The sequence below is a fragment of the Peribacillus glennii genome (assembly GCF_003429105.1).
Lineage (GTDB): Bacteria > Bacillota > Bacilli > Bacillales > DSM-1321 > Peribacillus > Peribacillus glennii.
Genome location: NZ_QVTD01000001.1, coordinates 1 through 57,671 on the forward strand (window position 1 = coordinate 1; position 57,671 = coordinate 57,671).

General features: G+C 41.6%; 51 protein-coding genes, 4 pseudogenes and 2 riboswitches (1 of these 57 running past the window's edge). Of the genes and pseudogenes, 19 read left to right on the plus strand and 36 right to left on the minus strand.

What is annotated here, in order from left to right:
- The 7 genes and pseudogenes from D0466_RS22460 to D0466_RS00040 all read right to left on the minus strand — a co-directional run.
- A pseudogene (locus D0466_RS22460) lies at positions 1-305 on the minus strand (hypothetical protein); the annotation flags it as partial.
- 151 nt (positions 306-456) lie between these two features.
- Positions 457-774: a DUF3243 domain-containing protein gene (locus D0466_RS00010; protein WP_117320511.1), complete on the minus strand. Its 318-nt coding sequence runs from the start codon at positions 772-774 to the stop codon at positions 457-459.
- 115 nt (positions 775-889) lie between these two features.
- Positions 890-2,380, minus strand: a complete 1,491-nt coding sequence (locus tag D0466_RS00015) for a UDP-N-acetylmuramoyl-L-alanyl-D-glutamate--2,6-diaminopimelate ligase (protein ID WP_117320512.1) — start codon at positions 2,378-2,380, stop codon at positions 890-892.
- A gap of 264 nt (positions 2,381-2,644) precedes the next feature.
- Positions 2,645-3,883: pseudogene (locus D0466_RS00020) on the minus strand (S8 family peptidase).
- A gap of 375 nt (positions 3,884-4,258) precedes the next feature.
- Positions 4,259-6,874 (minus strand): cyanophycin synthetase, encoded by a 2,616-nt coding sequence (gene cphA, locus D0466_RS00025; RefSeq protein WP_117320513.1) that lies wholly within the window; start codon positions 6,872-6,874, stop codon positions 4,259-4,261.
- Positions 6,871-7,683: a cyanophycinase gene (locus tag D0466_RS00030; protein WP_117320514.1), complete on the minus strand. Its 813-nt coding sequence runs from the start codon at positions 7,681-7,683 to the stop codon at positions 6,871-6,873. The genes cphA and D0466_RS00030 overlap by 4 nt, the downstream gene beginning before the upstream one ends.
- Before the next feature lie 331 nt (positions 7,684-8,014).
- Positions 8,015-8,314 carry a DUF3817 domain-containing protein gene (locus D0466_RS00040; RefSeq protein ID WP_117320516.1) on the minus strand — a complete coding sequence of 100 codons (300 nt, stop codon included), beginning with the start codon at positions 8,312-8,314 and terminating at the stop codon, positions 8,015-8,017.
- Between the two features lie 158 nt (positions 8,315-8,472).
- Between D0466_RS00040 and D0466_RS00045 the strand changes: the two genes are divergently transcribed.
- Positions 8,473-8,592, plus strand: a complete 120-nt coding sequence (locus D0466_RS00045; RefSeq protein WP_117320517.1) for a 3-methyladenine DNA glycosylase — start codon at positions 8,473-8,475, stop codon at positions 8,590-8,592.
- A 47-nt stretch (positions 8,593-8,639) separates the two neighbouring features.
- On the opposite strand, the gene D0466_RS00050 is transcribed toward D0466_RS00045, so the two are convergent.
- Positions 8,640-9,662 carry a M42 family metallopeptidase gene (locus D0466_RS00050; RefSeq protein WP_117320722.1) on the minus strand — a complete coding sequence of 341 codons (1,023 nt, stop codon included), beginning with the start codon at positions 9,660-9,662 and terminating at the stop codon, positions 8,640-8,642.
- A gap of 182 nt (positions 9,663-9,844) precedes the next feature.
- Positions 9,845-9,997, minus strand: a complete 153-nt coding sequence (locus D0466_RS21975; RefSeq protein WP_158555758.1) for a hypothetical protein — start codon at positions 9,995-9,997, stop codon at positions 9,845-9,847.
- A gap of 325 nt (positions 9,998-10,322) precedes the next feature.
- On the opposite strand from D0466_RS21975, the gene D0466_RS00060 reads away from it, so the two are divergent.
- On the plus strand, positions 10,323-10,958 hold the full coding sequence (locus D0466_RS00060; protein ID WP_117320519.1) for a Bax inhibitor-1/YccA family protein: 636 nt from the start codon (positions 10,323-10,325) through the stop codon (positions 10,956-10,958).
- Between the two features lie 70 nt (positions 10,959-11,028).
- Here the strand turns inward: D0466_RS00060 and D0466_RS00065 are convergent, their stop codons facing one another.
- The 4 genes from D0466_RS00065 to D0466_RS00080 form a co-directional block, all read right to left on the minus strand.
- Positions 11,029-11,541 (minus strand): acyl-CoA thioesterase, encoded by a 513-nt coding sequence (locus D0466_RS00065; RefSeq protein WP_117320520.1) that lies wholly within the window; start codon positions 11,539-11,541, stop codon positions 11,029-11,031.
- Between the two features lie 79 nt (positions 11,542-11,620).
- Positions 11,621-12,169 (minus strand): M15 family metallopeptidase, encoded by a 549-nt coding sequence (locus tag D0466_RS00070; RefSeq protein ID WP_407675589.1) that lies wholly within the window; start codon positions 12,167-12,169, stop codon positions 11,621-11,623.
- 254 nt (positions 12,170-12,423) lie between these two features.
- On the minus strand, positions 12,424-13,128 hold the full coding sequence (locus D0466_RS00075) for a DUF459 domain-containing protein (protein ID WP_158555759.1): 705 nt from the start codon (positions 13,126-13,128) through the stop codon (positions 12,424-12,426).
- A 196-nt stretch (positions 13,129-13,324) separates the two neighbouring features.
- A complete protein-coding gene (locus D0466_RS00080) occupies positions 13,325-13,492 on the minus strand; it encodes an aspartyl-phosphate phosphatase Spo0E family protein (protein ID WP_233522473.1) in 168 nt (55 codons plus the stop codon).
- Between the two features lie 256 nt (positions 13,493-13,748).
- Positions 13,749-13,853: riboswitch (TPP riboswitch) on the plus strand.
- Positions 13,854-13,923: 70 nt separating this feature from the next.
- Positions 13,924-14,022: riboswitch (TPP riboswitch) on the plus strand.
- A gap of 93 nt (positions 14,023-14,115) precedes the next feature.
- Between D0466_RS00080 and tenA the strand changes: the two genes are divergently transcribed.
- The gene (gene tenA, locus D0466_RS00085) at positions 14,116-14,805 is read left to right on the plus strand and encodes a thiaminase II (RefSeq protein WP_117320524.1); all 690 of its coding nucleotides are present in this window, start codon (positions 14,116-14,118) and stop codon (positions 14,803-14,805) included.
- A 13-nt stretch (positions 14,806-14,818) separates the two neighbouring features.
- Positions 14,819-15,340, plus strand: coding sequence for an energy coupling factor transporter S component ThiW (thiW, locus tag D0466_RS00090; protein ID WP_117320525.1), 522 nt, complete (start codon positions 14,819-14,821; stop codon positions 15,338-15,340).
- Positions 15,341-15,484: 144 nt separating this feature from the next.
- Here thiW and D0466_RS00095 read toward each other — a convergent pair whose 3' ends face one another.
- Positions 15,485-16,696 (minus strand): MFS transporter, encoded by a 1,212-nt coding sequence (locus D0466_RS00095; protein WP_117320526.1) that lies wholly within the window; start codon positions 16,694-16,696, stop codon positions 15,485-15,487.
- 360 nt (positions 16,697-17,056) lie between these two features.
- Between D0466_RS00095 and D0466_RS00100 the strand changes: the two genes are divergently transcribed.
- Positions 17,057-19,297, plus strand: a complete 2,241-nt coding sequence (locus D0466_RS00100; protein ID WP_117320527.1) for a putative bifunctional diguanylate cyclase/phosphodiesterase — start codon at positions 17,057-17,059, stop codon at positions 19,295-19,297.
- A gap of 253 nt (positions 19,298-19,550) precedes the next feature.
- Here the strand turns inward: D0466_RS00100 and helD are convergent, their stop codons facing one another.
- A complete protein-coding gene (helD, locus tag D0466_RS00105; RefSeq protein ID WP_117320528.1) occupies positions 19,551-21,905 on the minus strand; it encodes an RNA polymerase recycling motor HelD in 2,355 nt (784 codons plus the stop codon).
- Between the two features lie 385 nt (positions 21,906-22,290).
- Here helD and D0466_RS00110 point away from each other — a divergent pair, with 385 nt between their 5' ends.
- The 4 genes from D0466_RS00110 (at position 22,291) to D0466_RS21980 (ending at position 26,273) form a co-directional block, all read left to right on the plus strand.
- Positions 22,291-23,778 (plus strand): aldehyde dehydrogenase family protein, encoded by a 1,488-nt coding sequence (locus D0466_RS00110; RefSeq protein ID WP_117320529.1) that lies wholly within the window; start codon positions 22,291-22,293, stop codon positions 23,776-23,778.
- Positions 23,779-23,923: 145 nt separating this feature from the next.
- Complete coding sequence (locus D0466_RS00115; protein WP_117320530.1) at positions 23,924-24,487, plus strand: FAD-dependent oxidoreductase; 564 nt, start codon at positions 23,924-23,926, stop codon at positions 24,485-24,487.
- Positions 24,488-24,666: 179 nt separating this feature from the next.
- Positions 24,667-25,899, plus strand: a complete 1,233-nt coding sequence (locus tag D0466_RS00120; RefSeq protein ID WP_117320531.1) for an aminopeptidase — start codon at positions 24,667-24,669, stop codon at positions 25,897-25,899.
- A 209-nt stretch (positions 25,900-26,108) separates the two neighbouring features.
- On the plus strand, positions 26,109-26,273 hold the full coding sequence (locus tag D0466_RS21980; RefSeq protein ID WP_158555760.1) for a hypothetical protein: 165 nt from the start codon (positions 26,109-26,111) through the stop codon (positions 26,271-26,273).
- A gap of 253 nt (positions 26,274-26,526) precedes the next feature.
- Here the strand turns inward: D0466_RS21980 and D0466_RS00125 are convergent, their stop codons facing one another.
- The 3 genes from D0466_RS00125 to D0466_RS00135 all read right to left on the minus strand — a co-directional run bounded on the left by D0466_RS00125 (position 26,527) and on the right by D0466_RS00135 (position 28,806).
- Positions 26,527-27,273 (minus strand): amino acid ABC transporter ATP-binding protein, encoded by a 747-nt coding sequence (locus D0466_RS00125; protein ID WP_117320532.1) that lies wholly within the window; start codon positions 27,271-27,273, stop codon positions 26,527-26,529.
- Positions 27,274-27,288: 15 nt separating this feature from the next.
- Positions 27,289-27,948, minus strand: coding sequence for an amino acid ABC transporter permease (locus D0466_RS00130; protein WP_117320533.1), 660 nt, complete (start codon positions 27,946-27,948; stop codon positions 27,289-27,291).
- A 75-nt stretch (positions 27,949-28,023) separates the two neighbouring features.
- Positions 28,024-28,806: an amino acid ABC transporter substrate-binding protein gene (locus D0466_RS00135; RefSeq protein ID WP_117320534.1), complete on the minus strand. Its 783-nt coding sequence runs from the start codon at positions 28,804-28,806 to the stop codon at positions 28,024-28,026.
- Between the two features lie 423 nt (positions 28,807-29,229).
- Between D0466_RS00135 and D0466_RS00140 the strand changes: the two genes are divergently transcribed.
- The gene (locus D0466_RS00140) at positions 29,230-30,222 is read left to right on the plus strand and encodes an LLM class flavin-dependent oxidoreductase (protein WP_117320535.1); all 993 of its coding nucleotides are present in this window, start codon (positions 29,230-29,232) and stop codon (positions 30,220-30,222) included.
- Between the two features lie 291 nt (positions 30,223-30,513).
- Here D0466_RS00140 and D0466_RS00145 read toward each other — a convergent pair whose 3' ends face one another.
- The 9 genes from D0466_RS00145 to D0466_RS00180 all read right to left on the minus strand — a co-directional run bounded on the left by D0466_RS00145 (position 30,514) and on the right by D0466_RS00180 (position 38,570).
- Positions 30,514-30,807 (minus strand): YxcD family protein, encoded by a 294-nt coding sequence (locus tag D0466_RS00145; protein ID WP_117320536.1) that lies wholly within the window; start codon positions 30,805-30,807, stop codon positions 30,514-30,516.
- Positions 30,795-31,226: a hypothetical protein gene (locus D0466_RS00150; protein WP_117320537.1), complete on the minus strand. Its 432-nt coding sequence runs from the start codon at positions 31,224-31,226 to the stop codon at positions 30,795-30,797. Before D0466_RS00150 ends, D0466_RS00145 begins: the two co-directional genes overlap by 13 nt.
- Before the next feature lie 254 nt (positions 31,227-31,480).
- Positions 31,481-32,749: a coiled-coil domain-containing protein gene (locus D0466_RS00155; RefSeq protein ID WP_325048655.1), complete on the minus strand. Its 1,269-nt coding sequence runs from the start codon at positions 32,747-32,749 to the stop codon at positions 31,481-31,483.
- Positions 32,750-33,229: 480 nt separating this feature from the next.
- A complete protein-coding gene (locus tag D0466_RS00160) occupies positions 33,230-34,006 on the minus strand; it encodes a CPBP family intramembrane glutamic endopeptidase (RefSeq protein ID WP_117320538.1) in 777 nt (258 codons plus the stop codon).
- Positions 34,007-34,537: 531 nt separating this feature from the next.
- Entirely contained in the window at positions 34,538-36,244 is a 1,707-nt protein-coding gene (locus tag D0466_RS00165) for a methyl-accepting chemotaxis protein (RefSeq protein WP_233522474.1), read from the minus strand.
- A 39-nt stretch (positions 36,245-36,283) separates the two neighbouring features.
- Positions 36,284-36,850, minus strand: coding sequence for a helix-turn-helix domain-containing protein (locus D0466_RS00170; protein ID WP_117320540.1), 567 nt, complete (start codon positions 36,848-36,850; stop codon positions 36,284-36,286).
- Between the two features lie 64 nt (positions 36,851-36,914).
- Entirely contained in the window at positions 36,915-37,217 is a 303-nt protein-coding gene (locus D0466_RS00175) for an EAL domain-containing protein (protein WP_117320541.1), read from the minus strand.
- Positions 37,218-37,374: 157 nt separating this feature from the next.
- Positions 37,375-37,596, minus strand: a complete 222-nt coding sequence (locus D0466_RS22665; protein ID WP_233522475.1) for a hypothetical protein — start codon at positions 37,594-37,596, stop codon at positions 37,375-37,377.
- A gap of 263 nt (positions 37,597-37,859) precedes the next feature.
- Positions 37,860-38,570, minus strand: a complete 711-nt coding sequence (locus D0466_RS00180; RefSeq protein ID WP_117320542.1) for a LytR/AlgR family response regulator transcription factor — start codon at positions 38,568-38,570, stop codon at positions 37,860-37,862.
- 258 nt (positions 38,571-38,828) lie between these two features.
- On the opposite strand from D0466_RS00180, the gene D0466_RS00185 reads away from it, so the two are divergent.
- The gene (locus D0466_RS00185; protein ID WP_117320724.1) at positions 38,829-39,347 is read left to right on the plus strand and encodes a DUF2179 domain-containing protein; all 519 of its coding nucleotides are present in this window, start codon (positions 38,829-38,831) and stop codon (positions 39,345-39,347) included.
- 77 nt (positions 39,348-39,424) lie between these two features.
- On the opposite strand, the gene D0466_RS23420 is transcribed toward D0466_RS00185, so the two are convergent.
- Together D0466_RS23420 and D0466_RS00195 are read right to left on the minus strand one after the other, a co-directional pair.
- Positions 39,425-40,981 carry a glycine betaine ABC transporter substrate-binding protein gene (locus tag D0466_RS23420; protein WP_117320543.1) on the minus strand — a complete coding sequence of 519 codons (1,557 nt, stop codon included), beginning with the start codon at positions 40,979-40,981 and terminating at the stop codon, positions 39,425-39,427.
- A complete protein-coding gene (locus D0466_RS00195; RefSeq protein WP_117320544.1) occupies positions 40,974-42,128 on the minus strand; it encodes an ABC transporter ATP-binding protein in 1,155 nt (384 codons plus the stop codon). The genes D0466_RS23420 and D0466_RS00195 overlap by 8 nt, the downstream gene beginning before the upstream one ends.
- A 710-nt stretch (positions 42,129-42,838) precedes the next feature.
- On the opposite strand from D0466_RS00195, the gene D0466_RS00200 reads away from it, so the two are divergent.
- The 6 genes and pseudogenes from D0466_RS00200 (at position 42,839) to D0466_RS00225 (ending at position 45,538) form a co-directional block, all read left to right on the plus strand.
- On the plus strand, positions 42,839-43,291 hold the full coding sequence (locus tag D0466_RS00200; RefSeq protein WP_117320545.1) for a MarR family winged helix-turn-helix transcriptional regulator: 453 nt from the start codon (positions 42,839-42,841) through the stop codon (positions 43,289-43,291).
- A gap of 25 nt (positions 43,292-43,316) precedes the next feature.
- Positions 43,317-43,835 (plus strand): GNAT family N-acetyltransferase, encoded by a 519-nt coding sequence (locus D0466_RS00205; protein WP_117320546.1) that lies wholly within the window; start codon positions 43,317-43,319, stop codon positions 43,833-43,835.
- A gap of 23 nt (positions 43,836-43,858) precedes the next feature.
- Positions 43,859-43,933, plus strand: a pseudogene (locus D0466_RS23515) (FMN-binding negative transcriptional regulator); the annotation flags it as partial.
- Positions 43,932-44,081, plus strand: a pseudogene (locus D0466_RS22680) (FMN-binding negative transcriptional regulator); the annotation flags it as partial. The pseudogenes D0466_RS23515 and D0466_RS22680, both read left to right, overlap by 2 nt.
- 379 nt (positions 44,082-44,460) lie before the next feature.
- Positions 44,461-44,652: a hypothetical protein gene (locus tag D0466_RS00215; RefSeq protein ID WP_117320547.1), complete on the plus strand. Its 192-nt coding sequence runs from the start codon at positions 44,461-44,463 to the stop codon at positions 44,650-44,652.
- A 625-nt stretch (positions 44,653-45,277) separates the two neighbouring features.
- Positions 45,278-45,538, plus strand: a complete 261-nt coding sequence (locus D0466_RS00225; protein ID WP_117320548.1) for a hypothetical protein — start codon at positions 45,278-45,280, stop codon at positions 45,536-45,538.
- A 300-nt stretch (positions 45,539-45,838) separates the two neighbouring features.
- Here the strand turns inward: D0466_RS00225 and D0466_RS00230 are convergent, their stop codons facing one another.
- Complete coding sequence (locus D0466_RS00230; protein WP_117320549.1) at positions 45,839-46,240, minus strand: phosphate-starvation-inducible protein PsiE; 402 nt, start codon at positions 46,238-46,240, stop codon at positions 45,839-45,841.
- A gap of 710 nt (positions 46,241-46,950) precedes the next feature.
- On the opposite strand from D0466_RS00230, the gene D0466_RS00235 reads away from it, so the two are divergent.
- On the plus strand, positions 46,951-48,390 hold the full coding sequence (locus tag D0466_RS00235; protein ID WP_117320550.1) for a purine-cytosine permease family protein: 1,440 nt from the start codon (positions 46,951-46,953) through the stop codon (positions 48,388-48,390).
- A 281-nt stretch (positions 48,391-48,671) separates the two neighbouring features.
- A complete protein-coding gene (locus D0466_RS00245) occupies positions 48,672-49,415 on the plus strand; it encodes a FadR/GntR family transcriptional regulator (protein WP_117320552.1) in 744 nt (247 codons plus the stop codon).
- A 42-nt stretch (positions 49,416-49,457) separates the two neighbouring features.
- Here D0466_RS00245 and D0466_RS00250 read toward each other — a convergent pair whose 3' ends face one another.
- From D0466_RS00250 to D0466_RS00275, 6 genes are all read right to left on the minus strand, one after another.
- Positions 49,458-51,242: a nitrilase-related carbon-nitrogen hydrolase gene (locus D0466_RS00250; protein WP_117320553.1), complete on the minus strand. Its 1,785-nt coding sequence runs from the start codon at positions 51,240-51,242 to the stop codon at positions 49,458-49,460.
- Between the two features lie 74 nt (positions 51,243-51,316).
- Positions 51,317-52,771: a CoA-acylating methylmalonate-semialdehyde dehydrogenase gene (locus D0466_RS00255; protein WP_117320725.1), complete on the minus strand. Its 1,455-nt coding sequence runs from the start codon at positions 52,769-52,771 to the stop codon at positions 51,317-51,319.
- A 95-nt stretch (positions 52,772-52,866) separates the two neighbouring features.
- Positions 52,867-54,060 (minus strand): iron-containing alcohol dehydrogenase, encoded by a 1,194-nt coding sequence (locus D0466_RS00260; RefSeq protein ID WP_117320554.1) that lies wholly within the window; start codon positions 54,058-54,060, stop codon positions 52,867-52,869.
- Positions 54,061-54,212: 152 nt separating this feature from the next.
- Positions 54,213-56,039: a sigma-54-dependent Fis family transcriptional regulator gene (locus D0466_RS00265; protein WP_117320555.1), complete on the minus strand. Its 1,827-nt coding sequence runs from the start codon at positions 56,037-56,039 to the stop codon at positions 54,213-54,215.
- A 157-nt stretch (positions 56,040-56,196) separates the two neighbouring features.
- On the minus strand, positions 56,197-57,129 hold the full coding sequence (locus D0466_RS00270) for an acetamidase/formamidase family protein (RefSeq protein WP_117320557.1): 933 nt from the start codon (positions 57,127-57,129) through the stop codon (positions 56,197-56,199).
- Positions 57,130-57,165: 36 nt separating this feature from the next.
- Positions 57,166-57,671, minus strand: the 3' portion of a protein-coding gene (locus D0466_RS00275; protein ID WP_199484473.1) for an ABC transporter ATP-binding protein. 202 nt of this gene lie beyond the right edge of the window; only the last 506 of its 708 coding nucleotides appear in the window; its start codon lies off the right edge, out of view; the stop codon is at positions 57,166-57,168.

Below are 57,671 nucleotides of genomic sequence, written 5' to 3' on the forward strand. Positions count from 1 at the left end.
CCTCCAGCTTGCATGCCTCCATATTGGGGACCTCCGTATTGCGGGCCTCCAGCTTGCATACCTCCATATTGGGGACCTCCGTATTGTGGGCCTCCAGCTTGCATGCCTCCATATTGGGGACCTCCGTATTGCGGGCCTCCAGCTTGCATGCCTCCATATTGGGGACCTCCGTATTGCGGACCTCCAGATTGGCTTCCGTACCCACCAAAAGCATCATCTTCGTCCACCTGACGACGGTTTTCAAACTGTTCTTCATCTGCTACATTGATATGAAATTGCGGGTACATTGGTCCGTATCCGTACATATGCATTCACCTCGAGTAATAAATTCCTATTATACATATGTAGACGAAACCCATGTGTGCCTGCCACAAACCGGGGTCAATAACAGAAAAGGATAAACGCTCATTTTCTGAAACAAATGAAAAAAGCCTGCCATCCGGCAAGCTCCGTTCCTTATTGCACCATTCTGACAAGCATATGGGCCAGCTTATGCTGCTCCTCTTCATTGCCGACTTTCCATAGTTCCTGCAACAACTTTTCTTCGCGATTTCGTGGTTCTTCATGAGCGGCAAGATAATCCGCTACCTTTTGGGCGGTTTTTGCAAGCTGTTCTTCGCCCATTCCCAACTTTTCGCCTTTTGCCACTTTGTCACCTAAATAACTCTTAAACGTTTCAAAGCTTGAAAGAATCTCATCCTTTTTGCCTTCTCCCATTGATTGCAATTGTTCTTCAACTTTTCCTTGATTTGCTGCATTGTTGTTTGTTTCCATCACATTTTCTCTCCTTTCGGTGGTATGTGTATTCAATCCCCGATATTAAATAAATTCAAACATTAACAGCAGCAAATTTACTGAATTTACCCCAAATTAATTGTTCACCCTTCCATCAATAGAGCTCTGTCCCTGCATCATGTAATGAATAGATATTATCCTGAAGAAGTGTTTCTATCATTTCCCGGTCTGAATGGGCTGGAAACGAAAACATCTCTTTATATAATTCAGGCCCTTTTCCGGTAATGAATACCCAATCTCCTGCTTGTGCGTTTTCCCAGGCTTCTGAAATGGCAACAGTCCTGTCCGAGACTACTTTTCCTTTTCCATTGCCATACTGAATGGCTAGCTGTTCCAGTTCGGTGGCCATTGAATCTCCATTAACGCCATTCAAGTCATCAAAAGTCAGGATAAAGCTATCACTCATGCCTGCGGATGCTTCTACGATATGCTTCCTTTTTGAAGGATCACGTCCGCCGCGAAAACCGTAAATATGGGAAATATGCTTTGCACCAAAATGTCTAGCCGTATTCAGGCAATATTCAACTGCATCCTGAGTGTGGGCGTAGTCGATGACAAATGTGGCTCCCGCCGGATGGGCGTACATTTCAAATCGTCCCGGTACCCCATCAAAGCGTTCTAGCGCTCTAATGATTTTTTCTTCCGGAATGCCAATAAGCTTTGCGGCCGCAAAAGCGAGTGCTGCATTATAACCGTTATGCAAGCCAGGAAAGGAAAGATGTACGATATGTTTTTTACCATCTTCATTCAGCGTGATTATGCTTTTTTCTGACGTATTCATTCGGCCGATCCGCATGTTGTTATGGCTGGATTTTCCGACAGTGAATATTTTCTTTTGTTCCATATGTAAAAGATTGGTGAGCCTAACCCCCCATTCATCAAGCTGATTGATTACCGCCCGTCCATCCCTTTTTAAGTGTTTCAGAAACAAGCTTGCCTTTATTTGAAAATAGTTTTCCATTGTATGATGGTAATCCAGGTGGTCATGGCATAAATTAGTGAAGATTCCCAGGTCGAATTCGATTCCCTCCACCCTGGATTGGTCCAGGGAATGTGAGGACACTTCCATGATGATATATTCATCCTCACTTTCTGCCAGTAGTTTTTGTAACTGTATGGCATCTGGAGTTGTATGGGAGGACTTTTTATTTTCGCCGTTTATGATGTAGGCCACTGTTCCAAGCAAGGAACATGACAGACCTGCTTCAGCAAGAATATGTCTTAACATATAAGAAATCGTTGTTTTACCGTTTGTTCCAGTTATGCCTATCAGCTTATGCTTTTTGGCCGGATTTTCGTAAAAGGCACCTGCTAGCTTGGCAGCCGCTGCCCTGCTGTCGGTTACCCTGATATAGGGGACAGATAGGTTTTCATTTTTTTCGCCCACGATAGCTGCGGCTCCTCTTTGGATGGCATGTCCGATAAAGTCGTGCCCATCATGGACAAAGCCCGGAATGGCTACAAAAATATATCCCTCTTGCATTTTTTGGGAATTCGTTTCAATCCCGGTTGCATGTATTTCAGGAATAGAGGGAATCTGCACAGCAATTTCCTTAATAGCAGCTATAAGCTGTGATAATTTCATCAACAACACCCTTTGGTAATATTCGACTTTTGTTATCTTTCGTTTTCCCAAAAATGCCGATTATCATTAAGGAATTCATATGTTTTCCTTTACCCTTTTTTGAAACCGAAAAATAACCGCCGGCTCACCTTCAACAGGGAGCCGGCTGCCTATACATATTGCAAATTTTTTTTTGTTTCGAAGCATGGTGAATGTTGCGGATTTAGTTGCGAAATAATAAATTTGGTTGCGAATTTCGAATTTTTAATTGAGATTCCACACGGATTATTTGACGCGCGGGAAGCCATAGCCTGAAGCGTAATCATCACCTGTTGATGCCCCATGGCCGCCATTTATATCATAGGCTTTCGCTTTGGCTTGAAGTTGTGCCCTGAGACCGGTATGTGTAAGGGATGGATTTGCGGCCCAGAGTTTCGCGGCCAGGCCCGAGATATGCGGTGTGGCCATAGATGTCCCGCTTATCGTGTTATAGCCATTGTTCAGCCATGTAGATTCAATATTCGCTCCGGGAGCAGATACTTCGATATCCTTTTCGCCTATCACATAGTCGCCGTCAGTTTCAGGATTGCCGCGAGAGGAAAAATCAGCAACCCTATAAGTACCGTTTTCCTGTATATTTTCTAATGCGGCAACAGCAACTGCATTTCTCAAGGCTCCCGGGTATCCGATTGTATTCGCCTCGTATCCTCAATTTCCCGCTGCTGCGACGACTAGTACGCCCTTGCTATAAGCATAGTCCACTGCACCCGCAATGAGCGAATCTTTGGATGAAGATCCTAAAGACATGGATATGATTACACGCGAACCGGTACTGGCAGCTTGATCGGCAGCATGCCGGATAGCGGCGGCGATATCATCTGAATACCCAGTACCTGAATCGCCCAGTACCTTGTAAGCCCATAATTTCGCTTCCGGGGCTACTCCGAAAATACCGGAGCCGTCTGAGCCGCCATTTGCCAGGATGGTACCCGAAACATGGGTGCCATGCCCATTTCTGTCTGTACACGAATTATTGACAATAGTAGAAAATACGGAGGTAAAATTTTTGCATTGCTCGATTTTGGAGGCTAAATCTTTATGGGTTTTGGATGTACCCGTATCAAGAACGGCAACTTTAATTCCTTTTCCGCCCGTCGTTTGTGCGATGGCTGGTTCGCTATAAATCGCTCTGATTCCCCAAGGGGTGCGTGAGGAAGGAACCGCAGCCGGAAAAACAATGTCTAATATATTAGTTTGGGCGATTTTTACGATTGAGACTTTTTGAACTTTCAACTTCCTGTTCTTCTTTATCGCTTTTAATTCCTCTGGATTCACGATTGCCGTAAAACCTTCATCGCCAAAATCCCTTTTCGTTTTGAATTGTTTCCTGACCTTGGTGATTTCGTTTTTGGTTCCTTCAATGTAAACACGTAAATCTTCCTTGCTATCCCCTGTAGAGTCACCAGAATAGGCATTTGCAGCACCAGTGAACGATGAAAAAATGATGCCAAGACAGATTAGCATTGCGCCAAGCTTTTTCCTTCACATTTTTCCGCTCCTCTCCATTTTTCAATCTGTTTTAATATTAATCTTGTTGTAGGTTTATTTTATTTATAATTTTCAAAAAAATTTTCGATAAGTCTAGCTCACCATTTTTCTCCGTTTAAAACCACCCTCACTTGCACATAAAAAAGGGATTTTGTTCCCAGTTTGGTTATAAAGGGATATGAAATACCGAAAAGAATCGGGCCCCTTCTACCCGGATAAAGCAAAAACAGAAAATTTTGTAACAAAACGAATCGAACATTCTTCCTACAACGCAAAAAAAAACTGCCGTTTTGGCAATTTTCGTTAAAATAACACAGGCCGTCCGACATAGGTGTCGAACGGCCCGAAGTCTTATTGATGTTGGTGTTTACTTACCAGTTGAAAAAAACTGGTTACATAATCAAAATCTGTATAGAAGAAGAGCAGAAGATCTCCTGGTTTTGAAAGCTCCCATGCTTTTTTAAAGGCCTCTAGTTCGTTGAGGACGATAAGGGTTTGTTCTTTTTTTAATCTCCTTTCAATTGCGGCCCTTTGGATAAGATTTGCCAGTTCATATTGCCGTCTGTCCCGCAAATCGTCATCCTCTTTGATCACCAATAGATCCGTATGCTCAGCGGCAATGTAAGCCATTTTAGTGATGTCCTCATTTTTCCTGTCTCCCGGACCGGCCAATACGGTGATGACCCGCTTGTTTCCGAAGCCGCTGACGGTGTCATAAATGGCTTCCATTCCTGATGCATTGTGGGCGTAGTCTACAATTATCGTCCGCCCTTTCATATCCCTTTTGTTGAATCTGCCTTTAGAAAGGGCAACATCCGGTATAAAAGCAAGGGCTTTCGTTGTTAATTCGTGTAATGGCACTCCTTGTGTGTGGGCAGCAGCCATGGCTTGGAGCAGATTGGAAATATTGTGTTTTGCCGCTCCTCCTATTGTAATGGGAAAGTTATTGCACGGATGGACGGACTCTAAAATCCCGTTTGAAGCGTAAACAATCCAGCCAGAATGGTCGACATACCAGGCTTTCTTCTTTTCAAAAATGGCCTTCTGGATATAAGGGTTATTCTGATGAAGCGACGTAAAAATGACCTCGCCCTTTGTATAATCTGCCATTTTTGCCACATGTTCATCATCCGCATTCAGGACGCAATACCCATTTTCAATCACAACCTCCGGAATCAAGCGTTTCAACTTGACCAACTGTTCAAACGTTTCGATCCCATCAAGGCCCAAATGGTCTTCGGCTACATTCGTTACGATTCCAACATCACAATGCCGGAAAGCAAGCCCTTCCCGGACGATGCCGCCCCTGGCCGTTTCCAATACAGCAAAATCGACTGTCGGGTTGTGCAAGATTTTCCTTGCGCTGATCGGTCCGCTGCAGTCTCCTTGATCTATGGCAACATTGTCCACGAATACACCGTCAGAGTTCGTCATTCCTACCGTTACGCCTTCTTTTGCAAGGAAATAATTCACCAGGCGGGTTGTTGTCGTTTTACCGTTTGTCCCGGTCACGGATATGATTGGAATGGAGGCTTCTTCACGTGTTTTAAAAAGGTAGTCCAGAATCGCCTTGCCTACATCCCGGCTTTTCCCTTCACTTGGGTAATGGTGCATTCGGATTCCTGGTGCTGCATTGATTTCGATAATCGCCATTTCATGTTTATCAAAAGGCTTAGAAATATCTTTACAGATAAAATCAATCCCGGCGATATCCAAACCGATCGCTTTTGCCGCCGTCACGGCTATTTTTCTTATCGTTGGATGTACCTGGTCTGTTACGTCAATCGCCTTGCCGCCTGTAGATAGATTGGCATTTCCAACGACCTGGATGATTTTTCCCTTGTCAGGAATGGAATCGAGGGTTAAATCCAGTTTTTCCAAATAGCAGGAGACGGTATGGTTGAGCGGGATTTTAGACATTGCTTTTTCATGTCCATCCCCTCGAAGAGGATTTTTATTTTCCTCATTAATTAAATCGCGGATGGTATCCACTCCATTACCAATCACAAAGGGAGGTACACGGAGGCTTGCGGCAATAAGCCTGCCATCAACCACAAGTATCCGGTAATCATTCCCTTCATAATGCCTCTCTAAAATATACTTGTCCACATGCTGGTCCAGGCAGCTCACTACATTAAAGAGTTGCTCTTTATTTTTGATATTTGTGATGACTCCCTGCCCCTGCCTTCCATTCAAAGGCTTGATCACTAGCGGGAAGCCCATGATTTCCGACTGTGCAAAGATTTCTTCCATCGTCGAAACCACTTCCCCATCAGGAACAGGCAGGCTGCATGATTTTAATATTTCTTTTGTCAGTTGTTTATCACAGGAATTTTCGACAGCGAGGCTAGATGTCTGGCTGCTGATGGTAGCCTGAACGAATTTTTGCCGTGATCCTGTGCCCAGGCGGAGAAGGCTGTCTTCGCCGATTCTTTCCACCGGGATATTCGAAAGGATTGCTGCTTCATATATTGCCTCGGTACTCGGCCCGAGCTTGTTTTTATAATAAAGTTCAGCCACTTTATTGACGTATGGACGGGAATCGAGATGTTTTTCCCCTTTTAACAGAAGCCCGGCTATTTCCATTGCGGCTTCAAAGGAATAGAGCCCGGATTGTTGCTCCTTATATGCGTATGTCACATAATAGATTCCAGGCTTTTTGGCCGTAATTGTCTTGCCGCGCCTTACGTCAATTCCGGCAGCGAGCTGGAGCTCAATTGCCATATGTTCCAGGATATGGCCCATCCAAGTCCCTCGTTTCAGGCGTTCAATAAATCCGCCTTCGTATCCTAGGGAGCATGTATGCTTTTTAAGACCCGGCAACGTTTCTATAAGGGCTTCAGTAAAACCAGGTATTGTATCTGATGGCCGAAGCTCAAGATCCTCAATATCTACTTCAATAAACATCATCGGTTTATAGGCGAAGTAGTTAGGTCCTTTCAAATACCTTACACGGTTGATTTTCATTCTGTTTTCCCCTTTTTGAGAATTAAGATTCGACGGGATAGATCAAAACTGTAGCCCCGGGTAAGCGCATGCAGCTTAAATCCTGAAATAGTGAGCTCTTCGCTCCCATTTTCTCCAATCTTGATATCGACAAATTCGCTGCTTTTACCATCGATAACGAGAACCTGGTGTTCCCCATAAACTTCAAACTTGTTATCATGCACTAAAATGGCTGTATTCTCATCAATACCGATGCCGATAATTTCCCTGTTTTCCGCTATCGCGCTCAATAACCGGTCAAACCTGGCCCGTTGTGAAAAATGCTGGTCAATCAAGATATGGTCCAAAAAGCCGAATCCGGTTCCTAATTCAACATTGAGTTTATCATCATTTAGCTTGGTGTCTGCAGCCACTATCATTGACTTGGCCATGATTGATGCCCCGGCACTTGTCCCTGCGAGGACCATGCCATTTTTCCATTTATCAGTCAGCTTTTCGTGCAATCTTGTACCGCCGATTAATTTTGAGAGCCTGCTTTGGTCACCGCCTGTAATAAACACAGCGGAAAGCGACTCTACAAGCTCTAGGATTTCCGGATTTTCCGCCCGTTCCCTTGAATCTACATCAATCACTTCCACACGCCCAACACCCAGCTGTTTAAAGGTTTGTATGTAGTCAGAACTTACTTCGTCAGGAATTTCCGAGGCAGTCGGCAGGATTCCAATGCCACTGTTTTGCCGGCCGGCGAGGTCGACGAACTTTTGTAAAACCTCTCCGCCATGAAATTTCTCTTCCGCTCCGCCTATAATCAATAATTCACCAGGTTTCATGAATTTCTCACCTTTGCTTAAGAGATTGAGGATGACCAATCAGGGGCCCTGAACCCAGAAGTCTTCAATTACATCATAAATTAAGCTTCAGAACTGGAGTTGGAGTCTTGGGTTTGACCCCTTTGCTTCCTGATTCAGCCTCATTTAAAAATACATACTTTGTATTATGTATTAATGGTATGTTAAACATTCATATTTTCGACTTTCATTACGCCGGAATACCTTTATTTGGATGGTTGTTTATTAATTTTATGAGGAATGATCCGGAAGAAGACGTTCAGAAGAAAATATGGTTACAAGAAAAGGACCCGCGATTCTCCGCAGGCCGCTCCTACTTCTTATTAAGCTTTCGCTGAAGTTTCGAATCCAGTACGAAGTTTCCAAAAGGAATGAACGCAACGGCCACCGCCCCGAAAACCCACTTCCAAAACCAGCGTACCCTAAAGGCAGTATACCCTATGGCCAGGATGTACATGATGAAGAAGAATCCATGGAGCGAGCCTACAATCCTGACTGCCATCGGCATATCCATCATATATTTCAGAGGCATGGCGACAGCGAGTAATACAAGGAGCGAACCGCCTTCAATGACACCCATAATACGAAACAGCTTGATTGGTGATTGCAGCATAGTAACCCCCCACTTTTTTTAGCGATATACCATCATTATAACCATTAGCAAAGGAAAAAAGTTACTATATTTAGATTTCCTAGTAAAATGATACTGGATGTTTTTTTGCCGGAAGGAACGGGAATGGAATAGTATACGCATTAAAGGAGGAATCTAACATGTCAGAAAAAAAGAAACGCATTGAAAACAATTCTGTGGAACAAAATGAGAAAAAGGAACGGAAACAAGACATTAGCCCTCAACGCGACCCTGACAAAAATGATCCTCCGAAAAAATAGAAATGGTGAAAAGCCTGCTGTCCGGTGGACAGCAGGCTTTCATTGTTTTAAACAAGCTCTGACTGAAGATAATGGACGAGCAGATTTGCGGTATGGCGCAACGAAGAAATATGCGTCCGTTCAAAGGCATGCGATGCATCGATGCCGGGACCGACCAGACCATGGACCACATCATGTCCGGCACGGATCGCGGCAGATGCATCAGAACCGTAGTAAGGATAGATGTCGACACGGTAATCGACTCTGTTTTCCTTGGCAAGGTTCACCAGATGTTGCCGTAATTTATAGTTGTAAGGGCCTGAAGAATCCTTGGCACAAATAGAAACACTGTATTCATCAGTCGCTTGCCCCTCACCGATGGCTCCCATATCGACCGCTAGATATTCAACCGTTTGATCCGGAATATTGGAATTTCCCCCATATCCGATCTCTTCATTATTCGAGATAAGGAAATGGGTTGTATAACGCAAAGCAATGCTCCCTTTTTGAATCAAATCCACTAAATGAAGCAAAATGCCCACGCTCGCTTTATCATCCAGGTGCCTAGATTTCAAGAATCCGCTTTCTGTTTGTTCTATCCGGGGTTCAAATGAGACAAAATCGCCGACTGATATACCGAGAGCGCCCGTCTCTTCTTTTGATTTTACCGGCTCGTCTATCCTTACTTCTATCGTTGTCTCATCGCGTTTTGCTTCCCCGGCGTTTTTGTACACATGGACCGATGTCTGGTTAATCAAAATGGTCCCCGTATATTCCTTGCCTGTTGCCGTATGGATCTTACAATATTCCCCCTCGACCGAATTCCATTTAAAACCGCCAATCATCGTCAAGCGGAGACGGCCATTGCTTTTAATTTCTTTTACCATCGCCCCAAGGGTATCGACATGGGCCGTCAGCAGCCTGTGCTTGCTTTCGTCCTGCCCTTTTATGGAAGCGAGCAATGCGCCTTTGTTCGTAATCTGATAAGAAACCCCTTTGTCTTCCATAAAGCCGGCAACATATGAAATCGCGGCCTCCGTATAACCGGATGGGCTTGGTATGGAGACCAAATCAGTTATGTATGAAACCATTTCTTTTTCATTAACTATTGACAATATCATTTCCCTCCTTATTCCCTTACAATTATAAACCTTCACTGGCTTGTTTGTTAGGTAAAGGTATAATCATCATTACAGGTTTTAGTTCCTCCTGCATATTTTACCCATAAAAAAAGCCGTTCATTGGTAAACGGCTTTTTTCATCCATATATTTTTCACCTTAAGGTTGAAGCAATAGGGGCTATGGCCATTACCAAAGCAGGCACTGCATACAAGAGGGCATTTTCCATGTTCACTTTGCTTTTCCAGCGGTTTCTCCACTCTTTATAACGGGGTTCCCTTTTGGCATACCAATCTGCAAAATTCATGGCATTTCCTCCTTTTGTTTGAATAGATTACACGTTCTATTTACCCTTTTTTTAACAATGTAAGCCAGCTGCCCATAAACAAGAGTAACGAAAAATGCCCATAGCTGAATACCGTGTATTCCTAATACAAGATTATTACCTGATGAAGGTGATTTCCTGCCTGATACTGGGATTCCTTCATAGCCCCAAAGAAGGCATATTACGTGCCTGATTCCCAATCCTCATCTCCTAAATCTTGATAATCAAAGAAGGGGAAAAAAAATCATGAAACTTACTGCCCGTTCGTACGTATAACTTGTGTATAGACTTATTATGAGGTGATTTTATGTACTCTCAAGCGGCACAAAATTATATGCCGTCGGTTTTAAGGACGTTTGCCCTTTCACTGGCAGTGTCGGTGCTTGGCATGGCTGTGGGGATGTACGTCCCGCCTGCGTTGTTCCTGCCTCTGGCTATTCTCGAGCTGATTATGTTAATCGGGGCATTCATGCTGCGAAGAAGAAAAGCGATCGGTTATACATTTCTTTACACCTTTACATTTATCTCGGGCGTTACCACCTATCCGATCGTTTCCCATTATGCAGCAGCTGCCGGCACGGAAATCGTGCTGCTTGCGGGGGTGACAACTACCGCGGTTTTCGGGGGATTGGCTCTTTATGCAGGGACAACGAAGAGGGATTTTTCCTTTCTTGGCGGCATGCTGATGGCTGCGCTATTAGCATTAATCGTAATCGGGGTTTTCAATATCTTTGTACCGCTAAGCTCTACAGCGATGCTGGCATATTCATTCATAGGGATCCTCGTTTTTAGCGGGTATGTCTTGTATGACATCAATCGGATGAAGCGTTACGGAGTGAGTGCAGAAGAAGTGCCGCTTATGGCCCTTAGCCTGTATCTTGATTTCATTAACTTGTTTGTGAACATTCTGCGGTTTTTTGGCATATTATCAAGCCGTGATTAAATGCTGGAAGGTGTCCTTTTTCAGGACACCTTCCAGCATTTTTCGCCAAGGCGCGTTTGCATTCTGCTCTTCACCAAGGTAAATCCGCGCCAAAAGTCTTTGCAAGCTGTTCGGTATCTTTCCGCCTCTTTTTTCGGATTTCCGCTCTTAGTTTCCCTGTTTCAAAGAGGTTCTTTTCCGTCTCTGTTTGAGGTACAAGCCTTGGAACCGGTGTTGGTTTTCCCTCTTTATCAATAGCGACAAAGGTTAAGAAAGATATCGCACAGACATTTCGCTCCCCAGTAAGCAAATCCTCCGCGATTACCTTGACCATAACCTCCATGGAAGTGCGCCCGGTATAGGTTACGAATGCCTCAAGGCAAACAGAATTTCCTTCATATATGGGATGCATAAAATCCACTGAATCCGTTGACGCCGTTACGCAATTTGTTCTTGAATGGCGCATTGCCGAAATCGCTGCCACGTCATCAATATACGCCATTAATTTGCCCCCGAACATCGTGCCAAGATTATTCGTATCGGGAGGGAGGACGATGCTTGTTTTAATGACTAGTGAGTCTCTGTTGTGTTTCGTTTCTTCCATAGTTGTTTCTGGCTCCTTCGACTGAATATTCTTCACTTCTACACTTTATTACAAACAATTTGGCAAGGCAACATTCCTGCTATTCGATTCCGGGCGGTTTCTTGCCCCTCTGCAGCTCCCTTAAGGTGAGGCCGAAATCCATTTGCAAATGAGGATAATCTTTGAACTCGCCTTCCCAGTCTGCCCCTGATTCAAATCCGATTTCCTTTGCAATTTCCACGACCTCGTCCCAATCTTTCCTCCCATTCCTGTTTCCATCGTATTCCATATCCCAAATGGCTTCTCCGTTTTTGTCCAGCAAAGCAAAGTCGATTGCCAGCCCAAAATTGTGGAAGGACTCCCCGCCCTTTGCATTCGTCACGACTTTTCCAGGAGTGGTTCTTCCCTGGTTATACAACTGGTTCTGTTCATCAATCGATCTGAATCCCGCCGTAATCAGAATTGGGATTCCTGCTCTCGCAGCTCTGCCCGTCAGCTCATCCCTTTTTTCTGCCACGATCGGATGCAGGCCATCGGGAACTTCCAATTCATCTAGATCCGGTGGCAACACATAATATTTAAACAGCCATGCAGCAAGCAATATGGCTGTGAAAAGCAGCAACAGGATCCTAGCATACTTTGCGGCCACTATTTTCCCCTTCCAAAAAACCCTTATCGTTTTTTATACTAATATTTGTAGATTATACCTGTCCATGCCAACCCTATACAATAAATAAAACTCTGTGGTATCCTACTCGCTGATCGGGGACCTTTTGTAAAGGCGAAGACTAAGGCCAGCAGTACGTATACAGACAAGAAAGTTCTATACTTTCTTACCTCCCCCAAAAAAAGCCCGTACCTTATAACAGGTCCAGGCAACATTCTATTTTTCTTTATAAAACCTTATCTTACAAATTGGTATCGTTCCACTATTCGTTCCGTTATTAATTGATATCCTTTTTCGTTTGGATGGAGGGTGTCACTAAAATAGATTTTCTTGTTTTTGTTTTTGAAAAGATCATTGGTTGGAATGAATGTGGCCTGCTGCTCACTTTTAACGATATCCTTAATCTCCCGATCCCACTCATCTATATGTTTTTCGAGTTGTCCATTGTCCGGGACAGGGTTGTAAAGCCCCAGCACCAATATTGGAGCCCTCTTGTTTTCTCTACCAAGTTTATCCAAAATGGTTTTCACGTTTTTTAGATATCCAGCCTTTTCGGCATTTATTTGTTCATCATTCACATTTTTTACATTGCCGCCGTTGCTGTTGATCAAATCGTTTGTGCCGATAAACAAGATAAAATAATCGGCCTTATCCAGCTTGCTTTCGATACGGGCATCCCCCAGTTGTTTTAAAACACCCTCTGTTTCCTGCCCGGTGATTCCATAGTTCCAGATTCTGAATTTGTCTATGCTTCCTGGTTCGTTCAGCGCTCTCTCCAAGCCATCGACATATCCTTCCCCTTTTTTATCTCCGTATCCGTACGTCAGTGAATCGCCGAATGCCATGATAACCGGGTCATCGTTTCTGGCTTTTGACTGAAAAGAAAACCAAGTGACCGATGCTATTATAAAAACAATCAATACAATCGATAATTTCTTCATGATAAACTCCTTCATAATTATTCAGATATAATAAAGTCTACTTCCTTTTACCCAATTATGGCGAAAACTAACATATCGGTTCATTAACAGCGAAAAACGGGGCTACACATTTGCTAAAGAAAGAAAAAGGCGCCCTGCATCAAACAGGACAGCCCTTTTGGTATGAAGTATAAAAATTATGATCTAGCCGCATAAATCAGCAAATGCTGGAATAAGTTCGTTTTTCCAATAAAAATGTGTTCATTAATTTATCCAATTCCTGGCTTGCCTTTACAGTATCCGGGTTTGAATAGCCAAAAGCATGGGCCAGGTTGATCATTTCTTCTCGTTTTTGTTCTATTTCAATTCCCTTTGGCTCATCCACAATCATTCTCCCAATCCCTTTCTATCCTTCTATATATTTACAATGATTTTAATAGGATAACGCCGGATTAACAAGTCTTATTACCTATATAATTTTGAACTTTTTTTGACAATCTGGAATATAGCATATAAAAAGACTCGTTTTTTTATATACGTATAAGAACCTTGGATCCCAATATAAAGGGTTTTTGTACCAAAATGTGAAATAAGGTTGATTTTTCATCGCTTCATGTTATGATGTCAATAATTACATATTTTTTTAACACTGGGGGAGCCTTCAATGGGCTGAGATTGAACTTTGTTCTAAACCCTTTGTACCTGAACCGGGTCATGCCGGCGGAGGAAAGTGGCTTATCGATTGGATCATTTTATTCATCGCACCCCGCTTCCCTTCTTAGGGAGCGGGGTTTTATTTTTTTGCCAATTTCATAATTTCACTGCTGGGGGAGCCATTTGGCTGAGAAATCGATGGTTAAACCCTTTGTACCTGATCTGGATCATTCCAGCGGAGGGAAGCAGGCTCGAAGAGGATGATACAAAATTGTGTATTGTCAGGGGCCGCTTCCTGTCACGGGGAGTGGCGTTTTCTTTTGCCTGCCACTATCATTTTTTAGGAGGTTTCATATGGAACTGTCAAAAACAAAAAGCTTTTCAGAAAGACTATTTCAATCCGCAAAGCCCATTTGGGAGAAAAACCATCTGCACCCCTTTGTCCAGGGCATCGGAGACGGCACCCTGCCCGAAAATATTTTTGCTTTCTATATGAAGCAGGATTATGTGTACCTGATCGAATATGCCAAGCTTTTCGCTTTGGGGGCGGCAAAGGCCCCTACCTTGGAAACGATGGAAAGATTCGCCCATATTCTGCATGAAACACTTCATTTTGAAATGGAACTGCACCGCACGTACGCAGCCGAATTCGGAATATCAAGAAGGGAATTGGAGCTGACTGAGCCAACGCCCGTCAATCTCGCATATTCAGGATATATGCTAAATGCGGCCTATGGGGGCACTCTCGCAGAACTCGTTGCCTGCCTCCTGCCCTGTGCCTGGGATTACCGTGAAATCGGCCTGCTTCTAAACGCACAAAATGGAGAAAATCTTTCTTTAAACCGTTACAACAGGTGGATTCAGACTTATGCTTCCGATGAATTTATTTCTATGTCAGAGTGGCTCATTGGGCTTATGGATGAGCTTACGGATGGGATGCCAGAAGCAAGTCTTGCTAAACTCGAAAAACACTTTTTGACCACTTCACGTTTTGAATTTTTGTTCTGGGAATCCGTCTGGCGCCAGGATAGCTGGCCTGTTTAGGAGGGGATGGCAAATGGATAGCATACGTAAAATTTCTATGACAGCCATGATTACTGCCCTTACAGCAATTACCAGTTCCTTTGTATTTATCCCGGCCGGAGCCGCGAAAATTTTCCCGATTCAGCATTTAGCCAATGTACTGACGGCTGTTATGCTGGGCCCTGCTTATGCCGTTGCCCAGGCCTTTACTGTATCGGTGTTAAGGAACATGGCGGGGACAGGTTCAATATTTGCATTTCCCGGAAGCATGATTGGTGCTTTGTGTGCAGCCTGGTTTTTTAAGAAGACGAAAAAGATTACACTTGCCTGCCTGGGTGAAGTTATTGGCACCGGGATCATCGGGGCACTCGCTTGTTATCCGATCGCGCTTTTGTTCCTGGGAAAAAAGGTTGCCCTCTTTGGCTTCCTCCCTGCTTTCGTGCTAAGTTCCTTCACGGGTGCTGCCATTGCCTACATATTATTAAAAATCTTTTTAAAAAACACTTATTTGGAGGGGAAAATCCATGGAAACGGCAATGACAATCGTTCGCTCTGATTCCGGTCGGGTGCCGGATCCAGGAGGCCCTGAAATGGGGTGTTTTCCACTACGTATGGCCATTTATTTTCAAATGCCATTAATATATTGTATAACTTTAAGCTAAAAAAACGGCAGCCCCTCGCAGGGACTGCCGTTCTTCTTTCATCCAGCAAGCTCGGTATTTTTTGTTTCTTTCCCAAATAATCCGACAACAAGCGCCCCGATCAGTACGGAAATCGTAAAAATGGTAAAAATGGTTGTCATTGAATACTTTTGCGCAACCATGTAACCGACCAGCAACGGTCCAAGTATCCCGCCAATCCGCCCGATGGCGGCGGCCATTCCCGCGCCTGTCCCTCGTATTGAAGTCGGATACTGCTCCGGTGTATACGCATATAACGCGCCCCACGCACCAAGATTGAAAAATGATAGAAAGATGCCGGAAGTCATCAAGAAAGGCAACTCCTCTGCCGTACCGAAAAAATAGGCGCTCACGGCGGTACCTGTCAAATAAGTGACCAGCACGAATTTCCTGCCAATCTTTTCAATAAACCAGGCAGCGGTGAAATATCCCGGAAGCTGCGCAAGTGTCATGATCAACACATATTGAAAGCTTTTGATCATGCTGAAACCCTTTAATGTCATCACACTTGGAAGCCACAAAAACATTCCATAATAAGAAAAAACAACACAAAACCATAGTACCCACAGTGTAATGGTTTGGCGCAAATGCTCTTTTGCCATTACACTCTTAATATTTTGCCATATAGAAGGTTTCTTTTCATTTTGCCGGGAAACATATCGCGGTGAATCCGGTAAATTCATGCGGATATAAAGGGCATAAACAGCCGGTAAAGCACTCAATAAAAGTGCAATCCTCCAGCCATACTCGGGAATGACGAAATAAGAGATCAAAGCGGCTATCAGCCAGCCCCCTGCCCAGAAACTCTCAAGGAGCACCACAACTCGCCCCCTTCTCTCGGCCGGGACACTCTCTGAAACAAGGGTTGAGGCGACCGGCAGCTCCCCGCCAAGCCCCATCCCGATAAAGAACCTCAAAATTAAAAAAAGTGCCAGGGATGAAACTAATGCTGACAGGCCGCTTCCAACCGAAAATAACAAAAGCGTAATGATGAAAACAGCTTTTCTCCCGATACGGTCAGCCATAATGCCAAACAAAAATGCACCGGCCGCCATTCCGATAGAATTCATGCTTCCAATCCATCCGACTTCCCTCGATGACAGTCCCCACTCCTGAGACAGTGCAACCACTATGAATGAGAGCATACCCACATCCATAGCATCAAACATCCAGCCCATGCCGGCAATGCCCAGCAGCTTCCGTTCCGAAACCGTTTTATGTTTGGTAACCATATAATCCTCCCCAGTACAAATCTGCAAAAATGAAACTCTTACCTATTTTACCTATTATTCCACATTTCTACTACTTGAAAAAAGTTTGAAACTCAGAAATATTTTCCAAAAACATAGTATCTTCTGGTACAATAGTCTTACTTTCTCATATAATCACCATGGAAAACAGATAGTCGCTATGTTTCTCTCTTTTATCATTCTCTGCAGAGCCGGGAGGTCATTCACATAAACATTTACTATATTATTGCTGCTGTCCTCTTCTCCATCCTTACAAGTTATTTATGTTTGTTCGACAAACGGGGTCTGGCAAAAACCAGTGAACTTTTAATTCGCTCAGTCGGAATCGGGATATCCTTCTGGATGACACAGATATTTGTACCGTTGTCTTTCGGATCGCCTGCCACTTTACAAAACATTGCTGCTTATTTACCGTTCTTGTTCCTCGCTGGCTTCTTTGCTTCTTTCTTTGTTCTTAAATGGATAAAAAAAAGTCAGCATAGCAGAGACGGAAAATTCCTTCCCCTCATACTAGCTGTCATTATCATGATTGCTCTTGTTGATTTCGCCCTGGCGTATTATCACTTTACAGATTTGATATCCCTGAAGATTTTCCAGCTCGCTATGGCACTTCTGTTTATTACTGGAGTCACCATGGCAGGGGTGAGGTTCGTCATTCAGTTCTCACTCGAAGGACGGAACAGGCTTGCTTTAATATGGAAGCTGGCAGGCTCCGTAACTATTGGAATTGCTCTGGCCGGACTTCCCTATGTGATGATTTTTTCCATCACGGACTTACCGGCATTGTTTGAAAATGATGTAAGCGGCATTACATTCATTCCTTTTAGCTTCCAGCTATTGATTATGATTTTATTGTTCTTGCTTCCCGATTTATTGAGGGAAAAGCAAATTGTCGAGCAGGAAAAACGCATGGAAGAACATATCCATAATTATGAAGCCCTATTTAACCACCATCCGAATCCTGTATTTTTGCTTGGGAAGGATGGAAGCTTCCTTAATGCCAACCATGAATTTATTTCCTGGGCAAGGCTTCCAAAGGAATCAATCATTGGAAGCAGTATATTGAATTTTGTCGCAGAAAAAGATACCAAAAGAGCAATGGAGTATATTGTGGATTCGTTCAAGGGGAATGCCAACCACTTTGAGATTTCCGGAATAAGTTCCAGGAATTACATATATGAAACACGCGTTACTTCGATACCAATGTGGAGCAACGAACAAATCACAGGTGTATATGGAATCGTCCAGGATATCACCGAAGCAAAGGCAAATGAGAAAAAAATCACCTATCTCGCCTACCACGATGAACTGACAGGTTTGCCTACACGCCGGGCTTTCTTCGAAAAAATCAGTTCCTTGGAGACGGCCTATAAGGAACAGGGTGATACATTTGCCGTGTTATATATCGATTTGGATAAATTTAAAGAATTGAACGACCTTTTCGGCCATTCATATGGCGATGAAGCATTGAAGGAAGCGGTCTTAAGGATTAAGCCCTGTTTACCTGAAGGTGCGTTCCTGGCGAGGATGGGCGGGGATGAATTCAGCCTCCTTCTCCCCGGAATGACCTCAAATGATCAAATTGGCAAAATTGCAGCCAGTATAGTCGAGAATATCAGAAAGCCGTTTATTATTGATAAGCATGAGTACTTTCTCACGGCAAGCGTGGGCGCGGCCATTTATCCACGGCATGGCAATAATCAGGAAAGCATTCTAAAAAGTGCCGATACCGCTATGTACCATGCAAAGGAAAATGGCAAAAACAACTACAAAATGTTTTCCGACGAACTTGCGCAAAGCACAAGGCGAAAATATATCGTAGGCAACGAGCTGAGGAATGCCATCATAAGAAAAGAGTTCGATGTCTATTACCAGCCAAAGGTAACGCTGACCTCCGGTGAAATTTCGGGGGCAGAGGCACTGGTCCGGTGGATTCATCCGAAAATCGGCATTATAGGCCCAAACGAGTTCATCCCCATCGCGGAAGAAAACGGGTTGATCATTGAAATCGAGGATATCGTTATCGAAAAGGTTCTCCGGCAGCTAAAGTCATGGAACAGCGGGCGTTCAAAAGCATTACCGGCAGCGATTAACCTGTCGCAGCGCCATTTTTACCAGGAAAATATCGTCGCCAAATTCAAGGCTTTACTGCACGAATATGAACTCGATCCAAATTTGGTGGAAATTGAAATTACGGAAAGCATCATGATGGATCAAAATCCGGCGGTCATTACGAGGCTGCATGAACTGCGGGACCTCGGCCTAAAAATAAGCATGGATGACTTTGGCACTGGCTACAGTTCACTCAGCTATATAAAGAGGCTGCCCATCGATAAACTAAAGATAGACCGTTCTTTCATCATGGACCTGTCTGACAATGAAGACAGCCAGGCGATTGTTTCGTTAATCCTTTCGATGGCCGAGTACTTGAAGCTCGAAGTAGTCGCAGAGGGAATTGAAGACCAACAGCAGCTGCAATACCTTCAAAACCTCAAGTGCAGCGAGGGGCAAGGATTTCTATTCAGCAAACCGCTAGCCATAAATGACTTTCAGGAACTCCTCAAACAGACAGCAGATTTATAACAAAAGAAGAGGTTCTCCATAGCCTGAAATCAAATTCACAAATGTGGATGAATGAACGTTTTTAAGCAATGAAAAGGCGGTCTCATAGTCGGAAAATCAACTTATGAGACCGCCTCTGTTTTTTTGTGGAGAAGGTACTGGTTTCGTTGCGTAATATTATGTTTTTTTCGTGGAATTTCAGGGATTGTTTCATAACTTCCGATATAGCTGCGATTTACGATTTTATGGCGATGTTCACTTACGGAATTCATGATTAGTTATGATAATCGTCTAAACTCCAGAGTTTTCTCACATACAAATCAGCTGATACCCCTTGAACAAACGGAGTGAATTCGCCAGGACTGCATATATAAAGCTCATGCATTGCCCTCGTACAAGCTGTATAAAAAAGCCTCCGTTCACTTTCCCTATGGTAGCTTTCCCGTGATCCGTCATAAATGATAACGGCATCAAATTCAATCCCCTTCGCCAAATAGCAAGGAATAATAACTATTCCTGCTTCGTAATCCGTTTTCCCTGTCCCAATGAGTTTTACCGGCAACCGGCCTTTTAAGTGTGAATACGCATCCTTGCTTTCAGCAGCGGTCTTGCAGATTACCGCGATGGTTTGATGGCCGAGCGACTGCATATCAGTGATGACCGTAACCAGGCAATCAGTGACTTCACCCTCTTCCTTAATTTCTACGACAACAGGCTTATTTCCTCTCCTATTAAAAGGCTGTATTTCCTCCCCCCCGTGGAGGAGGAGCTCCCGGGTGAATTCCACAATTTCAAAAGTCGAACGGTAGCTTCTTGTCAGGATGATCGTTGCTATTTCCTCCTCTTCATATAATGACGTCAACACACCGAGCCCCTCTTCATTGCCATGAGCAAAGATAGTTTGGTTAAAATCCCCCAGTACAGTCATTTTGCTTCTCGGGAACAGTCTCTGTATGAACGCAAACTGGAACGGCGAGTAATCCTGGGCTTCATCAATGAAAACGTGGCGGATTAAGGTATTGGTTTTAAGACCCATTAATTTCTCTTTGAAAAATAAATAAGGGGTGGCATCCTCATAATATAGTTCTCCGGATTCAAGCTTTGCCACCGTATCGGTGCAGATTTGCCCCCAATCCTCTTCATGGCCCGCAGGCCCTTTCCCTTCAAAAAGTTTTCGATACATTCCAGCGGCATCAAGAAAGGCAAATTCCTTTACCCTTTTAAAAAGCGGGCGGAACCGCCTTTTTACAACTGAGGCCGCCAACACTTGCTGCTCCTTTTCAAAATCATCGAAAGTATCCCGGTTTCCTGCTTTGTGTTTATCTACTTTCTGATAGCTTTTCAAATAATCTTCTTTGCTTAAGTATTGCAACTCTTCTTCTACCCAGGATTTCTTCAACTCTTTTTTCTCAAATCGCCTGAGTTCCTTGCTAAGCCATTCGGAAACGAGCAAAAGCCTGTTCGGGATTGGCAGGGTATGGCTGAAACTATAAAAATAGCTATGGATGGACTGGGAGGAAATCAATATCTTCCCCCGGAACTTAATATCTTTAAAGATGAGTCCGGCTTGCATTAGTTCCCGCGAGTATCCTTCAATCATTTCAAGGAAGTCAAGCGAAGATTTGAAAGCTATCCCCGTTAGCCTTGTTTGATATCCTGGGTTGATTATAGAAGTCAAAACATATTCCAATTGCGCAAAGGCATCTTCCATTTCAAAATCATCATCAAGCATTTTCTCAATGTATTGCTGAAAGGTGCTTTGCTGCATATTTTCCTCCCCAAGCTCGGGCAGGACATTGGAAACGTAGCTGTTAAATAGCGGATTAGGAGAGAGCAATAAAATGTGATCGGCAGTAAGCCGCTCCCGATACCTATACAAAAGGTAGGCCACACGCTGGAGCGCCGCGGAAGTTTTCCCGCTTCCGGCAGCACCCTGGACAACGAGCAAGCGGTTTCTCTCATTTCGTATGATGAGATTTTGTTCCTGTTGGATCGTGGCCACTATGCTTTTCATCTGGGAGTCAGCCTGGCCCCCCAGTACCTCTTGAAGCAGTTCGTCGCCAATTGTAACCCCGGTGTCAAACACGCTTATTAATATCCCGTTCCGGATGATATATTGCCTCTTTAATTCCAGCGACCCGGTAATCTTGCCATATGGGGCCTGATATTCTGCAGGTCCTAGCGAATAATCATAATAAACGCTTGAAATCGGGGCCCGCCAATCATGCACCAGGAAGTTTTGTGTTTCTTCATCATAAAAAGATGCGATCCCGATATAAATGCTTTCCGCTTCTTGTTCTCCCTGCTCGGTAAAGTCGATCCTGCCGAAATACGGAGACCTTTGTAACCTTTCAAGAATTCGCAGCTGATTTTGGGAATGACGATGCCTTCGCTCCTTCTCATTCAAAAGCTCTGATTGCTGCTTGATGCTCGTATAAGTTTCTATGATTTCGTCGTCATTGTCGAGGTTTACCGTCACATCCTCCCAAAAGTGCTTTCTGATAGAAGTGATTTCGCCACCTGCCCCGCCGATTGCCTTTTGTAATACGGCTGTTTCTGTCGCAATCTTGGCCGTAACCTGATGTACCCGTTTTTGTTCCCCTGCCATCCCCACATCCCGCTCGCTCATACAATCTCTCCTTATAAAACTTTTTAGTAGCGTTACATGTATAGCTGAAAATAGAAAAAATTTATCGAAGGGTTGCGTTTCCTGTTGACAACAAATATATTTCACTATATAATATATTATAGATAGTCATATCCTAAATTAAAAATAACTTTAAAATCCTGTTAATAATACCACACCACCAATGCAGATACAATATCTGTATTTTTTTATGCCTTTTTTCAAACATAGCCCCGCTGTCTATTGCTGTTGCAATCTGTCGTAAATTATTGATTGAAAATTAAAAATAGTTTGTTTATGATAGGTTTGGAGAGCGTAAACGGTTACGGCTCTTGCCTTTCATCATGATTTGAACAGATACCAACACCAATATTCGAGGAGGGTATTCATGGCAAATCTAACACTGGAAATCAGCGAAAAGTTACAAAAATTTCTGCAAGGTCCCAAAAAGCTCTTTATTAACGGGACGTTTGTCGAAAGTGTTTCTGGAAAAACTTTTGCTACTCCAAACCCGGCCACAGGCCAGACACTTGCAGAGGTATACGAAGGGGATAAAGCAGATATCGATTTGGCCGTAAAAGCCGCCCGTAAGGCTTTCGATGAGGGCCCATGGTCCAAAATGAGCGCTGCTGCAAGAAGCCGTTTAATGTACAAGCTAGCCGATTTAATGGAAGAAAATAAAGAAGAATTAGCCCAATTGGAAACGTTGGATAACGGGAAGCCGATTGGTGAGACGTCCAATGCGGACATCCCGCTGGCCATTGAACATATGAGATATTATGCCGGCTGGTCCACAAAGATCGTCGGCCAGACTATTCCGGTAAACGGAAATTATTTTAACTACACAAGGCATGAAGCTGTCGGCGTCGTCGGGCAGATCATCCCTTGGAACTTCCCTCTGCTGATGGCGATGTGGAAGCTTGGCGCAGCCCTTGCTACAGGCTGTACAGTAGTATTGAAGCCTGCCGAGCAAACTCCGATGTCAGCTCTTTATCTGGGAGAATTGATTGCAGAAGCAGGATTCCCTGAAGGGGTCATCAATATCGTTCCAGGGTTCGGCGAGACCGCTGGAGACGCACTGGTTAACCACAATTTGGTGGACAAGGTCGCCTTCACCGGATCGACTGAAGTAGGAAAACTCATCATGAGAAATGCCTCTAATACCTTAAAGAGGGTTACCTTGGAACTGGGTGGAAAATCGCCGAATATCATTCTCCCGGATGCGGATTTATCAAAGGCAATCCCTGGCGCCCTGAGCGGTGTTATGTTTAATCAGGGACAGGTATGCTGTGCCGGTTCCCGCGTTTTCATCCAAAAGAAGCATTATGACAATGTTGTGGCTGATATGGCATCCCACGCGAAAAATATCAAGCAGGGCGCCGGGCTTAATCCGGAAACGCAAATCGGGCCGCTTGTTTCACAAGAACAGCAGGACCGTGTCCTCGGTTATATTGAAAAAGGCTTGAATGAAGGCGCCGAGGTGCTTGTAGGAGGCGGAAAGCCGCAGGATGATGGCTATTTCGTATCCCCTACCATCTTTGCAGCTGTAAAAGATGAAATGGCGATCGCCCGTGAAGAAATTTTCGGTCCTGTTATCGCCGCGATGCCGTTTGAAGATCTCGACGAAGTGATCAGGCGTGCCAACGCCAGCGAATACGGACTGGCAGCCGGATTATGGACGCGTGATATTTCAAATGCCCACTATGTGGCAAGCAAACTGCGAGCCGGCACTGTGTGGGTAAACTGCTACAATGCCTTTGACGCAGCGTCTCCGTTCGGAGGCTATAAATCCTCAGGTCTAGGCCGGGAAATGGGATCCTATGCACTGAATAACTATACAGAAGTAAAGAGTGTTTGGGTAAATTTGGATAAATAATTAGCTATGCTGTCGGCCTTCCTGGGAAGGCCGGTTTTATCGTTAACCGAAAAAGGTACCATGATGATCGTTCAAGCACAAAACTAGTGCCTACTCCCTTTAATTGATAAAATAAATATGAAAATTCAGAATAGGAGTTTTTTTTATGTACGATATCGCAATCATCGGAGCAGGTCCAGCAGGAGGCAGTGCTGCCCTTTTTGCTGCGAAGGCAGGCAAAAAGACTTTGCTGCTCGACAGCGACCAAAGCATGACGAAGAGGGCATGGATTGAAAACCATTATGGTTTGGAAGAAGTAAGCGGCCCCGATCTCATTGAAACCGGAAAACAACAAGCGAAAAAATTTGGGGCAGAACTAGTAGAGTCGAAAACCGAGAATATTGAAAAAAGCAATGAAGGGTTTAAAATCGTTACAGAAAACGGTGATTTCGAGGCCAAACACATCATTCTCACAACAGGCGTTTCCGTTGAACTTGCAGATAAAGCCGGTGTACATACAAAGCCGGGAACTGAACCAAGAATCAAGACAGTCATCGATGCTGACCCTGCAGGAAAAACAAACATAGAAGGCATTTGGGCTGCCGGCACCTGTGCCGGTGTAAGTGTCCACACCATCATTACAGCGGGAGACGGCGCAAAAGTAGCGATTAATGTCATCAGTGAACTAAATGGTGAACGTTATGTTGATCATGATGTATTAAAAAAATAGATTCCTGGCTGGAGGGCAATTATATGATTGCTCTCCTTTCTCATTAATAATATGGAATTGGAGAAATTAAGGCCCCTCCCTCTTTTTTATGAAAGTTTGAATAAAAGGTCATAAAAGTATCTTTTTTCACGAACAATAGCTAAAATATTAATGAAGATTTTGGTAAAGGAGACTATGCTATGAGTAACTTTCAAACAAATTTGGAAAAATATGCAGAGCTTGCCATCAAGGTGGGGGTTAATGTCCAAAAAGGGCAAACGCTCGTCATAAATACAACATTAGAAGGTGCAGAGCTCGTCAGGCTGATTGTAAAGAAAGCCTATGAAATCGGTGCGCGGAATGTGATCGTGAACTGGTCGGACGACACTGTAAACAGGACAAAGTTTGATCTGGCACCGGATGACATATTCAAGGAATATCCTGAACATCGCGCAAAGGAAATGATTGAGCTTGCAGAACAGGGTGCCGCGTTTATGTCTGTCATTTCTTCAAGCCCTGACCTTCTCAAAGGCGTAAACCCTGAGCGGATTGCAAACTGGCAGAAGGCTTCCGGCACGGCGCTTAAGCAATACCGCCAGTATATCCAATCAGATAAAGTCAGCTGGACCATTGTTGCCGTTCCTTCACAAGGGTGGGCCGATAAAGTATTCCCTGATGCCCCGAAAGAAGAAAGAATACATAAATTATGGGAAGCTATCTTTAAAGCGACACGTGCGGATGTGGAAAACCCTGTCGCAGCCTGGAAGGAACACGATGAAACACTTCACGAAAAAGTGAATTATTTAAATGCCAAACATTATAAAAAGCTGCATTACAAAGCACCTGGGACCGATTTGACAATCGAACTTCCAAAAAAGCACATTTGGGTTGGAGCTGGAAGCATTAACGAAAACGGCCATGAATTCATGGCGAACATGCCAACTGAGGAAGTGTTCACGGTTCCCGTTAAAACTGGCGTAAACGGTACGGTAGCCAGCACAATGCCTCTCAGCTATGCCGGAAACATCATTGACAAGTTCTCTATTACCTTTGAGAATGGAAGGATTGTCAACGTTAAGGCAGAAGAAGGGGAAGAAATCCTAAAGCAATTGGTGGAAACGGATGAAGGGTCCCACTACCTGGGAGAAGTTGCACTCGTCCCCTATCATTCACCGATTTCCCAATCGAATATATTATTCTTCAACACTTTGTTCGATGAAAATGCTTCTAATCATCTTGCAATCGGCAGCGCTTATGCTTTCTGTATTGAGGGCGGCAAAAAAATGTCACAGGAAGAATTGGCGGAAAACGGACTGAACGAGAGCCTGACACATGTCGACTTCATGATTGGTTCCCCGAAAATGGACATCGACGGCATTAAGGAAGATGGCAGCATTGAACCGATTTTCCGGAATGGGAATTGGGCGTTTTAATTACAAGGCAGATGCTTTGTTCAAGAACTGTTGGATGGCCATGTGCAAATTGTATTCCCCTTTGCACATGGCGTTTTTCATTGTCAACCGCCCACCGGCACATTATCCTGAACACTGCCTGCGAGCCCCCTTTCTCTTGACAACCTGCCCAAACATTTAAACTCCCTAGTACATATAATAATTGTAAAGTTTGAGAAACAGGTGATGGAATGAGAAATCTCAAATTAAAGTTACTGGCCCTCCGCAAAAGGAAGTTAATGCAGCGGAACAAATACAGCCATCGCTATTGGGACAATATTGGCGACGACCTATTTTATGACGACCGCTTAAAATATAAAAACGGAGCAAAGTATCAATCGTATAAATGGAAATAAGTATTACAGCCTTGTTTTGAACTGGGCTGTCACATTGTCGACGATCTAAAAGAAGCGTATAGTATTCTTCTTTTTAGATTTTTACACCGCTTTGTTCAAAGAAAATTTCTTGCCCCTGAAAAATGAATGGAACATCTGGATTCGGAAGTGAAGAGGCGTTTCAACCTTGAAACGCCTCTTTGCTATGCCAGCATTGAAATCAATGTTTCACTATGATACGTCACTTCATAGAATTGATGTCGCATATCACGAATTATTTTAAACTACGGATCAAGAAAGATCTTGTCCGTTCAAATTTTGGATTGGTGAATAGCTCATCGGGATGGCCGGTTTCAATGATCTCTCCATTGTCCATGAAGATGGCCCGGTTTGCCACTTCTTTTGCGAACCCCATCTCATGGGTTACAACAATCATTGTCATTTGATCTTCCGCCAGCTTCTTCATTACTTGCAGTACTTCGCCTGTCAACTCCGGATCCAAGGCCGAAGTGGGCTCATCAAAAAGAAGGATTTCAGGGCCCATCATGAGCGCCCTGGCAATGGCTACTCTTTGTTTTTGACCTCCTGATAGATTTGCAGGGTATGCCGTTGCCTTGTCAGTGAGACCAATCTTCTCCAACAGCTCAGTGCTTCGTCTTTGGATGACTGAGTTCTCCTCCTTCCTTGCCATCCTGGGAGCAAGTTCCAGATTTTCTTTGACAGTAAGGTGCGGAAAAAGATTGAAGTGTTGAAATACCATTCCCATCTTTGAGGTGATCCGCTTGATCTCCTGCGGTTTCGAGTATACCCCATCCTTAACCAGATCCTCTCCGGATACTCTGATGCTGCCGCCGCTTATTTCTTCCAGATGGACAAGGCTTCGCAGCATCGTGCTTTTTCCGGAGCCGGAGGGGCCGACCACGGCAACGACATCGTTTTTATTGACATTGAAAGTGATTCCTTTTAGGACATCCAGTTTTTCATAGGATTTTTTCAGGTTCGATACTTCAATGATAGACACATTCACCACTCCTTCTTATTGAAATTTAAATCGTTTTTCGAGCCACTTGAAGAGAATTGTCAGGAAGAGAGTTATGAGCAGATATATGATGCCTGCGAATAGGAATGGCATGATGGTAAAATCGCGGTTCACGGCAGTCTGGGCATAATGCAGCAATTCCGGGACCGCCACAGCATACAGCAGTGCGGTATCCTTGACCAGTGTAACCGATTCGTTTGAAACCGCGGGTAGTGCGACCCTGAACATTTGGGGCAGTATCACTCGTGTCATTGTCTGCCATTTATTCAAACCGAGAACTTGCGCTGCCTCATATTGGCCTTTATCAATTGCCAATAGGCCCCCGCGGAAGATCTCTGCGAAATACGCAGCATAATTCAAAATGAAGCCCAAACAGGCTGCGACAAACCGGTCCATTACTAGATATTCTCCGATAACAGGCAGCATCGGCAACCCAAAACATATAAACAAGAGCTGGAGCAACAGCGGAGTGCCCCGCATCACATAAATGTAGATCTGGGCGAGCCAGGCTACAGGCCTTATGCTGCTCCTTGCCATGAGAGTTAATAGAAATCCCAGCGGGATCGACACAAGAATGGCAATCAAAAACAACAGGACTGTCATCTGTGCACCTTCCAGCATGGGCATAAGAATTGTGTTGAAATATTCAAAGCTCATGAATGTATTCCCCCAAAAAACAGGGTTTCCCTGGGAAACCCTGTTTTTCTTATTTTTATTTAGTCGATTACTTTATTACTTTAATACTTTATCTTCGCCAAACCATTTTTCCGAGATTTTAGACGCAGTTCCGTCCTGATTCATCTCATCAAGAGCTTTTTGAAGTTTCTCCAGGAGTTCATCGTTTCCTTTCTTTACGCCTACCCCATATTCTTCAGGTGCAAGAGATTCATCAAGAATTTTAAACGCTTCTTTTTCCTTGGACATGTAATACTTAATTACGACCTCATCAATGACCACCGCATCCACGCGGCCGGATTTCAGGTCACTTAGGGCCAGTACATTGTCAGAAAACTCGGTGACTTTCTTGATTTTAGATTTCACTGGATGGGAATTTAAGGCATCGGCTGCAGAAGAAAGAGATTGAAGGCCTACTTCTTTACCTTCCAGGTCATCGAGTTTGGAAAGATTTGATTTTGCAAGAGTGACAAGCACCTGTGAATTTTTTAAATAAGGCTTAGTGAAAAGAACCTTTTCTTTACGCTCATCGGTAATTGTGTACCCGTTCCAAATAAGATCAATCCTCCCACTGCTCAACTCGGTTTCTTTTGTTTTCCAATCGATGGGTTGGAATTTAACCGTTGTTCCCATTTTTTCGGCAGCTGCTTTTGCATAATCGATGTCGAAACCAACGATTTTGTTATTTTCATCCCGGAACCCCATGGGTGCAAATTTATCGTCGATCCCTATTACTAAAGTTTTATCTTGCTCGTTCTCCCCTGGTTTGTTGGAGGAGCATCCTACTAGGAGAGCCACTGCCGTTGAAACGGTCAGGATAATAGAAGCTATTCGTTTCATACTGAGAAAAACCACCTTTGACTTGAGTATTCATACACTTTAATTCGCTAATGTATTAGAGTGATAAAATAAAGGTAACATAAAATAAAAATGATAGCAACGGAATTTTTTAGTATATTAGTATACTATAAGATGAGTATTTCCTTTAAAATCATTCCTTTAAACATGCTATAGTGGGCAATAATTTACTGGCAATTTAATCTCTTTCTCTGCCAATATCTTTTTACTCATATAAAATTCCCCCGACCCGTTTTCATTCTATTGTACAAACATACTTTTAAAGTCGTTTTTTAGTGTCTACTTTACAGAATCCAGTTTACGATTTTGGATGCTTCCTTTTTATATGCTGCAAGCTGGTCTTTTTAAAAATCTTAGAAAAAAGGGTACACTAGGCTTATCTTTATTCTGCGAAGGAGTTTTACCATGCAGCTAAGCGTACTCGATCAATCTCCTATCTCAAAAGGTTCTAATGCCCATATCGCGTTACAGCAAACATTGGAACTGGCTAAGACAGCCGAACAGCTGGGTTTCACCCGTTTCTGGGTGGCTGAACATCATAACACGAATGGATTGGCAAGCTCATCTCCTGAAATATTGATTTCCCATATAGCGTCACATACAGAAACAATCCGGGTCGGTTCAGGTGGAGTGCTTCTGCCCCAATACAGCCCATATAAAGTGGCGGAAAACTTCCGGACCCTTGAAGCGCTTTTTCCCGGGCGGATTGACCTCGGGATTGGCCGTTCGCCCGGCGGCGCTGCCGAAACACGTCTGGCACTGACGGACTCGATACGTAAAAGCTTGAATGAATTCCCGCGCCAATTGAGGGATTTGCAAGGTTTTTTATATGATGCCCTGCCTGCCGGACATCCATATGAACATGTAAAAGCAGCCCCGCTGACAAATTCCAGCCCTGACTTATGGCTACTGGGTGTTTCCCACCGCGGTGCCCGGTTAGCTGCGGAAAACGGTACCGCCTTTACATATGGCCATTTTATTTCACCAGGAGAAGGACGCAGGGCTGCTGATGAATATTTCATACACTTCCAGCCTTCCGCGACATTACCACAACCTACAATGAATGTGTGCATCTTCGTTGTGTGTGCAGAGACACAGCAGCAAGCAGAGGAATTAGCATTAAGCCAGGATATTTGGCTATTGAGGGTAGGGAAAAATGAAGATACCCAAGTTCCATCTGTAGATGAAGCAAAAAATATCTTCCTCAGTGATGAAGATAAACGAATCATTCAGAATAACCGCCGCAGGACGGTTATAGGAACTCCGGAAAAAGTAAAGGAAGAGCTAACATTGCTGCAAGAAATATATCGAACGGATGAATTTATGATCATCACGAATATCTACGATTTTGAGGCAAAATTACACTCATACCAGTTGCTCGCCGAAACCTTTTTATGATCAAAACGAAGGGATCCCCGTTCCATTTTCTAGTTCTGCATCTACTAAAAAAATAGAAAACAAACGCTTGCCGGGCCATTTAGAGGCAAATATTAGCCTTTATATCCAATAAAAAGACTTAGTTGAATATTGCCTGGTACTTATTGATATAAATCTGAATTTGTTGATTTAACCTATTGTAATATATAATTTTGAATTTGTTCAGATAACATAGACTTTGTTTGAAAACGATATACAGTTCAAACCAGAGAAAAGGCAAATTCCCCTACTAGGGAATTTGCCTTTTCTGCTTTAATTGCCTTTTATGCGGGCTATAATCCCTTCTTCATCATCGAGAACAAGCTCGATTCCTGAATATGGATTCATATGGAGCTCATGGTCCAGCCATCCGCGAAGGGCTTCAATTAGGTTTTGCGTGATGAGCACCTGTTTTCGATCAGCGACATAAACCTCTGCAGAAAACCCGTAGTCATCATCAAACATTAATTCGACTTCCACTTCCTGGGGCTTGAGTTGCTTTTTATCTGCGATATAAATGCACACCGCATTGATAATGTCCTGTTCAGGAATGATTACCGTCTCCATTGATTATCATCCTGGCGTCTGCGATTTTTTGACAGCATTCTGAATACACCGCGGATTAGTGCAATTAGTACGATAATGGCAATAAAGTTAATCAAAAACCCGATAACGGCACCAAAAGCACCCAGGTTTCCTAACAGGCCTCCCAGCATCAGCCCGGCCAGGCCGCCGAATAACATACCGCGCATAAAGCCGCCCCGTTTTTGGACTGACTTTGTAAAGCCGTCATTAGATCGTTTTACATTGTTATTCTGCCTGTTTTGAAAATTACTTGACGGGTTATTGTTGTTAAAGCCCCGCTTGCCGGATTTGTAGGATTTAGCGCTTGCGACATTATCATGGCCGTCGAATACAACGCTTCCTACAGGGGTAAAGGCAATCGAGAACATTAAGATTGCTGCTGCGAATATTTTTTTTAACATAGTATAATTTCCTCCAATTTTTTTAAATACTTACACCAGCTATCGCCATTCCATTCTGGATTGGCATTTTGTTTTCCGCATTAGTTTATACGATTCAAACACAAAAAAGTTTCACTTTTTTTGATTTTTTTCTTCCCTATATATTTTCCTTTTAAGATGCTCTTTAAACAATCAATTGCAGGAAATAGTAGTTTACTAGGAACTATAAAAAAATAAAGACAGGGAAAGCCCCCTGTCTCATAATTCATCAAATATTATTCGATGATCCGCACCACGCGTCCGTTGAACTTCTGTGCATAATATCCGCTTGACATGTTTGCGATGGCGATTCCGGTTGAACTCTGGGATCCGATGAATTTGCCGCCTCCGACATAAATGCCTACATGCCCGTCTTTTTTATACGTATCAAAGAATACGAGGTCGCCAGGAAGTGCTTGGCTAAGTGTAATCTGGCGTCCAGCATGCTTTTGAATATCGGTATGGGCGCCCAATTTAATTCCTGCCTGTGCAAATGCCCAAGAAGTGAATGCCGAGCAATCGAAGCGTCCATTTGCGATATCGGAGGCTGTCCTTCCCCCACCGAATACATAGACAGAGTTTCCGATATATTTATTTCCCGCATTGACTACAATTGATCTCGCCCCGGATCCTTTATACGATACCCTCGGTGAATTATTGATGGGGCTTTTTGATGCAACTGATCTCGCCTTGGCGGCACGTTCTTCAGCCGCCTTAATGGCAGCCTGCCGCTTGGCTTCAAGCCTCATATCCTCTTGAAGCTTTTTTTGCTGGGCCGCGAGCACGGCATCCTTTTGTTGAAGATTTGCCTTCAATGCAAGCGCAAGCTTTTGTTTCTCCGTAAGCTCTGCCTTCAAGTTTTTAGCCTGCTTTTGCTGGTCTTTGATCTGTGCCATCATACCTTCAAGTTCCAGCTTATTATCAGTTAGGTCGGAAAGCTTGTTCTCGACTTCTGCTTTCTTCTCTTCCAATTCAGCTTTGTCGGCTTCGTGCTGCTCAACGATTTCACGGTCTGCTTCCACAATCGTTGCCACTGCGCCTACACGATTGACAAAATCCCGGAAACTCGAGGAACCTAGCAGTACCTCAAGATAGCTGACATCCCCACCGGTTTCCTGAAACGAGATGGCTCGGTCTTTAAGGATTTCGTTACGCTTTTCGATTCTGTCTTGCAATTTGGAAACATCTTCCTTTAAAGTCTCAATATCGGACTTTGTATCGGAGATTTTCCCTTTTGTTTCTGTAATCTTTATTTTATTATCTTCAATCGCCTTCCCAATGCGGCCGATTTGGACATTTAGCTTGTCCTTCTTTTCCTGGAGAAAAGCAATTTCCTGATTCGCATTCTCAATCTTTCCATTGATTTTTGTTCGATTGCCGGCAACATCGTTCTCCCGGTCCTTTATTTCATGAATCGGTGCAGCTTTAACGGCCGGAATGGCGAAAACACTTCCAGCTCCAAGTATAATGGCAGTATTTAATGCGATTAGCTTTCTTTTCAACACTCTCGTTCCCCGCTTTCTCCCCAAGCCAAACTCTGTATCTATTTTATTAAAAAGCGATCTTATTCAGGTTTATACAGCAATTCGACACGTGATCATTTGATTTGTTTTCTTCCCGGATTCAAAATCTTTACTTGTATTCTCATAAGCAACCAGGTACGTAGGACGAATCTGCTAGATTGATTGATGTTAACTTCTATAAATATACCTAATAAAAGCCTATTTATTTCCACTAAAGGTAGTATATCATCAATTTTTGACAAAAACGTAATAGAAATATTACATTTACATTTCAAAGATTACAATAAACTACAAGATTCTGTCTTTTCTGCATATGTACAATGAAACGAGGCTGTCCCATATGGGGCCTGTACCTACACTAACATCTACATTTAGATCTAAAGTTCAGATCTTCATATATCGTTGCGGGGTCTACCCTTTCCTTATGAACACAGCCTACTGATCTCGTTATTTTTTCTTAATCTATTTCCCTGCTAAATATTTTCTCCGTGATAATGTATAAAAAATTATCAAAATGGCGGTAGTCATTAAAAAAGAAAGCAGCGGATTTACATCTGTTACTCTAAAGATTGCCGGCAGTTCCCCGCCTACTGATTGATCATCTGAAATGAACCAGAACAAAAACATATTATTGGCGGCATGGGCTCCGATGGAAAGCTCAAGGCTGCCCATTTTAACCGCAATCCAGGTAAGCATGAATCCTGTGAAGACATAATCCATCCCTACCCATACTGCCGACCGGCCCATTTCCGGGTTCCAAAAGTGCAGAGAACCGAATATGGCGGCCATTATGATGGATAAGACAATAGGATTGGCAATCTTCTTGGCGAACCACTGCAGCAGGAAGCCCCTAAAGAACAACTCTTCTACCGTCGTCTGGATTGGAACCAATAAAAGGACCACCAAGAACAAATAAAAGAAAGCACCCCAAGTAAAATCATTGAGAACCGTATCACCTGGAAAAACAATAAAATCGAGCACTTGGAAAGCCATCATCAAACCAAAGAATACACCAAACCCCCAAGCGGCTTGCTTCCAGTCTATCTTTGACCGTTTTGTCACAAGTGTCCGAAGATCACGCTTGTGAATTACCTTTACAGAGAACCATAATCCCACAAGCCAGACCACATTCATCATATTACTGTAAATCAGGTCATTGGTTGGGCTCACACCGATAAATTTATCTGAAGAACCCGCCAAATAAGCAGGCAATGTTCCCTTTATGCCCATCTCAATCATGCCCAGGACCCCATATATGAGGCTTCCCAGCACAATGGATATAATAATTACGAGCAGCGAAAGAGAATACCTCTTCCAGCTGTTTTTTCCGGGTACATTAAATAAATAGCTAATAAAAATCTCTCCTTAAACAGTCTACCTTAAATGTCTATTTATTGATATTTATGAACTTCCTTCAGTTTTTGACGCGAGCGCTTAAATCTCCAGCTCTATTATAACATTGCCATCTGGTCATCGGGTGCATGGCAGAAACAAAATCGATATTGCAATAATTGGATTTCTTATCGCACTCTTTCGGCAGGAAGGCAACTTTCCGGGTTCATTAATAACCAGAAGGCCAATTTCATCGCCTCCAAATTGGACACAAGATTACTTATGGCCGAAATTTTCATGTTTTTTAATTCCAGTAAATTAAAAATGGAAAAAGCCTGTCTATAAAAGCTTTGAACATGTATCAGTAAAAATCAATTAAAAAAGAGGCAATTTAGAATTACCTCTTCTCCATACATTTATATTATACAAATCTGTTTTTTACACTTTAAATTTATTTAACATTTCTTGTAAGTCCATTGCTCTTTCAGACAACGAGCTTGCTGAAGCTGTGATTTCTTCCATCGAGGCGAGTTGCTCTTCGGCGGATGCAGCTACGCTTTGTGAATGTCCGGATGTTTCCCGGGATATTTCCGAGATGCCGTCTACTGTGGCCGATACTTTCTGGGCACTGTCGGACATTTGCCGGGAAGTAGAGGCCATCTCATCAATTTGCCGATGCATATGTTCCAGAGAGTACATAATTTGCCGGAAACTCTCTTCAGTTTTCCCGATTATAACCAATCCCTCTTGCACGTCCAATTGCACTTGGCCAATCGATTCCGTTGAACGTACCATATCTGATTGTATCTCAATAATCAGTTCAGCTATCTGAGAAGAAGAAGCCTGGGATTGTTCAGCTAGTTTACGAACTTCATCGGCAACAACCGCAAAACCCTTGCCATTCTCTCCTGCCCGTGCCGCTTCTATAGCAGCATTTAAAGCCAATAAATTCGTTTGATTAGCGATTCCCGTAATGACCTGCGTTATTTCTCCTATCTGCCGGGATCGTCTTTCCAATAGATTAAGTACTTCATTGCTTATCTGGACGGATTGCTGGATCGCATTGATTTGTTTGGCTGTCGAGCCTACATGCTCGCCTCCCTGAGTTGCCTGCCCGGTTACAAGGGATCCCGCCTCTGCAACGGCTGATGCATTTTCTGCGATGTTTTCGATTCCTTTCGCAACTTCCACTAAAGAATTGGAGGTTATTTCCACTTTTTCAGTTTGGCTTTCCGCTCCATTCGCTACTTCCTGGATTGCTTCAGTAATTTGCTCCGTAGCTTTGCTAGTCTGTTCAGCTCCGGCTGATAATTCTTCCGCTGTTGCTGCCACGTGTTCGGATGTTTCATAGATGGCATGAATCATATTTCGGATGTTGTCTTTCATCAAATTGTAGCTGTTTGCAAGATCGCTAAGCTCATCCCCTGATTTATCGGCCACTTCAATGGTGAAATCCCCATTTCCGGCATGAACAAGTGCATTTGAAATTGTTGTTAACCTCTTTTTCAAATTGCGTGTAAACCATAAAATTACCAGGAAGGAAATCAGGATTACAATTATCAGCACAAGCAGGAATGTCATCACAACAGAGGATGTGATGTTCTGTACAATCTTATCAGAGACCCCCACATAAAAAACCCCAATTGTTTCTCCGCTGCTGTCTTTAATCGGCATATAGGCAGTTTGATAATGCTTCCCGGCAACATCGGCTTCTCCGTAAAAATTCTCCCCATGCTCCAATACGCGGCTTCCAACTTCTGGTGAAATTTTTGTACCTATTGCCCGCTTCCCATCAACCATTACATTGGTGGAAATTCTTGTATCCCCCAAAAAAATCGTTACAGTATCTCCTGTATCGCTTCCAATCTTATCAACGGCTTCAAAGTTGCCATTCATCAGAGTGGACCCTTTGTACAACTGGCCCTCCTTTACAGCCCATTCACCGGGATATTTATTTTTCATGTATCGATAGGCAAGGCCTAAGTCTCCCTTTGCTTTTTCTAAGGCAAATTGTTTTAGTCCCGACCCCACTTGCTGAACGACAGCTACACCTACTGTCACAGATAAAAAGAGCAGAACAGATAAAACAATCAAATTTATCTTTGCACCTAGCTTTAATTTTATTGTCTTTTTATATTTACTCACCCATAATACATCTCCCATATCAAGTATAGAAACCACTATTTATCTGCTGCATCCTTCCAGCCGCCCGTATTTACGTTGAACGCTTACGATAGAACGATTTAGCCGCCCAGCAACTTCCTTAGCCGAGTAGCCTTCTGAAAACATCATTAACAGCTTTTTTTCTTCCTTAACGCTCCACGCTTTATAATTTACCGGTTTTTCTTTTTTTCTTTCTAAAGCGACCCAGGAAGGTTCAGGAATGATAGATTGATATTCTATTTTTGAAAAGTCCAGCTTTTTTCTGTTCACTTCTGCCCACTTCCAAAAATCTTCAGGATGGATCAAGTAAAACTTTTTCGTCATTCTCGTTGCTTTTTTGGTACATGATAGTCCATGCCTGGAAATCCAGCCTCTGACAGTAGCCGGATCGACCTTTAAAACTTTGGCTAGTTCACAGGTTGTTAAATATCCTGTCTGTGCCTTTGTGTTAGAGATGCCAATCCGCTTCATTTTGCTTAGCAATGCCTGTTCAGTGCGTTCCAGCTGTCTTGCAATTGTCGAAAGCTTAACGATGCCGACATTCTCTTTCATAAATGTTATTTCTGCTTCCGTCCAATTCTTTCTCATTTTTATCACCTTTTTGCTTAATTTCTATGATCACTTTCATTATTCGGCTTTTTTTTAATTGCTGCTAGCGGCATAGGTTTCCCAAGCACTCCCCCAGGCCAATCTGGAGTTTCAGCACTTTAGCCATAGCAAGGTAAATCGGTTTTTCAATGCCTTCCAAAATCACCTGAATTCCAAAAAACTGGAAATAACCAGAAATATTAGAAACCAATATTTCCGATTCGGCATTTTCTGAGAGGTCTATCAAGAAATAAAGATCCAATTTTATATAATCTGGTTTAAGCTTTATCATCTTTTGCCAGGAAGCTGTATTTCTCCCAAAATGATCTAATTCGATTAGAAATCCTTTATTTTGTAGGCATTTCAGCGTTTACCTCAATCGGGGATCATGCCACAGACGCTATTCAGCATTTGTTGCAGTTAATTGGAAATCAAGCTGGCGGTTAATATTGCGATTGGCCTTAGTTATACCCTCAATGAAAGCTGGAAAATCCGGGTTTACAATGGTACAAGGAAAGATATTGCTAAACAACATCTTTTTCTGGTAGAAAAGGGAAAGCTTCAATTGCTTTTAAAATAAATAACGTGCCAAGTTCGTATAAATGAATATTTTTACGTGCATGATAAAAACGCTCTTCAGGATTTTCAAAATCTTTATAATACAACAGGACTTCATACCCATATACCCGCCATTCACTTAAAGTCCATAGTGATTGGAAATGGTGGTGTATGCACCCCCCTAACATTCCGTCAGTTCCGGTACAGCTGGTCTTTCCATATTAGTCCTCCACTTCCTTCTAAAAACCCTTAGGATTTTCGACCCAAGCGATTACTGGTACATTAGGAATATAAAAATATTTTCAAAAATTGTCCAATCCCTATGAAACGTGAATTTACTGGATTCAATCCTTAATTCAGTCCTTCTGGTCACGGATTATCACCATCTATGCAAAAATTAACGAATTGTAAAAAAATAAAGACCCTGCAAGGATGGCAGGGTCGAACGAATTTACATGGACTTATAATATTGCAACTCACCCAATTTATGCTTTGAGATTTTTGCTGTTTCCACATAGTTATTGAAATAGGCTATATACATTTGCCCGCAGGCTTCAATTCTTGATAAGTATTCCAGATTGATGATATAGGATCTGTGAGAGGCCATAAATCGTGTATCAAGCAGCTTTTCAAGGGCTGTTAACGCTTCTTTCGCTTCTATTTTTTTGTGTGTGGTGTGAATGACCGATTTCCTGTCGGCTCTTTCGATAAAATAAATCTCGTCGAACGGAATAAACATAATGCTATTTTGCTGCTTGATCATTAAATTCTTATTGCTTACAGCTTCATTATTATTATTTTTGTGAAGCCCCTGGGCAGCCCTGTCAAGAGCCGCGTACAGCCGATTTCTCTCGATCGGTTTGAGAATATAGTCGATGGCGCTGACATCAAAGGCTTCCAATGCATAATCTTCATTTCCGGTAATGAAAATAACCTGCAGTTCCGGAAAAAGTTCCTTGCAGGACTTTATCGCTTCCATTCCGTTTAATAACGGCATTCCAATGTCAACAAGGGCAACATCAGGCCTTCCGGTTACGATTTGGCGGATTAATTCCTCTCCATTCACCGCTTCTCCGGTTACATTGTAGTTTGGAAGGGCTTCAATGAAGTGTCTTATTAACTTTCTTGAGGAAGAATCATCCTCGGCAATTAAAATGTTCATTCATTCCTCACCCCCTTGCTTTCATTCCTTTTTACTAAATTCAGCGGTTATCCATTCCAAATGGCAGCCTATTTTTTATTTAGAAATAAATAACATAAATTACCAGCTAAATTGGAAATAATTGCTGCATGTATAATTGATTTTTTATACTATTATTATAGTAGTAATATGAGTATATCAAAATAGTAAAAAATGGGTATTTATTTTGTAAAAGGATGCATTCTAAGAATGTTTCTAATAATTTTTCGAGGTGCCAAATTGAAGGAAATAATACTGATTTTATTATTGCAGCTGGCCTATGTTCCCCTATTGACCTTGCGGACCATTTTCCTGGTGAAAAATGTTACGGTTCTTGCTTCTATCATCGGCATTTTTGAAATGCTGATTTATGTATTCGGCTTGTCGTTGGTATTTAGCGGCGACCAGAGTTTCTTAGCTATGATCGTTTATGCGGTTGGGTTCGGACTCGGAATCGTGTTGGGTACGAAAATTGAACAGAAGCTGGCCATTGGTTATATAAATGTGACAGTGAATACCCAGGTTAAAAACAAAGACCTGATTGATACATTGCGGAATAACGGATTCGGTGTCACTCTCTATGTAGGGGAAGGAAGGGACAGCAACCGTTACCGGATGGAGATTTTGACCAAACGGAATCGCGAGGGTGAATTGATTGCCACCGTTGAAAAATTTGAGCCAAAAGCATTCATCATCTCCTATGAGCCGCGGCGTTTTAAAGGCGGGTTTTTACTGGATCGAATGAAGAAGCATAATTAAAAGATATATGTAATATGTAAATGGGCGGTCTCCCGAAGAAATGGAGACCGCCTCTTTTCATTTTTAAGCAGTTTGCTTTATTTTATTAATCCTTTTTTCTTTAAAAAATCTCTAGCAACTTCTCGTGGGTCTTCTTTATCCAAATCAACCCGGGCATTCATTTCGGCCATTTCTTTCTCAGAAATTTTGCCTGCCAGACCATTCACAACGTCTTTTAATTCAGGATATTTTTTCAGGGTTTCTTCCCGGACGATAGGAGCTGCATAATAAGGAGGGAAGAATTTTTTATCATCTTCCAGCATCTTAAGATTGAAACGCACAATCCTGCCGTCTGTTGTATAGGCTGGAATGGCATCCACTTCCCCTTCTTTTACAGCGGAATACATCAGGTTTGGATCCAGGCTGCGCTTTTCGCTGAAACTCATGTTATATGTTTTGACAAATGCATCATATCCATCTTCACGTTCAAAAAAATCCGTCGGGCCGCCAAACCTGATTCCGGAGGCCTTTGGAGCAAGTTCGGAAATCGTTTTTGCCCCTTGTTGTTTATAGGTTTCCTGATTCAGGGCGAGCGCATAGGTATTTTCAAAGCCTAAGGGCTTAAGCCATTCTAACTTGTATTTTTCGCTATAGCCTTGTTTGACCCTGTTGTATATTTCATCCGCACTGTCTTGTGGCCTATATTCTTCTTTCAGGATCGTCATCAGGCCCGTTCCGGTATATTCGACAAACATATCGATATCGCCTTTTCGAATTGCCTGGGTCATAATTGGTGTTTCGCCCAGCCCTTCCTGGACAGTTACATTATAATCTGTTTGGTCCTTCACATATTCAGAGATGATATGAGGGAGAATATATTGCTCAGTCCACTTTTTACCGGCAATCACAATTGTGTCTTCAGTGTTTGCTCCCCGCAATCCAAAGAACAAGGCGACTGCAGCAATTGGGATCAAGACCAAAGATAGTCTTTTCCAGGAGATTTTTTTTCCCGACCTCGGATCTGTTGCCGTTTCAAAACGCTTTAAAATGAGATCGATGACGATAGCAAGAACCGCAGCAGGTATGGCGCCAGCCAGGACCAGTTCATTTCTTGCAGTCGATAACCCACGATAAATTAAATCACCTAAACCGCCGGCACCGATAAATGCGGCCAACGTGGCAACACCAATCGTGAGGACAGTTGCTGTCCTTAATCCCGCCATAATAATCGGCAGCGCCAGGGGAAGTTCAATCATCCGCAAAATCTGGTTCTTCGTCATACCCATCCCGCGCCCGGCTTCCACTGCTGATTGGTCGACGCCGGTTATCCCTGTAAAGGTGTTTCGCAGGATTGGCAATAGGGCATAGATGGTAAGGGCGATGATCGCTGTAATATTCCCGATTCCAAACAGCGGCAGTAAAAATCCGAATAATGCAAGGCTTGGTATGGTTTGGAAAATGGAAGCGACGCCTATTACCGGTTCAGCGAATTTTTTTCGTCTGGCGATGAAAATGCCAACAGGTATGGCAATGAAAGTTGCGATCACTAGTGAGACAAGAGATAAAAACAAATGCTGCTGCAGTGCTTCAAGGATTTCCGGCCACCTTGTTTGGAACGTATCCATCAATTTGATAAAAAAGTTTTCATTATTCATTTCTTCCTACGTCTCCTTCCACAGGTGCCGGTGGTGCAATTTTCATTCCAGCCAATCCTCTCATCATGGTTGAACGGGTGATCAGCCCCACTAGTTTTTCATTTTGAAGGACGGGGATCAGAACGGCCCCTTTGGCAAAGAGTTCAGCGACATCCGTATAAGGAGTGTCGGCTGCAACGGATTGATAGTCCCTGTCCATTATATCCTGCAAGGTTTTTTCTTCCTCCGCATAGTAGCGTTCTACGTTATCAATGGTAGCGATTCCTAGCAACTGATTTTGCTGGTTTATTACCAGTAGTGTGTCAACCTTATAGGTTTTCATCGTTTTCAGGGACTGGGCAAGGCCCCTTGTCGGCCGTGCAGTCACCACTTTCTTAAGCATAAGATCCGCTGCAACCGGAGGTGAATGATCCAATGCTTCAAGACGTTCTTCCCCGATGAACCCTTTCACGAATTCATTTTTTGGATGGCGCAGTATTCTCTCCGGCGTATCAAACTGCACAATTTCACCATCTTTCATGATCGCGATCCGGTCTGCGATCTTGATTGCTTCGTCCATATCATGGGTAACGAAGACAATCGTTTTCTTAATGTCCTCCTGCAGATTTACCAGCTCATCCTGCAGCTGTTCACGGCTGATTGGATCAAGCGCAGAAAAAGGTTCATCCATAAGGATAATAGGCGGTTCGGCCGCCAATGCCCTGATAACACCCACACGTTGCTGCTGGCCCCCGCTGAGTTCGGCAGGAAAACGAGACTTATATTCCGCGGGATCCAAGCCCACCATATTCAGGAGTTCATCCACTTTATTCTGATATTGTTCCGGATTCCACCCTTTCAATCTCGGCACAAGGGTTATATTCTCTTCAATCGTCAAGTGCGGAAGAAGCCCGATTTGCTGAATAACATAACCGATATTCCTGCGCAGCCGAACGGGATCGATTTTGGAAATGTCTTCACCATTTATAAATATCCTTCCGCTGGTCGGCTCTATCAACCGGTTTATCATACGCATCGTCGTTGTTTTACCTGAGCCGCTGGGACCGATTAAAGCAACAAGCTCTCCCTCTTCAATGTGAAAATCAATATCCTTCAATGCGACAAACCCATCCGGATATTTTTTCCCGACATGTTCAAACGTGATCAATAAAAATCTCCTACTTTCCAAAAAAAATTATGTAATTATATCTGCATATTTATCACTTATTAGTGATTCCCAATAGTGGATTGTTTAATAAAGTGAAATTTGTGGGAAGACCAAGCATCAAATTGTGTTTCCATCAGGAATTAGAAAAAAGGGTGGCAATAAAGATATTTGTGGAGTTTCCCTTCCAGCCGGGGAGTTTCAGGTAAGGGATTTATTCAGTATCGTTCCTGAAAATAGAAATAAATTTCGCGCAACAAATAGGGGGTATCTGAAGAATTGAATTCAAGATATCATGGCTGATGCACCGAACCTTACAATCTATCAAGCCAAAACCCACAATCAAATAAAATTTGCTCCAATTTATAAATTAATTTCAACCTTCATTTTAATAATCCTAATGGCTAAATGCCTGACACATCCCAACTAATAAACAATGCGGCACAGCATTTAAAACAATCCTACCGAATGTTATTACCCCTGATTGAACCATGATAAACCACTTTTGATAATTTTATTAAAAGGCTCTGTATTGATATTTCACCAAAACAAAAAGGACCCCTAAAAAAGGTCCTTCAGTTTATCTTCTTGTTGAACCACTTTACTCCACCTCTGTATCGTTATTTTTATTGCAAATGCAACAATTTAGGTTAAATTCAATATATGTTGTTTTTATTGTATATGCAACAAAAATATGTATGAAGGAGTTAATGATGAAGGAGATTCTGCGTGAAATCGGCATGATAGCAAGGGCATTAGATTCGATCAGTAATATAGAATTCAAAGAATTTGACCTGACAAAAGGGCAGTATTTATACCTTGTGCGAATATGTGAAAACCCGGGAATCATTCAGGAAAAGGTAGTTGAGATGATAAAAGTAGATCGATCAACGGCGGCTCGTGCTATACAAAAACTTGAAATGAACGGCTTTATTGAAAAGAAAGAAGATCCACACAACAAAAAAATAAAAAAGCTCTTTCCAACTGAGAAAGGGAAAACTGTGTACCCCTTCATAAAAAGAGAAAATGATTATTCCAATCTCGTTGCATTAGAGGGATTCTCCGAAAAAGAAGCAGAAACCACTTTCGATCTTCTACAACGAATAAGGAAAAATGTCGAAAAAGACTGGGAATTTGTCAAAAAGGGAAACAAGAGAACCTATTAATCAGCAGAAGGAGCGATCTATTCAAATGACGATGAATATAAAGAAGTGTACCCTTGAAGATTCACGCGAACTTCAACAAATCAGTGTTGAGACATTTAATGAGACATTTAAGGAACAGAATTCACCAGAACAGATCAATGCCTATTTGGAAAGGGCATTTGATTTGAAACAATTAGAAAAAGAATTAGCCAATTGTTCTTCACAATTCTTTTTTGCTTATTTTAATCATGAAGTCGCTGGATACCTAAAGGTCAATACCGATAATGCGCAGTCGGAAGCAATGGGCGATGAATCACTTGAAGTCGAGAGGATTTATGTAAAGAAGAAATTCCAAAAACATGGGCTTGGGAATCATCTGCTAAATAAAGCGATGGAAGTTGCCATGGAATACAAGAAAAAGAAAATCTGGCTAGGCGTCTGGGAAGAAAATGAAAATGCCATTGCTTTTTATCAGAAAAAGGGGTTTGCCCAAACTGGCGCCCACTCTTTTTATATGGGTGATGAAGAACAAGTGGACTTAATAATGACCAAAACACTCATCTAACTTTTCTTGAAAGGTGGATTATTGTGTATATTCCTAAATACTTTAAAGTCACCGATATTAATGAAATTTGGGATTTTGTTCAAAAAAACTCTTTTGGTGGGAGAAATTCAGGCTGCATATAAATTAAGTCAGAACCGAAATGAAACAGAGTATATTAACATCATTGATTAATTAAAAAATGAAGGAAATCCAAATTCGAAACAAACAGCAGAACTGATGGAAAAGAGATTAACAAATCACATATAAGCCCACTTGTATTTAACCCTCAGATGCGGGAATTAAAGGATGAAACGGAGCTGTCATATTGGCATCTTCTCTTCAGATTGTAAAAGATTGCACTTAAAGTTTGTTTAATATCCCAAATGATCAATAAACTGCGAATATGCAAGTTCTTATTCATACTTTGTATATTTTCAGCATTTTATATTTAAAAAACATACTGCCATAAACACCATTGTTTAATTTCCAAATACACTTTATTTAGTTTAATGCACTCTTTAATCTATAAAGATAAACAGCTGACGTAGTAGTTGTAGTATACGGGGGAAACAGGACTAATTTAAAATGATCTGATTAATGCTATACTTGGTAGCATATATGGCATTTGAAAGGAGTTAAATATCACTTGAAATACATTAAATCGCAAATGAAACAGCTGATCAAAGAAAATAAAGAATTGCAAAGCCGTTTAAAAGAAATGATGGAAGAACACGACCTTGAGAAAAACTTTGCCCTCAAGGCACTGTACCATGCAGAAGTTGCTGAAGGGGGAAAATACCAGCTAGCATACCAAGCACTTGACTTGCCAAAAGGGTAGGTCATTTTTTTATATTGTAATCACACTCCAATCGCAATCTGCCCGATCCCGTTAGCTAAATAAAAAAATTAAACCTTTTCAGAATAAAACCAAGGGATAGCAGGTGGTATTCCTGCTTCTGGTAAAAGATACACAAAAACGAAATACAAACAAATTAGGATCCCAAAAAAAAGAAACGAATATAGAAAGCAATGGACTAACTCTTTTAAAAACATCATATAGTCCGCATACAAAACTGGATAATCCACGGGTTAGCTCAAAAAATGCTATGGGACATATAGAAAAGTGTTCAATTATAAAACTTTAACATTGTTGAAGACAGTAATCACCAAGAAAAATAAGGCTTGAAAAATTAATCCCCAGACAGGAATATTCATCTATATACACCATCCTATATTGCAAACATCTAAAGGGATTGTAACAAACAATTCGGCCTTTAGTTGAATACCTTCAAAATACGCAGCAGATTCTTTCATATAAACTGTCACAAGAAGGGACAAAACCTTTCAATGATGTTATAATTAAAAAGTAATATGGTAATTATTATTAAAAAAAATATTACTTTGGGTCTTTTTCTGACTTTCCTTAGTCACTTTCCCTCCGTAATGGGAAAGGAGACTAACAAATGTCTCAAGATCAAATAGAAAAGATGTTAGAACAACTCTGTTACTTCAAAGATGTAGGAATTACACATACATTTTCACAAAATCAAAAACCAATACTCTCAGTTATATGTATAACCCTTGATAATCAAATCGAAATAACGCAAGCCTTCCGAATTAGGTATATAGAAAGACAAACAACTAAAATTTATGGTAATGTTAAATCGACTGCCCTTGCGATCAATGAAGCAATAAGTAGTAATCTAGAAACAGCCACTAATTAAATTTAGTGGTTTTTTTATGTACTAAAGTTCTAAGCTATGTCTACAGATAAACAAACTACGAAACGAGATATACATTCACTCATCTTCAACGAACCTGCCTCGTTAGCCCAATAAGAAAAAGCTGCCCGTGCGGACAGCCCTACTCTTCAACTCTTACACCCATTAGTTTAAAAAGCTCCCTTTATCATGTGTTAATACTGTTAAGTATCATTTCTTTCTATAATTAAAAAAAGTAAATCCCTCTTTTTAGAATTTATCCAACCAAATAACACGTATATATGTGTTAATTTATATGTATTTTTATTTCTCCTGTCTCTTTTCAGTATTTTTAGAAGATGATATTTCTAAAAAATAAGCGATCATTAAAACCAATATGACAAGAGATAAAATAAAGTTATCTATGGGATCATCACGGTTTACTATAATAAAACGTAATGTCGCTGTTATACCTATATATAAGAGATATCTTATCGGAAAATGATACCCTTCTCTAAAATACTTAACGATTGTGGATAGAAACGCAAAATAAAGAAAAAACACAAGAATTTCCTGTAACATATTATGAACTTCCAGGCTTGTCCCCATTACCTCTAATACAATCATCCATAATTCACGTATCATTGCTAAGGTTAACATGAGTCCTAGTATTATTAATGAACCGTTAAGGATATATTGAAAACCATTAGTAATCCTGTCATTCATTTTTAAAGCCTCCTAAGAATTATCCCAAAATAGTTATATCATACTTAATCATTATATCTCTCAATCTCAATGAAATGTTTGAACATGTAGTGACTATTTTCGAATTATACGAGTATGGTGTAAATTCATTATAAAAAGCCAACATTTCTGTTGACTTCTTCTGATTTCTTATGGCTAACCAATGGTTATTTTATCATTCCTATTCTGTTACTGTTACAATTGTATGTGATGAATAAGCGTTTTCCAACTCCATTTACTTCATAAACATAGGGCGAATGCCAAGTATTGTCCTTTTCGCTGGCCAGCTTCAGGACTATCTATTTCTATCGGCAGGTTATTACTCGGATTTCATTCATTACAGGAAATTCTGCCCCGTTAATCAGTACATTCCTACACGATCTCTGACCTTTATATAAACAGAAAAGATGAACTTCACGTCTATTTTTATTATTTTAACCCCCTATATCTAGAACCTTCTTATATATCCAACAGGATTAATTAATCTCTATTTAATAAAGACAATCAAACCCAATTGTTATTCATAAATATAGTTTTGAATTGTTTTCTTTTTTTTATAGATATTCATTCCAGTAAGGTATACACATGAAATACTTTAGGATTATGCTTATATATAAAATTAAACTTATTTTTTTAATAAATTATTTGTTATAATTTTTATAAAATTCAAATAATAGTAGGAGGATACTTCCTTGAGAAACTTTGGAAGCTGGTTTAAAGGACCATCAAACACTTCGAGAAGTGAAAATATTGAGGATTACGCGATAAAAAAAATTCCTTCTCATTATAGATGGCCAATACCTGCTATTATCTTGGTATTAATCGGAAACTCAACTGCCCTTTTCTTTTTTACTTTCGGAACTAAGCTTAGTTTTACAGTTGGGTGGCCAATTATGCTGCTACCACTTGGCTATTTATTTATTGGAGCTAGTTTAATAGGGATGGTTATGATTCATCTTGCCAGCAAGGAAGGCTTAACGGTTGATATGATGACAAGAGGAATGGGGTTTGGTTATATCGGCTCATCCGTTACATCCTTGATCTACGGAATTAACTTTATTTTTTACTTTATTTTAGAAGGAACCATTGTTACAAATGCTATTGCGTTTTCATTTAACCTTACTGTGCATTCCTTTGAAAGTAATATGATTTTTGCAGGAGTGGGATTATTAAAGCTTGTTCTAGTGTGGTATGGGATGAAGGAACTACAGATTTTCCAAACCTGGGGAGTCCTTATTTATAGCGCTTTACTGGGAGTAGCCATATATTTGCTCATTACAAATTTTGATGTAGCGGGGCCAAGCCAATGGCTTCCACTTGAACCGATTTCCGTTGATTCTCTGGGTATGGCTTTTATGTTGGCTAATGGACAAGTTGTTTTTCAAGGATTAATGGCGACCGACTACGCACGTTTTGCTAAAAGCGACACCGGTTATCGGGGGGGGTTTCTCTGCATGGTGGGCATGTTAGCCCCTATGATCGGAAATATACTGATTGGCCCTCTTTTCGCTTACACTCTTATGTATTCCATGAAAGAAGAATCAGCAATGACATTTGCTGATCCTGGTTTTATTTTCCCATTAATAATAGGAGTTTGGGGTACATTCTTTGTACTTATCACGCAAATACGAATCAATGTCATGAATCTGTATTCCGCTTCTCTTGCTCTATCAAATTCATTTTCTCTGATATTTAATTTTACTCCTGGGAGACCGTGGTGGATGGTGGCAGTCTATATTTTGAGTTGCCTTTTCTATGCTGTGAATTTTTTGAATTATATAGATGTTTTCCTCGCCGTTACAGGGATTTTAACAAATACTTGGATTTTAATTATCCTAGTGGACCATTTTATTTGTAGAAAATTATTAAACTACGGACCATCAGATTTTATTGAGTACAGGAGACCTTTTTTATACAAATGGAATCCAACTGGAGTATTCTCTCTTGCCGTCGGAGTGATTGTTGGGGGGGTGGGAATTTTAGAAATTTACCCAATCTATTACTCTTCCTTTTTGGCAATGATTGTGGGATCTTTGCTCCACATTATTTTAACCATAAGTACAAAGGGACAATTTTATTTTACTAGATTTCCAATGGATCGCGAAACGGAATGGAATAAATTTCCCAGATGAGAAGTCAAATAAATTATTCTTTTCTGTATATATATAATATAATAGTTAAAAGAAAATTACTTTAAGGTGTGGTCCATGTTGTACGCGCAGCAATGTGAAGTTTGTCATAAAAAAATTGAAGGAAATTATATTGAACATACGGCGGGGTTCCCAGAACGCGCGCATGTATTATGTTCTGTTAAATGCTTGCGTCTCTTTCTTCGAATGGAAGACGACCAACTGGAATACGAAAAAAGTATAGTGAAAGAGATTGATAAAAAGAAATAATAGGAGGTGTTTCGATGCATCTAAATCCTGTTAATAAGAATAATCGAATGTTCGAACAAGTTTTAGACCGGATCCAGCAAAGCATCTCATCAGGTATGCTGGCTCCTGGAGATAAGCTAATGACAGAACGGGAATTCGCAAGCTCGTTGCAAGTTAGCCGTTCCTCTGTCAGGGAGGCATTAAGAATCCTTGAGATTTTCGATGTAATTTCATCCAAGCCAGGTGAGGGAACTACTTTAAAGAAACCAAATGTTCCGAAAATTCTCACGAAAATCCTACCTTTTCTAACATACCCTCTTGATGAAACAATGGAATTACTTGAATCAAGGAAAATATTAGAGGGTGGCATCGCAAAGCTTGCTGCAAAGCGAAGGAAAAGTAAAGATTTGCAGAATTTAAAAGAAGCTCTTAACAGAATGGAAAAGACGGAAGATATAGAGGAAAGAATTCAGGCAGATTTAGATTTTCATTTATTTTTGGCAAAGTCTGCTTACAACAACACGCTTTCAGATATTCTCATTGTTGTTTCGGATGTAGTTAGTAAAAACTTATATACTACTGGTTTTCAAATTCATACACATGATGCAGCATATCGGGATATATTAAATCAGTATTACCGTATTTATGATGCAGTTGATAGTAAAAATCCTCAACAAGCTCATTTGGAAATGGAAAATCATTTGGAATATATGGTTGATTTCATAAAAAAATACGCTATCACTAACAACCATTCGGATGAAACCGCCTTCAATTTTTAAATTAGAGGAAATCGGCGGATACCGATTCCTCTAAACTCCCTATTAGTTTTTTTGTGGAAAGAGAACTTTACCTTCGATCAAGCCCTCATTCGTTAACTCCAAACTGATCAGGTCTTTGTAAAAATGTGGTTGTCTCATGAGTACTAAATCTTTTCGCTTTACTACATTTGTTGGGTACGTTGGATCTGCATTTGATGTATCGACTTCAATATATGCCAAGCCCTCTTCCTCTATCACGACAGACTCATTCCTTGGATACTTGAATGTTTCCGGCCCAAAGATTCCACTTTTTCCGTAAAAGCCCTTTTTACTGTCAAACGCGTTCGCAAAAACTAAATACACGTTATTTTCCCCTGCCCGAACGCGATGCAAATGCCAATGAAGAGGATCTCCTCCCGTAGGAATAGGGTAATTTTGCGGAACGCTCGTTCCTGGATGTGCTGCTGGCACAGGACTACTCAATAGAGATGGACAAAGAAGAATATCACATCCGCGAAGCGCTAATACACGTCCTGCTTCAGGGATTAATGTATCATAACCAATGAGTAAACCAACTCTTCCAACTTTCAAATCAAATATTTTCCATTCGTCTCCAGCATTAGCCCAAGTAAGGTCTGTTTCATCAAGATGGATTTTACGATATTTTCCAATAAACCCTTCTGGGCCCGTTAATACAGCTGTATTATATAATGAACCATTGTCAATTTCTACTAGCCCAGCAATGATATACATGCGGTGCTTCAAAGACAGTTTTACAAGCTGGTCAGTGCTTTTTCCTGGTACAGGCTCTGCACTGCTTTCGTCATGAAACATCCCACTAATTGATAGCTCAGGAAATACAATTATTTCTGCTCCATTCTGTTTTGCTTCGCTAGCCAGCTCTTCGATTTTAGCTAAGTTAGTGCTTTTGTTTGCTCCTGGCATAATCTGGGCAACGGCAACGATCGACTTTTTACCTGTCGGAAATGGCTGATGGCCATAAAGGCCAAAAAGATCCAAAGGATTCCATGTATAGGAATTGGTCATTATTTCCCTGTACTTTTCAGGTCGTCGATCCTTGATGAGATTTCTTCCGTTGACGTTTTTGTTTCGGGCTTTATCCAAGTCGATTTCTGCATAGGCAACAGCATCCCCGTTATCAATGACGGCCTGAATTTGTCCTTCTGGATCAATCACACAGCTGCCTCCACTAAATTTAACCGTACGTTCCCATCCCCAACGATTACTTTCGATTACATAACAGTTGTTTTCAAAGGCTCTATTAATCCAATAAGGCGCAGGGGTACGCTCATCCAGCCAGTTGCTAATATGACAGATGACGTCTGCTCCGTGCAGAGCTTGCACACGTGATGTCTCAATAAAATGCATATCCATACAAATTAAAATCGCAATTCGTCCAATCGTGGTTTCAAATACCTGGTGGCCCAGCTCTCCATTAACCGCCCATTTTGTTTCAGCAATGTATGGGTGCGTTTTGCGATGTTTACCGACAAGGCCTTCTGGGCCGATTAGCGCAGCAGAGTTATAGTATAGATCATTTTCCGGATCCACTTCAGGCATACCGATAACAATATAGCACTGGTATTCCTTGGCGAGCTTTTCAAAAATTGCTGTTGTATTCCCTGGGATTGGCTCCACAAATGGTGCGATTTCTTCACGGTTATAAAAACAGTATCCCGTTGTTCCCATTTCAGGAGTAACAATAAGCTTTGCACCATTTTTGGCACTCTCTTCAACTAAGTTATATAACTTTTTAATATTATCTTCCTTCTGAAATTGTGTAGGCTCAAATTGTACAGTGGCAGCTTTAAATGATTTGGTAATCATAATTCATCCCTCTTTTCTTTAAATACCGATATCAACATCTTGCCCAGCCATAGTACAACAGGGGTTGTTTCGAATTACCATCTAGAAGTAAGCATTTTCCGTCTTGTATAAAATTCCACTCCATCCGGGCCGTTTGCATGCAGATCACCGTAGAAGGAATTTTTCCAGCCAGAGAAAGGGAAAAACGCCATTGGAGCAGGGACGCCAACGTTAACGCCTAACATTCCCGCTTCGATGTTTTCTCTGAAGTAGCGAACATCACTTCCTTCTTTAGTAAACAAGCAGGCACCGTTTCCGAAATCAGATTGATTCGTTAATTCAATCGCTTTCTCTAAACTGCTCACTCTTATGATTGAAAGCACTGGTGCGAAGATTTCCTCTTTCCATATTTTCATAGAAGGATCTACCTTATCAAAGATCGTAGGTCCAATAAAATATCCGTTTTGATGGTACGACTCGTCTTTACGTCCATCACGAACAAGGATCGCTCCTTCTTCCTCTCCGGATTCGATGTATCTCACGGTTCTTTCTTTATGCTCTTGGCGGATGACCGGACCCAAGAATACATTATCCTCAAGTCCGTTCCCGATTTTAATATGATCTGCCTCGTACTTTAGTTTTTCTAGCAATGGTTCTGCGGCATCACCGACAGCGACTACAACAGAGCACGCCATGCATCTTTCACCTGCTGATCCATAGGCTGCATTAATGATGTCTTTCACCGCAGCATCTAAATTAGCGCTTGGCATCACGATGGAGTGATTCTTAGCTCCTGCCAATGCCTGAACACGCTTTCCATAGCCTGCAGCAGTTTTGTATACATATTCTGCGACTGGTTGAGAGCCAACAAAGGAGATTGCTTGGACATCTTTATGTTCTAGCAGTCTATTTACGACATCATTGGCGCCGTGAACGATACTTAAAACACCTTTTGGAAGACCTGCTGCTTCAAAAAGCTCTGCTAAACGATTGGCTAATAAAGGAGTTCTTTCGGATGGCTTAAGAACAAAGGTGTTTCCGCAAGCAATCGAAAGTGGAAACATCCAGCAAGGAACCATCATCGGGAAGTTAAATGGAGTGATTCCACCTACGACACCGACAGGATAGCGATACATTCCGGATTCAATATCCGTAGCAATATCTGGAAGCTGTTTCCCCATCATTAAGGTAGGTGCCCCTGCAGCGAATTCCACACATTCAATTCCTCGCTGAACTTCGCCATATGCTTCCTTAAAGCTTTTTCCATTCTCTTGAGTGATCAATCTTGCAAGTTCATCCCCGTGATTGACTAATAATTGCTGGTACTTGAACAAAACTCGGGCCCGTTTCGGAACAGGAGTCTTGCTCCAGGATTTAAATGCTTCCTTTGCAGCTTGGACGGCTGTATCAACATCTTCTTTTGAAGAAATAGGCACTTGGGCCAATTCCTCTCCTGTTGCGGGGTTGGGAACACTTTGGTATTGATTTGTTTGAGCATCTACCCATTCCCCATTAATATAATTTTTTAGTAGTTTAGTTGTTGTATTGATAGTCACGACAAATCTCCTCTCGATATATAAATATTAGAAAAGTAAAACTCATTTATGATAATTATCGGTATGTTCTGAATATTTCAGTGGCGCTATTATACATTTTGTGTTGAGAGAAACTGATAATCATAACAAATAAAATATAGCTCTTGTAATTCTTTTTCAGATGGAACGCGTGGATTATTTGCCGGACTTCCACTATTAAGAGCATCATGTGCCATTTTATTGATGGCTATGTTAAAGGCTTCTTCATCAATTCCCCAATTTTTAAGGTTAGGGATATTTAAGTTTAAGCAAAGTTTTTTCACTGATTTTACGGCGGCATCTGCAGCCTCGCTATTTGAGATGAAATCTTTGTGAGGGTCGAAAATTCTTCCTAAGTCTGCTAGCCTGTCGATACACGCTTCTTTACTAAATTCTAATACTGCAGGTAGCAACATAGCATTCGAATACCCATGTGGTACATGGAACATGGCTCCAATCGGTCTGGACATTCCATGCACTAAGCATACGGAAGCGTTGGAAAAAGCCATGCCTGCCTGGAGCGATCCTAATGACATCGCTTCACGGGCTTCGATATTGGATCCGTCATTATAGGCATCTTCGAGATGATTAACAATTAGGTTCATCGCTGATAAGGCAAGAATATCTGTCAACGGATGGGATAATTTTGAAATATACGCCTCAATTGCATGGCTTAAAGCATCCACTCCTGTTGCAGCTGTTATCTTTTTTGGTGAGGATAATGTCAGAATAGGATCCACAATGGCAACTGTTGGCATGAAGGCCGGTTGTTTAATCATCATTTTTACATTATTTTCTGTATTTGTAATCACGGTTACATCTGTTGCTTCTGACCCTGTCCCACCAGTTGTAGGAATGGCAATGTGCGGAATTGCTGGCTTTACTGCCATTTTTCTCCCACCCATATAATCTCCAATGTATCCGCCATTTGCAGCAATTACAGCGATTGCTTTTGCTGTGTCTATACAGCTGCCTCCACCAAGGGAGATAACCAAATCACATTGTTCATTTTGGAGAATAACTAAAGCCTCATCAACATATTGATCGGTCGGCTCTGATTCTACGCCAATGTAGACTAGGCTTTCAACCCCTTCATCTTGAAGGTACTCTCTGCATTGCTTTACATTTCCCAGTTGATCCATGATTTTGTCACTAATGATCAATGCTTTCTTTCCTCTGCTTGCTGATTCCTTGCCGACTCTCTTAAAAGCATTTTTTCTGTATAAAATTGTCTGTGGAGTTCTAAATGTTGAAGTGGTATCCATTTGGCACTCTCCTCATAATCATTATTATTATCTAAATATGCAAGATGTGTGCCAACATAAAATGTGTTTTAACCGTTGCTGTTTTGTTGCTTTGTGTAGTGGTTTTCTGATAAATGTAGTCATCGTGTAGGGGTTTCCCAACAAACAATCTACTAAAAGATGTTATGCCTTTTTAACTTTTGGTAAAGAGTAGTTCGATGAATCCCAAGGATTTCAGAGGCTTTCTTTTTGTTTCCTCCTGCTTCCCTCAGTACGTTGATGATCAATTCTCTTTCCTTATTTTTTCCCACATCCTTCGCCGCCTGTAAAACGGATTGATTAGAGCTGTTATTGGCTGGATTAGGTTTGGGCAATAATTTTGGGTCCGTGATATTTTCGGACAAATGACCCTTACTAATGATTTGTCCATCTACGAATGTTACCAGCTGTTCAAGCGTGTTGATCATTTCTCTTATATTGCCTTTCCAATCATAGTCGACAAAAGCTGTCACTGCTTCCGCAGTAAAGGTTTTTGTAGGTATCTGATATTTTTTGCATAACTTTTTTAAATAATTGGATAGCAGAATTGGGATATCATCCTTCCGGTTTCGTAATGGAGGGATATGAAGCTGGATGACATTCAGACGATAATAAAGGTCTTCTCGAAATAATCCTTGTTCCACCATCGCTTTTAGATCTCTATTTGTAGCAGCGATGATGCGGACATTGATTTTATATTTTTTCAATCCACCAACTCTTTCAGCCTCTTTTTCTTGAAGAACACGAAGCAGCTTTGATTGCATGAGCAACGGCATTTCACCAATTTCATCTAAAAAGATGGTTCCATTATGTGCGAGTTCGAATTTTCCTGGTTTTCCTCCTTTTTTTGCTCCGGTAAAAGCTCCTTCTTCATAACCAAACAACTCTGACTCAAATAAAGCTTCAGGAATGGCCCCGCAATTCACACTAACAAATGGGCCATTTGACAGTATACTTAAATGGTGAATCCCTTTTGCAAACATTTCTTTTCCTGTGCCACTTTCTCCGGTAATCAGTAGGGTTGCTAATGTTTTCGCAGCCCTACGGGATAAGCGTTTCACTTTTGAAATTTCCTCGCTTATCCCAAGTATTTGATCAAGCGTGATCTGTTGATTTTCCTCTTGGCCAAAATGAACGTCTCCCCTGCTGTTTCTTTCCACTACATGATCTTTTTGCAAAGACTCATAGAGTTTATAGACCTCCGATACGCCTTCAAAAATCAGCATGCCGATTGCCCCAGTAACCCTCCCTTCCTTCCAGATCGGAATGCGGTGCACCACCATGTCTTGGCCCTGTATATTTTGGACTACACCTCGCTCAGGGATTCCTGATTTAACTGTTAAATGGAGGTTAGTATTGTCAATAACTTCCGTTACGTGTCTTCCAATAGCTCCTTCTCGTTCTATCCCCGTAAAGCGACTATAGGCTTCATTGAATTCTACAAGGATTCCGTCCTCATCTACTACGGCAATACCCTCGTAAGCACTCTCCAAAATCGCTTGTAGGACCTCAGCTATATTTCCCTTTTGCTGGAGCCTTGAAATGAGTAACGAATTCGCATCCAAAATATCTCTTATACCTAAAAAACCTACTACATGATTGTGATCATCGATTACCGGCAGGCCGCTGTGGGGCATTTTTTTAATATTTAATAATGAATCAGTTGTACGCATACACGAGAAGTTTCTTTTTACAATATTTCTGATTAATATTCCATCAGGATTGCCGTTTAACAAATAGGAAATGAGCTTTTTTAAAGTAATCATTCCAAAAAGCTGATTATGTGCATCTATAACAGGCAAACTCTCAATTTGAAGTCTTTCCATAATTTCAGCGCATTCTCTTAAGGTTTGATGACCCTGAATACAGTATGGATTTGGAGTCATCCAATATTTTGTTTGAAAAATCTCAAAGTTTTTAGAGTCATGATTATCTATATCGTTCAGATGTTTAATAGACATACCATTCTCTCCATTCTAGACATTATGAATATAAAATTTTGAGCATTTTAGTACATATTGTTAAGTGGGAAAAAAAATTACCTACGTCTTATAGCAACTGTAGGTAATTTTTTTACATATTTACTATAGTTAGATAAAACTTTTAGATTTTTAGGTGTTAATCCAACTTTGTATATTTTTTATCTATCTTTGCGACTAATGAATAATAAGTGTCTACCATATTACCTACATGCAGCTTTCCGATTTGGGTTAAAGCCTGGTAAGCTTCAAACTTATCCCAGCCCATTTCTTCCATCCACTTTATTAATTCAGAGTAGGCGATTCTTGCGGCATCTTCCATTGGACGGGCACTACCTACTACCATATACTCTGAGTCACTTTCAATTCGAGGCCATTTAATCTCTTTGTTTTTAATTAATTCAAACTTTAACCTTACTCTTGCCGAGATTTCAAGCGCTACGCCACAAAGCTCTCCATCTCCTTGTCCAGCGTGAGCGTCGCCTGTAAAGAAGAAAGCCCCTTCTGTACGAACAGGAAGATATACCTTGTTTCCTGGTTTGGTATCAGGTACATCCATGTTCCCTCCATGATTAAATGGTGTTAATGCAGAGAGTGCTTCCACCTCTGGAGCTGTTCCAATGGTTCCTAGGAAAGGCCGCAATGGAAAGTTAAGCTGATCATTGCAGCGAACCATGCCATCTTCAATTTTATAAATCCACACTTTCTCTGGAAGAGGGTCTTGGAGCATTGGTGTCAGATCAGTGGAAGTTAGGCCACCAAAACTTTCCTTCATGACACTTACAGCCCAGTCCCGGTCAGGTTCAATATCAATAATATGTACAACCAAGGTATCTCCAGGTTCTGCCCCGTCAATGTAGATAGGTCCTGTTTGCGGATTTAAATAATCCCCCAATATTTGGGATGGGAGATCTTTTTCACTGGTAATACGGTTTTCAAATGCATCTTTTGTATAAATCTCTACAACTTCCCCTGGTTTTACATGAGCAATTGGCTCAAGATACTTTGAAAATACATAACTATGTTCTCCAGGCTGGATGATTTGTCTGACTTTTTCACTAACTTTTTCCATATGATCTCCTCCATATCAATCTATTTTATTAGGCGATTAAACTGCCAAATACCTCTTTAAGATTTCATAATTTTTGACCTCTTCGTTTTGAATTTCTCCAACAATTGTCCCTTTATCCATTGCATAGCAGCGCTGAGACATTTGTTGAATTAATCCTATATGCTGTTCTACAAACAAAACAGTTAGTCCGAGGTCTTGATTGATTTTTGTTATTATGTCACTAATATGGTGAACAATATTTGGCTGTATTCCCTCGGTCGGCTCATCGAGTACTAATAAATCGGGATTCCCTACAAGGGCCCTGCTTATAGCTAAAGCTGCCTGTTCTCCTCCACTTAATGTGCCAGCTTTTTGCTTCTTTCTTTCTCGTAACCGTGGAAAATAATCATAGACTAAATTGAAATCAAGATTTGATTTCTTTTTATTAATTAATTGGCCAGTCATCAAATTCTCTTCCACAGTAAGAGTTGGGAAGACCCCATGTCCTTGAGGAACATAGCCGATTCCACTCCATGCTCTTTCATGTGCTTTCACATTGGTAA

Excerpts from the sequence above, each read along its gene's own strand:
- D0466_RS00170 (WP_117320540.1), bottom strand. The coding sequence starts at position 36,850 with ATGAGAAAGAATTGGACGGAAGCAGAAATAACATTTATGAAAGAGAAT.
- D0466_RS00010 (WP_117320511.1), bottom strand. The coding sequence starts at position 774 with ATGGAAACAAACAACAATGCAGCAAATCAAGGAAAAGTTGAAGAACAA.
- cphA (WP_117320513.1), bottom strand. The coding sequence starts at position 6,874 with ATGAAAATCAACCGTGTAAGGTATTTGAAAGGACCTAACTACTTCGCC.
- D0466_RS00200 (WP_117320545.1), top strand. The coding sequence starts at position 42,839 with ATGAAGGAGATTCTGCGTGAAATCGGCATGATAGCAAGGGCATTAGAT.
- thiW (WP_117320525.1), top strand. The coding sequence starts at position 14,819 with ATGGATAGCATACGTAAAATTTCTATGACAGCCATGATTACTGCCCTT.
- helD (WP_117320528.1), bottom strand. The coding sequence starts at position 21,905 with ATGAGCGAGCGGGATGTGGGGATGGCAGGGGAACAAAAACGGGTACAT.
- D0466_RS00120 (WP_117320531.1), top strand. The coding sequence starts at position 24,667 with ATGAGTAACTTTCAAACAAATTTGGAAAAATATGCAGAGCTTGCCATC.
- D0466_RS21975 (WP_158555758.1), bottom strand. The coding sequence starts at position 9,997 with ATGAATTTTGCAGATTGGTATGCCAAAAGGGAACCCCGTTATAAAGAG.
- D0466_RS00045 (WP_117320517.1), top strand. The coding sequence starts at position 8,473 with ATGTCAGAAAAAAAGAAACGCATTGAAAACAATTCTGTGGAACAAAAT.
- D0466_RS00060 (WP_117320519.1), top strand. The coding sequence starts at position 10,323 with ATGTACTCTCAAGCGGCACAAAATTATATGCCGTCGGTTTTAAGGACG.
- D0466_RS00130 (WP_117320533.1), bottom strand. The coding sequence starts at position 27,948 with ATGAGCTTTGAATATTTCAACACAATTCTTATGCCCATGCTGGAAGGT.
- D0466_RS21980 (WP_158555760.1), top strand. The coding sequence starts at position 26,109 with ATGAGAAATCTCAAATTAAAGTTACTGGCCCTCCGCAAAAGGAAGTTA.
- D0466_RS00015 (WP_117320512.1), bottom strand. The coding sequence starts at position 2,380 with ATGAAATTATCACAGCTTATAGCTGCTATTAAGGAAATTGCTGTGCAG.
- D0466_RS00110 (WP_117320529.1), top strand. The coding sequence starts at position 22,291 with ATGGCAAATCTAACACTGGAAATCAGCGAAAAGTTACAAAAATTTCTG.
- D0466_RS23420 (WP_117320543.1), bottom strand. The coding sequence starts at position 40,981 with ATGAATAATGAAAACTTTTTTATCAAATTGATGGATACGTTCCAAACA.
- D0466_RS00260 (WP_117320554.1), bottom strand. The coding sequence starts at position 54,060 with ATGGATACCACTTCAACATTTAGAACTCCACAGACAATTTTATACAGA.
- tenA (WP_117320524.1), top strand. The coding sequence starts at position 14,116 with ATGGAACTGTCAAAAACAAAAAGCTTTTCAGAAAGACTATTTCAATCC.
- D0466_RS00140 (WP_117320535.1), top strand. The coding sequence starts at position 29,230 with ATGCAGCTAAGCGTACTCGATCAATCTCCTATCTCAAAAGGTTCTAAT.
- D0466_RS00205 (WP_117320546.1), top strand. The coding sequence starts at position 43,317 with ATGACGATGAATATAAAGAAGTGTACCCTTGAAGATTCACGCGAACTT.
- D0466_RS00250 (WP_117320553.1), bottom strand. The coding sequence starts at position 51,242 with ATGATTACCAAATCATTTAAAGCTGCCACTGTACAATTTGAGCCTACA.
- D0466_RS00135 (WP_117320534.1), bottom strand. The coding sequence starts at position 28,806 with ATGAAACGAATAGCTTCTATTATCCTGACCGTTTCAACGGCAGTGGCT.
- D0466_RS00225 (WP_117320548.1), top strand. The coding sequence starts at position 45,278 with ATGTCTCAAGATCAAATAGAAAAGATGTTAGAACAACTCTGTTACTTC.
- D0466_RS00100 (WP_117320527.1), top strand. The coding sequence starts at position 17,057 with ATGACACAGATATTTGTACCGTTGTCTTTCGGATCGCCTGCCACTTTA.
- D0466_RS00245 (WP_117320552.1), top strand. The coding sequence starts at position 48,672 with ATGCATCTAAATCCTGTTAATAAGAATAATCGAATGTTCGAACAAGTT.
- D0466_RS00150 (WP_117320537.1), bottom strand. The coding sequence starts at position 31,226 with ATGTTAAAAAAAATATTCGCAGCAGCAATCTTAATGTTCTCGATTGCC.
- D0466_RS00180 (WP_117320542.1), bottom strand. The coding sequence starts at position 38,570 with ATGAACATTTTAATTGCCGAGGATGATTCTTCCTCAAGAAAGTTAATA.
- D0466_RS00115 (WP_117320530.1), top strand. The coding sequence starts at position 23,924 with ATGTACGATATCGCAATCATCGGAGCAGGTCCAGCAGGAGGCAGTGCT.
- D0466_RS00145 (WP_117320536.1), bottom strand. The coding sequence starts at position 30,807 with ATGGAGACGGTAATCATTCCTGAACAGGACATTATCAATGCGGTGTGC.
- D0466_RS00030 (WP_117320514.1), bottom strand. The coding sequence starts at position 7,683 with ATGAAACCTGGTGAATTATTGATTATAGGCGGAGCGGAAGAGAAATTT.
- D0466_RS22665 (WP_233522475.1), bottom strand. The coding sequence starts at position 37,596 with ATGTTAGGGGGGTGCATACACCACCATTTCCAATCACTATGGACTTTA.
- D0466_RS00065 (WP_117320520.1), bottom strand. The coding sequence starts at position 11,541 with ATGGAAGAAACGAAACACAACAGAGACTCACTAGTCATTAAAACAAGC.
- D0466_RS00230 (WP_117320549.1), bottom strand. The coding sequence starts at position 46,240 with ATGAATGACAGGATTACTAATGGTTTTCAATATATCCTTAACGGTTCA.
- D0466_RS00160 (WP_117320538.1), bottom strand. The coding sequence starts at position 34,006 with ATGATTGAGATGGGCATAAAGGGAACATTGCCTGCTTATTTGGCGGGT.
- D0466_RS00270 (WP_117320557.1), bottom strand. The coding sequence starts at position 57,129 with ATGGAAAAAGTTAGTGAAAAAGTCAGACAAATCATCCAGCCTGGAGAA.
- D0466_RS00075 (WP_158555759.1), bottom strand. The coding sequence starts at position 13,128 with ATGAAGAAATTATCGATTGTATTGATTGTTTTTATAATAGCATCGGTC.
- D0466_RS00050 (WP_117320722.1), bottom strand. The coding sequence starts at position 9,662 with ATGGTTTCATACATAACTGATTTGGTCTCCATACCAAGCCCATCCGGT.
- D0466_RS00040 (WP_117320516.1), bottom strand. The coding sequence starts at position 8,314 with ATGCTGCAATCACCAATCAAGCTGTTTCGTATTATGGGTGTCATTGAA.
- D0466_RS00095 (WP_117320526.1), bottom strand. The coding sequence starts at position 16,696 with ATGGTTACCAAACATAAAACGGTTTCGGAACGGAAGCTGCTGGGCATT.
- D0466_RS00265 (WP_117320555.1), bottom strand. The coding sequence starts at position 56,039 with ATGTCTATTAAACATCTGAACGATATAGATAATCATGACTCTAAAAAC.